The following is a 57,671-nucleotide window of genomic DNA, read 5'->3' as shown; positions in this document are numbered from 1 at the left end:
GGCTTTCTCGGCGAAGTGAAGTCCTTCGGACAGGCCCTGAACCAATCCGGCAATGCAGATTTGGTTGACCATCTTGGTCAGCTGACCGGCACCGCTGTCACCAAGACGTTTTACCGTACGGCCATAGCTTTGCATGATGGGCTCGGCAGTCGAGTATGCAGCTACGTCGCCGCCGCACATGATGGACAACACACCGTTTTCAGCACCAGCCTGCCCCCCTGACACGGGTGCATCCACGAATGAGATATTCTGGGCCAAAGCCTCGGCGTGTAGCTCTCGCGTTACGGCGGCTGAAACCGTTGTATGATCCACAAATATCGCGCCGTCCGACATGCCGGCCAGCGCTCCATCATCACCTTTCACAACCGACCGCAGATCATCGTCATTTCCGACGCATGCCATGACAAACTCAGCACCTTCAGACGCCTCACGCGGAGTCGCAGCCCATCTGCCGCCATGTTCCTTGGCCCAGGCTTCCGCCTTGGACGCGGTTCGATTGTAGACCGTAACCTCGTGCCCTTTGGCCACCAGATGCCCGGCCATGGGATAACCCATCACGCCCAAGCCTAAAAACGCACATTTTGCCATCTCGCGACCCTTTCGTTGTAATCTGTCTTGGGTCACAGTAGTTACCGCTGGCGAAGGCAAGGTCAACGGGCGTTTCATGCGTCAGGGACGGAAGTTAGGTTAGGGTATGGGCAAGTTCATTTTATGGCTGATCCGCGGTGTTGCTGCCGTATTGGTTCTGGCTGTTCTGGCAATTTCGCTGGTTTATTACTTGGCCGCGCAATCCCTTCCCAACTACGACGTCACCCGTCAGACGCCCGGCATCACCGCACCGGTCGAGATCATTCGAAACAACGCCAATATCCCGCATATTATGGGCGCAAATGACAGCGATGTGTTCTTTGGGCTGGGCTATGTGCATGCCCAAGATCGGCTTTGGCAGATGATGATGATGCGGCGCACGGTGCAGGGGCGCTTGTCCGAGGTCTTTGGCAGACGCACGCTGAAAACGGACGAGCTGATGCGGCGGTTAGATCTTTACAACTTGGCGCGCGCCTCGCTGGAGTATCAAAACGAAGACACCAAGACCGCCTTGAATGCCTATGCATCTGGTGTGAATGCCTATCTATCGCGCGTCAACACCGAAGCGCTCGGCCGTGGTGCGCCCGAGTTCTTTCTGTTCTCAAACGAGATATCGCCGTGGCAACCAGCAGACAGCCTTGCCATCTTGAAACTGATGGGGGTGCAACTGGCGGGACAGCTTGAAGACGAAGTCCTGCGCGCCCGGGTTTCGCTTGCTTTGCCAGAGGAGCGGGTGAAGGACATCTTGCCAGATATGCCGGGAACCGGTGTTGCAGCCCTACCCGACTATGCGTCTCTTATCGACGCCCCTCATGCGACATTCGCGACCTATGCCGCAAGCCAAGAGCGCCCAGCGATGTGGCCCAGCCCGAAGCGCGGCTTTGCGGGTGCATCAAATGCTTGGGCAGCCGCCCCAAACCGATCTGCAGCCGGGGCAACTCTGCTTGCCAATGATCCACATCTTGGCTTCACAGCCCCCGCCATTTGGTATCTCGCCCGGTTGGAGCTTAGCACGGGTGGCGTCATTGGCGGATCGATCCCCGGAATGCCGGTTATCCTTGCAGGACGGTCCGAGGGGTTCGGATATGGCATCACCTCGTCCTATCTAGACGATCAGGACCTTCATCTTGAAAAACTTAACCCGGACAATCCGGCCGAGGTGAAAACGCCAGATGGCTTTGCTACGATCACCACACGCTCGACGATCCTGCGCATCAAGGATGAAGCGCCTATCACTGTGAAGATGCAATGGTCCCCCAACGGCCCGATCCTTCCGGCTGAGATGTATGGGCTGGGACTGATCACCCCCCCCGGCCACGCCATGTCATTGTCTTGGACATTACTGACGGAAAAAGACCGATCCATGAGCGCTGGGATCGGGATCATGCGCGCGCAGACCGTGATGGAAGGTATCGCAGCAGCGGCAGATTATGTTGCCCCAAGCCAGACTTTAACGCTTGCGGACAACGACACGATTGCGATGAAGGTTATCGGTCAGATGCCCGGACGCGATGTTCGGCACCAAACTCAAGGCCGTATCCCCAGCCCCGCATGGAACAAGGAAAACCTTTGGGGAGCCCCTCTGAGCTACAGCGCCAATCCTGAATTTGTTCAGCCTTCGGGCGGCATCTTGGGGAACACCAACAACAAGATCATTGATCGCCCCTTCCCCGCGCACATGAGCTTTAACTGGGGGGACAGCCAGCGCATCCAGCGTTGGAAACGTCTGATGCAAGCCCGCGAGGTTCACACACGCGATAGCTTTATCGAGGCGCAGTTGGACAGTGTATCAGTCACCGCACGAACCCTGCTGCCGCTGGTCGGCGCCGATCTTTGGTTCACCGGCGAGGCCGCGCCTGCCGGAACGCCTGAGCGCGATCGTCAGGACGCGCTTGGCCTTTTGGCCAATTGGAACGGTGAAATGAACGAACACATGCCCGAGCCCTTGATCTACTCGGCTTGGATACGAGCTCTTCAAAACCGCTTGATACGAGATGAACTTGGACCGCTGGCCGAGGCCTTCACACATGTTGACCCGTTGTTTGTCGAGCGTGTCTATCGCGACATCGACGGCGCGTCTGTCTGGTGTGATGTCATCCAATCTGCGGCAACTGAAACCTGCACAGACATCGCCCGTGTCGCGTTGGATGACGCATTGTTGTGGTTGTCGGAAAATGCCGGGGGCAAACAAGAAAGCCTACGTTGGGGCGACTATCACCAAGCCGTTCACAAACATGCCGTGCTTGGCGACGTGCCGTTCCTGAAGTGGTTTGTGAACATCCGACAGTCGACATCCGGCGGGGACAACACTCTGTTGCGCGGCGTGACGGCCGGCACTGGTGCAAACCCATTCCAGAATGTTCACGGCGCAGGCTATCGCGGCATTTATGACTTCTCGGACCCCGACAGCTCTCTTTTCGTCACCTCTACCGGGCAATCAGGTCACCCGTTGTCACGGCACTATGACGACCTTGGTGAACTGTGGCGGCGCGGAGAATTCACCCCGATGTCACTGGACCCAGAGCTTGCGAAAGCTGCCGCCGTCGGCGTCACACGTCTGGTTCCCAAACCCTGACACGCGACCCACTCGGGTTACGATGGCCTGTCTTTTCCCCTTAATCCGATTCTCGATCTTCAATTAGAACACGAACTCAGAGATCAAAGAGGATTTGAAATGGAAAACGTTACTCAGGGAATGAGCTGGCTACAAGCAAACGCGATGAACGTGCTTTACGTCGTCGTTATCGCCATCGCTGCCTATTGGGTGGCGGGAATGGTTAAGCGGCTTGTTATCGGATTTGGCAAAAGCCATGAAGCGCTTGACGAAACCCTGTTCCACTTCCTTGGCTCCATCGCACGATATGCGGTGTTGGTCTTTGCCGGATTGGTTGTCCTTGACCGCTTCGGCATTGAAACGACGTCTCTTGTCGCAATCCTTGGTGCAGCCGGTCTGGCTGTCGGTTTGGCCCTGCAAGGCACACTTTCAAGCCTTGCGGCAGGCATCATGTTGATCATGTTCCGCCCCTTTAAAGTTGGTGATTTCGTGGAAGCCGCTGGCACATTCGGTAAAGTGGATTCGATCACTTTGTTCACAACAGACATGATCACTTTTGACAATCAGCACATCATCATCCCCAATTCCGAGATCTGGGGCACCAAGATCACCAACCACTCACATCATTCTATCCGCGGTGTCGATATGATCGCTTCCGTGGCCTATGGCAGCGATATTAAGAAGGTGAAAGCCTCGATCGCGAAGGTTTTGAAAGCGCATGACCATGTGCTGTCCGAGCCTGCGCCCTTTGTTGAGGTAGAAACTCTGAACACGTCGTCCGTTGACCTTCTGGTCCGCCCCTTTACCGAAGGCGCACATTATTTCGACGTTAAGTACAGCCTTCCCCAAGCCATTTACGAGCAATTCCGGAAGGACGGGATTGAGATCCCCTTCCAGCAGATCGTCGTCCACAACGCCATCTAGCGCGTCCCCACACTTGGACGATGTATGGCCACTCACGGCCAGAAGGCCATCCTTCGGGATGGTCTTCATTCTTTTTTGGGGGAAAAGCTTTTAAAGCGCAGCGAATTCAGCGGCTTGTCGGTCTGTCCAGGTCACGGTGACCGCCCAGCCCTCTTCCCCCGGCTCTTCGTCTTCGACGATACCTTTTTCGAAAAGCCAAGCGCGTTTCTTACCTTCTGAGAAGGTCAATTGCAGAACCTCTGTCCGGCGCGGCTCATCTAGGGCCGCATCAATAGCGGCAACCAGATCGTCAAACCCTTCCCCGGTGATCGCGGACAACGTCAGAATATGATCCGATCGCGACGCTTCTTTACGACGGGCCTCGGCGTCATCTTCATCCAGCAGATCGAGCTTGTTCCAGATTTCAAGCTGTGGCGTTTCTTCATCCACGCCAAGTTCAGCCATGATGGTTTCTACATCGCGTGCCTGTTCATCCGTGCCTTCATGACTGATGTCACGCACGTGAAGGATTAGATCGGCGGCCAACACCTCTTCCAGTGTGGCGCGGAATGCAGCGACCAATTGGGTCGGAAGATCCGAGATGAACCCAACCGTATCAGACAGGATCACTTTGCGCCCACCACCCTGTTCAGGCGTCTTCCCGGCCGCAGGCAGCTCAATTTGGCGCATGGTTGGATCCAGCGTGGCAAAAAGCATGTCCTTGGCCAGCACTTTCGCCCCGGTCATCCGATTAAACAGCGTTGATTTCCCGGCGTTGGTATAGCCCACAAGGGCCACGATCGGGAACGGGACCTTGGCCCGTGCCGCGCGATGCAATTCACGTGTTTTCACAACCTTTTCAAGCTGTTTACGCAGACGGTTCATGTGGTCATCAATGGCGCGGCGGTCTGCCTCGATCTGGGTTTCACCGGGACCGCCAACAAACCCAAGCCCGCCACGCTGACGTTCAAGGTGGGTCCAAGCCCGCACAAGGCGCGTGCGCTGATAGGACAGTGCCGCCATTTCGACCTGCAACACCCCTTCACGGGTGCGCGCACGGTCCGAGAAGATCTCGAGGATCAGTCCCGTGCGGTCCAGGATCTTCACGTCCCATTCTTTTTCCAGATTGCGCTGCTGAACCGGACTGACCGGTCCGTCAATCAACACCAGTTCAACCTCGGCCGCCTTCAAGCGCTGGCTGAGGTCGTCAAGCTTACCTTTGGAAAAGAGCTTGCCGGGATGGGGATCGCGCAGGCGCACGATCTCGGATCCCAGCACCTCAAGATGCGGAAGCGCCGCGGCCAAAGACACGGCTTCTGCCAACGCGGGACCAGCGGTTCGGCGATTGGGATCTGAGGTCAGTTCGGGGTGAAGGACCCAAGCGCGCGTGTCCTTCACCTCTTGTTCAATGAGGTCTGTCAGCTTTCTTCGCCGTCATAAAGATTGATCGGTTGGCCCGGCATGATGGTCGAAATCGCATGCTTGTACACAAGCTGGGATTGCCCATCGCGGCGCAGAAGAACGCAGAAATTGTCGAACCAGGAAATCACACCCTGAAGCTTCACGCCATTGATCAGAAAGATCGTCACAGGAACTTTCGATTTGCGCACATGATTCAAGAATGCGTCTTGTAGGTTTTGCTTATCGGCAGCCATCGTTTTTTGCCTTTTTTGTCTCGTGCTGCCGTTTTCCGGCAGGGATTTCACCTGACTGACACTATGAACTGCTCGTTTGGGTGTTTCCACCCCCAAATTGCGCCGCCTTAACGGCGGTATGGCATGTAAACAACACGCCGCCTAACCCGCTGGGAAGCAATGATATTCTATCGACGCCATATGTCCGGGCTAAGAAGTGCAATGATCGCCAGAGTTTCAAGCCGCCCCAAAATCATCGCGCCGGTCAAAACCAGCTTTGCCGCGCTGGAAAGATCAACAACCGAAAGCGGATCAACCGCCGCGACATTCACGATGGGCCCCGTTGTGGTTAAGGCTGCGATGGACAAGATCACCGCGCTTTCAAAATCCTGTCCGGTCAGTGCAAAAAGCGCCATCACCAGCGCCACGGACAGTGCCATGAGCATGAAGAACACCCACGCCATGTACGCGCCGCGCCCACGAAGGTGGCGGGCTTCGGTCCCTGCCCCACCGATAGACGACGGATGCACCAGCTTCTCCATCTCGCGAAGCCCGTGCAGGTAAAGCGCATAAACACGCATCAGCTTGGCCCCACCAGCCGTGGTTGCGACCCCGCCGCCAATCAAGGCAAGCCCCATAAGAAGAAGACCCGGAGTGTCCAGCCCCGACCAGTTCCTGCTTGCCTCCCACGCTTGGCTTTCAAAGCCCGAGGTCGTGAGGAAAGACAAGACTGTGAACAATGACCCCCAAAGAGACGTGAGGCCCGCGACAAGGTTGAGTTCCTCATCAACCTCGTAGGCTCCGACCCAATGGCGCAGAAACAAGAACCCTGTCAGCGCCACGGTGATCACGGTCGCCAGTCGAATTTCGGGATCTTTCCAAAGCGAAGGCAACTCGCTGGTGTTCATATCGCTGGCAAAGGTTTGGCGCGAGATAGCAAAGACCAAAAACGCCGCGATCATCACCTCACCACCAAAGCCTGCGATCCCTCCAGACAGGCCCCCAACAGGGGATATCCCGCTCGTGGACAGGGTCGACATGGCGTGGCACAGCGCGATAAACGGGACTTCGCCCGCGATAATCAATCCAACCCACAGCGCTGCTGTCAGGCCCGCATAAATCGGCAACAGCCGCACGCCATAAGTTCTGATCCGGTCAGAGAAATCCGCAACCCGTGCGATCTGACTGTGGCCCGCCCCCAAACGGGTATCGAGCGCTGTTCCTCGTGCCCCAAACCGTGTGCGCACTTCGAAGCCACCCAAGGCCATTGGGGCCAGAATGGCAATTGCACCCACCCAGATGTAGAAGCCTCCCATCCAGCCCACCAGTGCCCGCCACAGATGCAGTGATTTCGGCAAACGATCAGCGTCGGGAAACAGGGTGAGTCCTGTTGTGGTTAACGCCGACACCATCTCGACATACGCGTTTAGAAAGCTGGTGGTCCGCACCGCTTGATGGAATGGCACAGCCAGCATCAGTGGCAGCAAAACAAATAGCCCCAACAGCGCCATCAAGTGTCGACGGTGACGCGTAGATCTGGGGCGGTCCGCCATGGCAATGGCCAAGAAAAAGGTAATGAAACCAAACAGCAGTGCCCCATACAGAAACACGCGTCCTTGATAGTATTCTTCGACCGTCCACGCGAAGCCTGCAGGCATCAACATAGTCAACACGCTGATCCCCATCAGGATAACAAGCAGCGGCAATTTGGTGATTTGCATCAGCATATGGCGATCCTAGAAGAAATCGATCGAAACCTGCAGCAACCGTTCAACTTCGGGCACATCGGCGGCCATACAGAACAATGTGACCACATCGCCCTCGTCGATCCTTACCTTGCCTGTGGGCTTCACCACGGTTTCGCCCTTCATAATCGCCCCGACCAACACGCCTTCTGGAAAATCAACGTCCCGGATCGCCTTCCCCGCGATAGGGGATGTCGACAAAACCTGCGCTTCAATTACCTCGGCCTCAGCGTCGCCCAGAGAATAGACTTCGCGCACTTTACCATGGCGAATGTGACGCAGGATCGAGCTGACAGTCTGGGTGCGCGGATTGATGTAGGCATCGATATCCAAGGGCTCCATCAATCCAACCAGCGTCGGATCATTCACAAGGGCAATGGACATGGCGCAGCCCTCGGACTTGGCCCGGACCGATGCCAGCAGGTTTACCTTGTCATCATCGGTGACCGCCAAAATGGCGTCCGCGCGCGGCACGCCCGCCTCTTTCATCAGCTCACGGTTCATGCCGTCGCCGTGCAGTACAACGGTGCGTTCAAGCGTATCTGCAGCCCGTTCGGCGACGCCACGATCCAGCTCGATCACTTTTGCACGGATCCGGTCGGTGCGGGTTTCAAGTTCACGCGCAACGGCCAGCCCAACATTACCACCCCCAAGGATCACAACCCGTTCCTGACGGCGGGTGGATTTGCCAAACACCTCGAGAGTCCGATTGACATCTTCACTACGCGTAAAGACGTAAATCTGGTCGCCTGCAAACAGCTGATCGCCCGGTTCAGGGGCGAAGAGGCTTTTGTCGCGGCGAATACCCACAACAATCGCGCTGAGTGTTGAAAACAGGTCCGTAAGCTGGCGCAGAGGCGTGTTTACAACCGGGCAATCCTCGCCCAGCTGAATGCCCATTAGCTGTACTTTGCCGCCAAGGAAGCTTTCGATGTCAAAGGCTGATGGGGCTTGAATGCGTTTCAGAACGGCCTCGGCCACCTCGCGTTCAGGGCTAATGACCACGTCGATTGGCAGGTGATCGCGGCGATAAAGATCGGCGTAGATGGCATCCAGATAACTTTGCGACCGCAGACGCGCGATTTTGCGTGGGATCGAGAACACCGAATGGGCCACCTGACAGGTGACCATATTCACTTCATCCGAATAGGTCGCGGCAATGATCATGTCGGCATCACGCGCATTTGCACGGTCCAACACATCCGGATGCGACGCATGGCCGGCAATCCCCTGAACGTCCAGTGTATCCGTCGCTCGGGCCACAAGTTCGGGATTGTTGTCGACAACGGTAACGTCGTTCTTTTCGCCTGACAAATGGCGGGCAATCTGCCAACCAACCTGCCCTGCACCGCAAATGATAACTTTCATCCGGCCTCCTTGGAACGCCCTACCGCTTCAACCACGCCTGACAGGTGCGAAGCTCCCTTGAAGGGATGGCAGATGGGCGCGAAAGCGTCAATGCCCGGCCACATAGCGCATGTCAGGCTGACTGGGGATCGCCTGCTAGCTACGCCTCGGCGGATTCCTCTTCCTCGCCAGCGACATAGGCCATACGAGCGCCCGCCTTTGACCCGGTCACCACACCAAGTGACTTGAGTTTCCGATGCAGGGCAGACCGCTCCATTCCAACGAAATTCGCAGTGCGCGAGATGTTCCCACCGAAACGGTTGATCTGTGTCAGCAGATACTCACGCTCAAACGCCTCGCGCGCTTCGCGCAGTGGCATCATCGCTAAAGCACCGGACACGACAACGGCCTGATCGGCCCCTTCCTCTGGCGACGCTTCTTGCCCCGGAAGTTCAGCAGCGGCGATCTCATCCGTGCCATCTCCAAGGATCAGCACCCTTTCCACCACGTTTTTCAGCTGGCGGACATTCCCCGGCCATTGCATCGTCTGCAGCATCGCCTGCGCATCTTCGGCCAGCTCGCGCAAGGGAAGGCCCTGTTCCGCATTGAACATCGAGATGAAATGCGCGGCCAATTCCGGAATATCTTCACGCCGCTCATCCAAAGGCGGCACAGCAATCGGCACCACGTTTAAACGGTGAAACAGCTCTTCCCTGAAGGTTCCCGCGACAATTTCTTGCTGTAGATCGCGGCTTGTCGATGAAATCACCCGCAAATCGACCGAGACCTTGTCCGCCCCCCCGACCCTTTGGAAGCGCTGATCGACCAGCACGCGAAGGATCTTGGACTGCGTTCCGATTGGCATGTCGGCGACTTCATCGAAATATACGACGCCGCCATTGGCCTCTTCAAGCAAGCCCGGCTCGATCCCACGCTCTTCGCTTTCGCGACCAAACAGAACCTCTTCCATTCGGTCCGCTTCGATCGAAGCTGAGTTGACAACAACCAAAGGCGCGGATGCACGATCAGAATTGGCGTGGATATAGCGGGCAGCGAGTTCTTTCCCGACACCGGCTGGCCCCGTCAGCATTACCCGCCCATTGGACCTTGTCACCTTTTCAAGGTTTGATTTCAAAGTCTTGAAGGCCGAACTTTGTCCAACCATTTCGGATGGGAAACTGTCGCGGCGTTTCAGTTCGGTGTTTTCACGGCGCAGACGGCTTGTTTCCATCGCGCGTGTGATCACAACCATCAACTGATCAATATTGAACGGCTTTTCGATAAAGTCATAAGCCCCTTGCTTGATCGCAGCGACCGCAATTTCAATGTTCCCGTGGCCAGAGATGATCACCACTGGGACTTCCGGGTGTTCACGTTTCACCATCTTCAGGATGTCGATCCCGTCCATGGCGCTGTCTTTTAGCCAAATGTCTAGGATCATCAAAGCGGGCAGTTCCGCTTTAACCTGCGCGACAGCCTCGTCCGAGGTGCCCGCAAGCCGGGTCGTAAAGCCTTCATCCTCCAAAATATCGGAAATCAGCTCACGAATGTCCCGTTCGTCATCAACAATCAGAATATCGCTCATGTGGGGTCTCCTGTTTTAACGGCATTCGCATCACCACCTGCACTGCTCTTGGGCAGGTAAATGCGTGCCATCGCGCCATAATGTGCGCCGCCTTTTGCTTTTTCTGTTTCAAAAACGGGGGCATCTTCCAAGCTGAGCCGCCCGCCATGTTCTTCGATAATTTTCTTCACGATGGGCAGCCCAAGACCGGTGCCCTTTTCGCGTGTGGTCACGTAAGGTTCAAACAATCTGGCCCGATCTTCTGGAAGACCGATGCCATTGTCTGCAATCGTGATCACAACACCTCCGTCAACCTCGGACATCGCGACCTGAACTTCAGCCTCATGCCCGTCCGGATTCTCGTTTTCATACAGGGTTTCAATGGCTTCACCAGCGTTCTTAATCAGATTGGTCAGTGCCTGGCCAATCATGGTCTGATCGATTTCGATCATGATCGGGTGATCAAGAATGTCAGCCTCGATCCGAACGCCCTCTTGACCGGCATCCTGCAACAGCACGATGTCTTTCAGAAGCTTCGTAAGATCTGTATCCCGCCGCTCGGGCTCGGGCATGCGAGCGAATTTTGAGAACTCATCGACGATGCGTCGAAGGTCGTTTGTCTGGCGAACAATCACATCCGTGTATTGCTCCAGTGCGTCGACATCGACGCCTTCCACGCGGGCGAATTTGCGCTTGATCCGCTCAGCAGACAATTGGATCGGGGTCAAAGGGTTCTTGATTTCATGCGCGATCCGCCGAGCCACATCACCCCAAGCCGCCATACGTTGGGCCGAGACGAGGTCCGTTACATCATCAAAGGCAATCACGTAGCCTTCAAGCCCGCCATCGTCGTTACGACGTGTGGCAATGCGCACAAGCAGGTTTTCTTGCTTTCCATTTCGCGTGAGGCGCATTTCTCGCTGCGCGCTTGGCTGACCATCACGCGTGACGGCTTCCAGCAAAGGTTGGAATTCGGGAACAACAAGCGACAGATCGTGTTCTTGCCCGTTTTCATCCCGAACATCCAAAAGCAGCTCTGCAGCTCGATTCAAGAAAGCCACCTGCCCGTCTGCATTCAATCCGATGACGCCACCGGTGACCGAGCTTAGCACGCTGTCAAACAAACGGCGGCGACGTTCAATCTGTTCGGTGTTTTCTAATAACCGGTCGCGCTGCCCTTTCAGGCGGGAGGTCATTTGGTTAAAATAGCGCCCGAGCATCGATATCTCGTCATCCCCTTCCTCTTCGATGACGCGCACATCCAGATCGCCAGCCCCAACCCTCTGCGCCGCACTGGCAAGACGCCCAACAGGGCGCGACAGCCGTTCCGCAAACCACATACCCATCCAGATTGCTGCTAGGATCAGAATGGCTGCAAAGCCCAGATAAATAAGACCGAATTGGAACAGTCTTTGTCCACGTTGAGATTCAAGCTGGTTGTAAACACGAGCGGCTTCTTGCGTTTCATCCGCCAGATCCAGAATGTCACCGTTCACATCCCGTGTGAGCAAAATGTAATGGTCGTTGAATTCTTTCAGCTGAATTAACACGCGAAATTCATTGATCGCCCAATCTTCGATGACGACAGCCTCGCCCGCTGCTGCTTTGGAAAACTGCTCTGGCGTGGGCTCTTCATAGTCGAACAAATAGGATCGCGCGCCGCGCACACGGATCGTACCGTCGCCAGAAACTACATAGGCTTCCCTTAAGCCGCGTTGGATACGTTCTTGCGCCTGCTTCAGAAACTGACCCAACTCGGCATCTGTAAACAGAAGCTGCGATTGCCGTTGAAGCTCCAAAAACGCTGCAATGGCGCGTGCATCCTGCACCAGCCCGTCACGGCTTTCCTGTTTATAGGCCTCGGCCGCGGCGCGAGAGTTTCCGACCACCGTGCGCACCCTGTCCGAAAACCAGCCTTCAAGCCCCATGTTCAACGTAAGCATCGCGAAAACGGCCACAAGGATGGTTGGGCTAAGCGCAATGACCGCAAAGACCCCTGTCAGGCGCAGGTGAAGTCGGGACCCAGCGCTTTCTTTGCGCCGTGCAGCGATCATGCGTCCGACGCCGGTCATCACCAGCCCAGCAACCAAAATTACATAGATAATGTCAGCCAGCAGAATCAGCCGCAGCGCTTTGCTGTCCGCGCCCTGCGCAAACGGTCCAAGCACAAGGAAGGTGGTGACCGCCAAAACCGGTCCCAACACAATCATTCCAAATGCGCCGTAAGAACTGAACTTGCGCCAACGGCGCAAGGACAAATAACGCTCGTAATTCGATTTCCGCACCGCGCGCTGCGCCACTGTGCTCACCCTGTAAACATTCTGCCCACCGCCTCAAGCGAGCAGTTACCGCCAATGTGAATCGGATCTTGTGCCCGATTGCCACGCTATGTTGCCCTTTTACATCAACTTACGGCGGCGTGTCACCTCGATTCCCAGTTCGGTGATCTTTTTGCGCAAAGTATTGCGGTTGATGCCAAGTAAATCGGCACATCTGGCCTGATTTCCTCCTGTCGCGTCCAAAGCGATTTCAATCAACGGATGCTCCATTTCCCGCAAAATACGTTGATACAGACCGTTGGGCGGCAATGCGCCACCATGTAGATCGAAATAGCGCTGAAGGTGCTGTGCAATCGTATCAGCCAGTCGCGCGTCGGCATTTACGGTCCCACCAGGGCTTTGCTGAAAGGTTGTGGATTGCGCGGGACCACCAAGAGCAGCCTCAATCTCGGCGGTCGAGATTTGTTCTTCTATCCCCGTCACCACCAAGCGATTGATCAGGTTTTCCAGCTGCCTGACATTCCCGGGCCAGGCATATGACCGCAAGGCTGCGGCGGCCTCGTCCGGAAGTGTACGTCGCGGCATCCCGTCTTGCTCAGCCCGCGTCAGGAAGTGCTCAGCAAGACCGACAATGTCTTCGATCCGGTCGCGCAAGGCTGGTACTGGAATCGCGATCCCTGCAAGCCGATAGTAAAGATCAGATCGAAACCGCCCATGCGCGGCTTCCTGTGCAAGATCGCCCTGCGAAATCGATAAAACGCGCGTGTTGTTTGCCTCAGCCGAATCCAACAATCGGGCCAATCGACCTTGTGCCGCGTCATCCAGATCCTGAATGCCATCAAACAAGATGACGCCATCACGCGCCCGCGTCATCAAAGAGCTCACGGCGTCAGACCGCTCCAGATCATCTGGCGATGCTATGACGAAGGGCGACTCCCCTCGTTCCGAGAAGTCATGGAGAGCACGCGCTATCAAAGATTTCCCAACGCCGCTTTCCCCGGTGATCAGAACCGGAAGATCGACATTAAGAACCCGCGCCACAAGGCGGTAGAGCTCTTGCATGGCCGGGCTATGCCCCACCAGTGGCAAGTCGTTTACATCGCGGGCGGGCCGGATCGGCGCAGCAGCGGGCTCAGGCGTGCGCACCCGCTTTCGATCCAGAGCACGTGCAGTGCGCTTCATCAGTTCAGGAAGGTCAAAGGGCTTGGGCAGATAATCGAAAGCGTCGGCCTCGGCCGCTTGGATGGCGGTCATGATGGTATTTTGGGCAGAAATCACAATCACGGGCAGGTCCGGGCGCAGTTTTAGAATGCGTGGCAGCGCCTCAAGCCCGTTTCCGTCTGGCATGACCACGTCTGAAATGACGACGTCACCACGCCCTTCCTCCACCCAACGCATAAGTGTCTGCATCGAGCCCGTCGCATGAACCCGGCACCCTGCTCGTGTAAGAGCTTGCGTCAGCACCGTTCGGATTGTGCGGTCGTCATCTGCAACCAGAACTGTTCCGTCCATCCTTAGTCTCCTTGCGGGCTATCTTTGGGGGTTTCATTGCGATCTGATCCCGGTTTTGCGACAGGCAGACTGATCCGGAAGGCCGTACGTCCGGGAACGCTATTTACCGAAATCAACGCACCGTGATCCGTGACAATCTTGGACACCAATGCCAATCCAAGCCCGGTCCCGTTTTCGCGGCCCGATACAAAGGGATCAAAAACATTATCGGCTATGTCCAGCGGCAAACCAGGGCCGTTATCCACGATTTCGACCTGTATCGGCAGATGTGCTTGCCCACCATTTTTTAAAGGCACGCGAAGACCGCTGTCGTAGAAAGTCCTAAATTCGATATTACCTTTATTATGAGTAGCTTCAGATGCGTTATTAATCAAATTCAAAAATACTTGCTGGATCTGATCTGCATCAACCAGAACGTCAGGAAGCGATGGGTCATAAAGCTCGGAAAACGTCATGCCAGAGGCATAGCCCAATCGGGCCGTGGCGCGTGCCCGATCCAGAAGATCATGGATGTTTGTCGGTTCGCGAACTGGGGGACGCAAATCGCCGAAATGCTCCACCTGTTCCAGCAGAGCGACTACGCGGCGGGTTTCCACAACGATCAGGTCGGTCATCTCTTGATCTTCTGGGGTCAGAGACATTGACAACAGTTGCGCCGCACCAGCAATTCCCGCCAGCGGGTTCTTGATCTCATGCGCAAGCATTTCTGCCATTCCGATCGCCTGGCGCGCCGCAGATTGCGGCCCTTGGACCTGCCCCAGCGCATCCGACCCGCTGCGCGACTGCATCATGACAATCGTCCCAACTGATGCGGCGTCAGTGGCCGGAAGCGGCGCGATATGCAAGCTGACCTCGCGCTGGCTTCCATCTGCCAAGCGAAGATCAATGCCGTCCACAAAAAGCGCAGTTTCGGTGCGCCGGATCCGATCGAGCATATCGTCCAGTTTCTGCGCAAGCCCTAGGGCAACATTGGGATGTTTGCCCGCCAGACGCCGTTCGGACATGTTCAGGAAACTCTCGGCCGCTCCATTTACGCGGGACACAAGGCCAGCCTCATCAAGCTCCAGCGTTGGAATGGGCAGTGCGGACCAGAGACGTTCATCCTGCATTATGCGGCCTCATTCATAGGGCTAAGGGCGCGCGGGAGCAGATCGACAACCTCAATCGGATCGCGTGAGGACAGGATTTGGCGGCGCAGGTCTGGGTCGGCGTCGACCCCGTCCATGTACCATCCAAGATGCTTCCGGATCACACGAGCGCCCAGTTCGGGCCCATAGAAATCAAGGCTGGCAAGGTAATGATCAATCACCAGTCTTGTCAGATCGTCACCTTCGGGGATGAGCGGGGCTGGTGCCCCGTAAAGATCATGGGCGACCTGTGCCAAAAGCCATGGACGACCACCTGACCCGCGCCCGATCATCACCCCGTCAGCCCTGCTTTGCGCCAAAGCCTGACGCGCAGTGTCACTGTCGACAATATCCCCATTGGCGATGACGGGGATCGACACGGCCTCTTTCACCGGACGAATGGCCGTCCAATCCGCGCTTCCCTTGTAGAACTGACAGCGCGTGCGCCCATGAATGGTGATCAACTGAATGCCCGCGCCCTCGGCCAGTCGAGCGAGTTCAGGCGCGTTCAGACTACTGTCATCCCACCCCAGCCGGGTTTTCAGCGTGACGGGTACGGACACGGCGCCAACAATTGCTTCGATCAGACGCAACGCATGGTCCAAATCGCGCATCAAAGCCGATCCGGACATGCCACCGACAACCTTACGGGCTGGGCAGCCCATGTTGATGTCGATCAGCCGTGCGCCATTCTGTTCCACCATGCGTGCCGCCTCGCCCGCCCAATAAACATCCCGCGCTGCCAGCTGGACCGAGGTCTTATCTAACCCGAACCCCAGCTCTGCCCGCTCGCGTACGCCGGGTTTGGCTTGCACCATTTCCTGACTGGCGACCATTTCGGACACCACAAGCCCCGCCCCAAAAGACGCAACCAGATTGCGGAACGGCAAATCAGTGATCCCGGCCATGGGGGCCAGAATCACGGGCGTTTCCAATTGAAGGGGTCCGACAGAAAGGGACATGCTTATTCCTTGTGCATTGGCGTCAGATTGGGCTGACGCCCTAATATATATCAACAATTCGCACGAGGTTCGAGCATCGGATTTGCACTTTGCCTATTTTTTAGGCGTTTTTATCAGCAATGACAGCGCTGTTGTTCTTCTTCTGAGCAAAGCCTAAACAAGTCTCATGAATACAGCAGCCATCATCGTAGCCGCCGGGCGGGGTACCCGCGCAGGCGGTGAAATGCCAAAGCAATGGCGCCAGATCGCAGGCGATCGCATCGCGGCCCATACGGTTCAGGCGTTCCGCGCGCATCCCGGTGTTTCGTGCGTGGTTCTGGTGATCCATCCTGATGACGAAGCGGTTGCAGCTTCAATTGAAGGTGTCACGGTGGTGCAAGGTGGAGCGTCACGTGATGCCAGTGTGCGCGCTGGACTGGAAGCACTGGCCGCGAATGCGCCTGACCTTGTACTGATCCACGACGTGGCCCGCCCTCTGGTCTCTGCCAAGGTAATCGACGACGTCATTGCAGCGCTGGACACCGCACCCGGCGCGGCCCCTGCCCTTGCGGTGACAGATGCCTTGTGGCGCGGCTCGGATCAGAAAGTCTCGGGCACACAGGATCGCAGCGGTCTTTATCGCGCGCAGACGCCTCAAGGCTTTCGCTTTGCCGAAATACTGGCCGCACATCAGTCGCATCTCGGCGGCGCTGCAGATGACGTTGAAGTCGCCCGCGCGGCCCATCTGGATGTCGCGATAGTTGACGGCGACGAACAGAATCTGAAAATCACGACACCCGAAGACTTTGAGCGGGCTGAGCGTCTGCTTTTGCAACGTGAACAGAATAACAAGGAGAGCCTGATGGATGTTCGGGTAGGCAGCGGATACGACGTACACGCATTCGAAGATGGCGATCACGTGATCCTATGTGGCGTCAAAATCCCGTATGTTCGCAAGCTTAGAGGGCATTCTGACGCCGACGTTGGGATGCACGCGCTGACTGATGCAATCTATGGCGCTTTGGCGGACGGAGACATTGGACAGCACTTCCCGCCTTCTGATCCACAGTGGAAAGGGGCGGCCAGCGACATCTTCCTGCGCCATGCGGTCGCGCTTGCGGGCAAACGCGGCTTTCGCTTCGCAAACGTAGATGTAACGTTGATTTGCGAGCACCCAAAGATCGGCCCACATGCGCACGCCATGCGCGCGGCCTTGTCCGACATTATGGGACTGGCCGAGGACCGGATCAGCGTGAAAGCCACGACAAGCGAGCGTCTTGGTTTTACGGGACGGTCCGAAGGCATTGCCGCAATGGCCTCGGCAACTTTGATCGGAGCGTGACATGACCCCTTCAACCGCCAAGCTGATTGCGACCTTCTTTTACGCGGGCCTGATGCGCCCCGCGCCCGGCACGTGGGGCAGTCTGGCCGCCCTGCCTGTTGCATGGCTTTTGCACCTAATTGGTGGCCCTATCGCGCTAACGGGTGCAACCATTGCGGCCTATCTGATCGGCGTGAAAGCGACCGAGGTCTATACAGCTGGCAAGACCGATCACGATCCGTCCGAAGTTGTGATTGATGAAGTCGTCGGCATGTGGATTGCGCTTTTCCCGGTTTCATTCGGAGCACGCATGATGGGCGTGGACATCCTTGCGCTCTATCCCGGTTGGATTGTCGCCTTTCTGACGTTCCGCTTGTTTGACATCACCAAATGGGGACCAATTGGCACCGCCGACCGTCGCGGCGATGCGACCGGCGTCATGATGGATGATGTCTGGGCTGGCGTGGCCGCGGCCATCGTTGTGGTGGTTACCGCCTATGCCGCGCATGGGTTGATGGCATGAGCAACGTGAGCACTCTACTGGACCTTTGCCGCAAGCATGGCCTTAAACTTGCCACGGCCGAAAGCTGCACTGGCGGACTGGTCGGGGCTTGGCTGACCGAGGTTCCGGGTAGCTCGGACGTCTTTGATCGTGGTTTCATCACTTATTCGAACGCCGCCAAAATAGACATGCTTGGTGTAAAAACCGCGACCTTGGATGCGTTTGGCGCCGTGTCGGAAGAGGTTGCCGGCGAAATGGCGGCAGGTGCGTTAAAGCATTCAGCAGCGAGTATCGCCGTATCGATCACCGGGATTGCTGGCCCGGGCGGGTCAGAGCACAAGCCCGAAGGCCGTGTCTGCTTTGGCTTGGTCTATCGCGACGTTCTTCTCGTCGAAACGCAAGAATTTGGCGCAATCGGCCGTGAACAGGTGCGTGAGGCTGCGGCGAACCACGCCCTCTCTTTGCTCGGACAAGCGGCAGATGCACTTTCCTGAACTGCCTAGAGCATTCTTACACCGCGCAATCCCTGCGCTTTTCCCTAAGCATCGCGCCCAAATTTTGAGCAGATAAGAAATTTCGCGGATTCGCCGCTTAGAAAACGCGCGTTCTGGATGTGGTCCGCCAGTTTTTCGATCACACCCGCTTCAAAGGTCTGAAAACCAAGGAGTGGATTATGAACGGCGCAGATACAGCCTGGATCATCGTAGCAACGGCCCTTGTGCTGTTCATGTCATTGCCGGGATTGGCGCTATTTTACGGCGGCCTTGTACGGGCGCGCAACGTGCTGAGCGTCTTTATGCATGTCTATGCCATCGCTTGTTTAATGAGCATCTTGTGGCTGGCATTTGGCTATACAATTGCTTTTGGGGACGCGACCCATGGTTGGTTTGGATCACTGGATAAGATGTTCCTGTCAGGAGTGACAGCAGACAGCCTGTCAGGCTCCTTGCCAGAGGTTTTGTTCTTCGCTTTCCAGATGACTTTTGCCATCATCACCCCCGCCCTGATCGTTGGCGCTTATGTGGAACGTGTCGGGTTTGGCTTTGTCCTGACATTCTCGTCCCTGTGGATGCTTCTGTGCTATGCGCCCGTGGTTCATTGGATCTGGGGTGGCGGCGCGCTGGCAGATGGCGGCATCTTTGGCGAGGTTGGAACACGCGACTTTGCTGGCGGCATCGTTGTGCACGAAACTGCGGGCATCGCTGCCCTGATGATCGCCGTAGCCCTTGGACCGCGCAAGCATCGCACCACCCCACCCCACGCACCTTGGATGGTTTTCATGGGCGCAGCTATGCTGTGGGTTGGCTGGTTCGGCTTTAACGGCGGCTCACAGCTGGCTGCCGATGGCGGGGCCGCGATGGCCATCACAGTCACGCATATCTCGGCGGCCACCGCATCGCTCACATGGGCGCTTTATGAACGTATCAAATACGGCAAGGCCAGCCTTGTTGGCATCGTCACGGGTACGATCGCAGGCCTTGCGTCGATCACGCCAGCCTCGGGTTTCGTGGGGCCAATTGAAGCGCTGATCATTGGTGCCGTCGCCGGTGTCTTGTGCCAAGAGGCCGTGAACCTTGTGCGCAACAAGCTGAACATTGACGACACGCTGGACGTATTTGCAGTTCACGGCGTTGGCGGCATTTTTGGAACGATCATGATCGCGGTATTCGGCCAAGGCGCATGGGTCTCTCAGTTCGGTGCGCTCATCATCGTCGGCGTCTTCACCTTCGTGGTCACCTATGTGCTGATCAAAGTGACCGCCGCGATCACCCCGTTGAGAGCCGATCTTGAAAGCGAAGTAAACGGGTTGGACCTGTCTGCGCATGGCGAACGGGCCTACGACTTCACTTCCTAAACCTGCCCACTCAAAGTAACAGAAAAGGCGAAGGCGCAAGCTTTCGCCTTTTCGCTTTTCTGGACCATGGGCACCGCTCTCTTGAAAGCCACGACACAAGTGCCCATAAGATGTGGCAACAAAGGAGAAATTTGATGGACTTGGACAGTGGCTTTTGGATCTCTTGCGCAGCGATTGCGGCGCTTTTGGTGCTGTCTGCCTTCTTCTCGGGTTCAGAAACCGCGCTGACGGCTGCCTCTCGGGGCAAGCTGCGCTCGCGTGCGGATAAAGGGGATCGCGGGGCTGAACGGGCGCTGGACATTACGGATGACAACGAGCGTCTGATCGGGTCTGTCCTGTTGGGCAACAACCTTGTGAACATCCTTGCGACGTCACTGGCCACAGCCTTGTTCACACGGCTATTTGGCGACAGCGGCGTGGCGCTTGCCACATTGGTGATGACGCTTCTGGTCCTCATCTTCGCTGAGGTTTTGCCCAAAACATATGCCATTACACGCCCAGAATCCGCGGCTTCAAAAGCCTCGGGTCCCATTGCGCTGATCATCCTTGTCTTTGCCCCAATCGTTTCCGCGGTGCGTGCCATCACGCGCGGGGTCCTGCGCCTGTTTGGCGTAGAAACAGACCCGGACAGTCATATCCTTGCGGTCAGGGAAGAAATCATGGGCGCCATCGCCCTTGGCCATTCCGAAGGCACCGTTGAAAAAGAAGATCGTGACCGATTGCTGGGCGCGCTGGACCTTGGTGACCGCGCTGTGGAAGAGATCATGCTTCACCGCAGCCAGATTGAGATGATCGATATCTCAGCCCCTGCCGTGGAGGTTCTGGAGCAAATCCTTGAATCGCGCCACACCCGTCTTCCGATTTACCGTGACGAGCCAGAGAACATCATTGGCATTATTCACGCCAAAGACCTAAGCCGTGCCATGTATGCCTTTCAACGCGAAGGCAAAGTGATCGAAGAATTTGATGTTCTTCAGGTTGCTATGGAACCCTATTTCATCCCCGAGACGACAACCTTGGATGATCAGATGCGCGAGTTTCTGAAACGCCACACACATTTTGCGCTGGTGGTCGACGAATATGGCTCTCTCGAAGGTCTGATCACGCTGGAAGACATTCTGGAAGAGATCGTGGGTGAAATCACGGATGAATTCGACGTCGAATCCGAGCATGAAATCAAGTCGCAAACGGATGGCAGCTTCATGGTCGAGGGCGGCGTGACCATCCGCGACCTGAACCGCGCGAAGGATTGGAACTTGCCAGATGAAGAAGCCAACACCATCGCCGGCTTGGTTATTCACGAAGCGCAGATGATCCCCAATGAAGGTCAGGTGTTTTCATTCCACGGTTTCCGTTTCGAGGTCATGGAACGCGCTGGAAACCGGATCGAGCGGCTTAAAATTCGCCCCCTATGAAGCTTGGAGATGCGTTGGTTTGTCGCTTCGAACAAGCTTGCATCGGAGCGACAAAAGGCAGTTAGCTGTGTCAACTTGAACTGGCATCGGAGCGACGATCATGTCACCGTTTCAACTTAGCACCGCTCTTTGCGCATTTCTGGGTCTCACAACTGACGTTCTGGCCCAAAGCGATACGCAAGATCCTTTGTATCACGACTTGGCCGGGAAATCCTTTGTTGGCAAAACTGGCCTTGCGATCAAGCTTGAAACTGATGGCACGATCAGCGGCGGGAATGACAAGTTCCAGTTTGGTGGCTCATGGACGATCGAGGGTGGAAAATACTGCCGCACACTGACCGAACCCACGCCCGAACCGATGCGTACAAGCGGATGTCTTGACGTCCAGATCGATGGCGATCAGGCGACGCTTATCAGTGAAGATGGCAACACGCGCACCTATACATTGCGTTAGGTGCGCGCAGAGTTTTAGCGGCCTTTAAACAGCGACCCAAGAATACCGCGCACGATGCGTTTGCCTGTGGTGCCTTTCAGTTCTTTCAACACCACATCGGTTACGGCTTTGCCAAATCCGCCCGAGGATGACTTGCTGCGCGAGGTCGATCGCCCGACTTTATTGCCCGAATAGCGGCGCCCTGCCCGGTATTCACGCTCGGCCACGCTTTCTGCTTCTTCTTCGCGGCGTTCGGCCTCTTCGGCTTCTTTCGCGGCATCTGCAGCCCGTTTGGTCAGCACTTCATACGCGCTTTCGCGATCTTGCAGCGTCTCGTACTTTCCTGCGATCGGAGAGGCATCAATCAACGCTTTACGCTCGGACGCTTCAAGGGGACCAAGTTGTGACGATGGCGGGCGGATCAGCGTACGCTCGACGACACCCGGTGAACCTTTTGCTTCTAGGAACGAGGTTACAGCTTCGCCCACACCAACCTCGCGAATGGCGTCTTCGGTCGAAAAGCGTGGGTTATCCCGATAGGTTTCCGCGGCTTGCTTCAATGCGCGGCGGTCTTTCGCGGTGAAGGCACGCAGCGCATGCTGCACACGGTTGCCAAGCTGGCCCAAGATATCCTCGGGCACGTCCGCGGGGTTTTGGGTCACGAAATAGACACCAACGCCCTTCGACCTGATCAAGCGCGCAACCTGTTCCACCTTGTCGACGAGAGCTTTCGGGGCGTCATCAAACAGAAGGTGAGCTTCATCAAAGAAGAACACCAGCTTTGGTTTGTCGGGGTCGCCCACCTCGGGCAGTTCCTCGAACAATTCCGACAGCAGCCACAACAGGAAGGTAGCGTACAGGCGTGGAGCGCCCATTAGCTTATCCGACGCGAGGATCGAAATTCGCCCGCGACCGTCTGTGTCCGTCCGCATGATGTCCGACAGCTCTAGCGCCGGTTCACCAAAGAGCTTGTGGCCCCCTTGGTTTTCCAGCACCAGAAGCGACCGTTGAATGGCTCCGATCGATGATGTCGACACATTGCCATAGCGCAAAGACAGATCTTTGGCGTTCTCCCCGACCCAGACCAAAAGGGCCTGAAGGTCTTTCAGGTCCAACAGCGGAAGACCCTGTTCATCCGCTACGCGGAACGCGATGTTCAACACGCCTTCTTGCGCATCGGTCAGCTCTAACAATCGCGACAGTAGCAGAGGCCCCATTTCAGAGACCGTGGTGCGGATCGGATGGCCTTGATCGCCATAAAGATCCCAGAAGGTTACCGGGAACGCGCCGTAGCTGTAGTCAGCGAAGCCGATTTTTTCGGCGCGGGATGTAAACGCCTCGTGCAGTTTGAACCCTTCACTGCCTGATTTCGCCAACCCGGAAAGATCGCCTTTCACATCGGACAGAAACACCGGCACGCCTTGGGCTGCAAAGCTTTCGGCCATGATCTGAAGGGTAACGGTTTTACCTGTGCCCGTGGCCCCTGCCACCAGCCCGTGACGGTTGGCATATTTTAGCAAAAGCCCCTGTTTTTCGCCGTAGTTTTCGCCGCCGCCACCAATAAAAATCGTACCATCCATTTTGCCTGTCTCCCGGGCTTTGCAATATTCTTGCTCGCGACAATACTAAATTAACCAGTCCAGACCATACTGTATTCATTCCCGGGTGCCCTTTTGGCGCGGGAATACTTCCTCCCTGTCAGACTGCCGCGCCTTCGGGCGCGGTTTTTTTAACATATTCAGCAACTTACCCATTGTAAGCTGTTCAACTTACCGCGAAGAGGTAAAAAGACAAAATAATGTCGATTACACGTCAAAATGTGTCTTGACCGGTCCATACAAGTGACATAGCGTCACAGCCATAAGCCGGTCAGTCCGGCAGGGAGAGTAATTCGAAAGAGATCCGCGAAAGTGGGTCTCTTTCTTTTTGGCCTGTCTGATTTAGCGGAGTGTTTCCCCTGGCCAGTTTGATTTTCCGACAACCCTTTGCCTGAAACGCCGGCAATCGGCAGCATACCGCCAAGACGCATTGGATATTGCGAAAACCCGTTTTCAGAATGACCGTTTCTACCTGACACGACATTTTAGCCATGCTATCCAAATGCCAACAAAAACTGATTTCGATACAAGGAAAGATCATGAAGATCGAGCTGATCAAATCCCTTTCGCTGATTGCAGCACTTTCGATGGGCACCGCTGGCTTTGCGCAGGAAACCACCGAAACCACCACTGAAGATGCGACGACCGAACAAGCTCCAGCACCGCAGCCGTCAGTTGACCTTGGTGAACCCGTAGATGGCGAACGTCAGCCCGGGCGGACATATGTCGAGAAAGTGTCCGGTGACTGGGAACGCAAATGCATCGTACTGCCCGAGGGGCGTGGTGAAGATCCGTGTCAGCTGTATCAACTGCTGAAAGATGAAACCGGCAACCCGGTGGCCGAGATCTCTATGGGTAAACTGCCTGAAGGTGGACAAGCGATTGCGGGTGCTACGGTTGTGGTTCCGCTGGAAACGCTGCTGACACAGCAATTGACCATTTCCGTGGATGGCGCACAGGGTCGCCGTTATCCCTTCCGCTTCTGCACTCAGCAGGGATGCGTTGCCAATATCGGCTTCACGGCTGCCGAGGTCACTGGCTTTAAGAACGGTGCTAAAGCGACGGTATCGATCGTACCGGCTGCAGCACCCGACCAGCGCGTAAACCTGACCATGTCCCTGTCGGGTTTCACGGCGGGATATGACGAACTGACAGCGCCTACACCCGCTGCGCAGTAAGCCGCTGGGTATAGAAATGAAAGCGCCGCCCATTGGGCGGCGTTTTTCGTTGGGCGATCAGTTTCGGCCCTCTAGAATGTGCGCAGCGCCAAGACCGCGTTCAATCCCCCAAACGCAAACGCATTGGACAATACCGCGTCAACTTTCACATCCCGCGCCACATTCGGCACCACGTCCAAAGCGCATTCCGGATCGCTTTCTTCATAGCCGATGGTGGGGGCAATAACCCCTTCGCGCAGCGCCATGATACAGGCCAAAAGCTCAACCGCCCCGGTGCCGCCGATCAAATGACCGTGCATCGACTTGGTCGACGAGATCATCAGATCATCCGCATGATGTCCGAACGCATCCGCAACCGCCGCACATTCAGTTTTGTCATTGGCGGCCGTTCCGGTTCCATGGGCGTTGATGTAGGTTACTTCCTCGGGGTTCATGCAGGCGTCCCGCATGGCTCCGGTAATGGCCCGTGATGCGCCCTGTTTCGAAGGCATAACAATATCAGCCGCGTCCGAAGTCATGGCGAAGCCGACCACCTCTGCCAAAATCTCGGCCCCGCGGGCGCGGGCATGTTCGTATTCTTCAAACACAAAGACGGCAGAGCCTTCACCCTGCACCATGCCGTTGCGATTGGCCGAGAATGGCCGGCAGGCGTCTTTGGACATCACGCGCAGACCTTCCCACGCCTTGATCCCGCCGAAACACAGCATGGCTTCGGACCCGCCGGTGATCATGACATCAGCCATGCCTGCACGGATCATCTGCATGGCCTGCCCCATCGCGTGGTTTGAGCTTGCGCAAGCTGTTGCAACAGTGAAGCTTGGACCTTTCAGGTTCCATTCCATCGACACATGACTTGCCGCCGCGTTGTTCATCAGCTTGGGCACGACAAACGGATGCACCCGGTTCTTACCTTCCTCATAAACGGAGCGGTAGTTCTCATCGAGCGTGTTCATACCTCCACCCGACGTCCCCAATACGACGCCAGAGCGCGCAGAAAGCTCTCCCGAAAACGCAAGTCCCGACTGCGTGATCGCCTCACGCGCAGCTATTAGAGTGAATTGCGTGAAACGGTCGTAAAGCGCGATTTGCTGGCGATTGAAGGTCTCTTCCGCCTCATAGCCTTTTACCTGCGCGCCAATTCGGATCGACAGGCGGTCGACATCCTGAAATTCAAGGTCCGATATGCCGCATTTGCCTTCGCGCATCGCTCTGAGCGTTTCAGGCACATTTCGGCCAAGTGCGTTGATCGTGCCCTGGCCTGTAATGACTATTCTTTTCATTGGGCTTACGCGGCTTGGTCCGCAACCAGACCTTCTACAGCACGTATGATCGATGCGACGGACGAGATGTCAAACTCACTGTCCTTCGGGTCATTGGCATTAAAAGGTACTGAAATATCAAAGGCCTCTTCGATGGCGAAGATGCTTTCCACCAAACCCAGGCTGTCAATGCCCAAGTCTTCCAAAGTTTGGTCTAGATTTACATCGCCCGGTTCAAGCACGGCCTGCTCTGCAATGATGGCGATGACGCGGTCCTGAATAGTGTCAGACATGTGGTTCCCTTTCGCGTTGGCGAATATCTAGTCCTTGTCCACGAGTTTTGTAACCGTTTTTTGAAGTTCACGTAGCGTCTCGGCCAGACGTGGCAGGCGGCGCAATTCGCGACGAATGGCCATCTCGGTCTCGATTTTCACAGCTGGACTGCCCAAAACGGCACGACCGGCAGGAACGTTTGTATATATGTTGGTACCGCCACCGGCTATCACGTCATCCCCGATGAAGATATTATCGCTGACGCCGACTTTGCCGCCTAAAACCACGCGATTGCCGATCTTGGCGGATCCGGACACGCCGACATTGCCGCACATCATGACGTCTTCGCCAACTTCCGCGTTGTGCCCAACTTGAACCTGACAATCGATCTTGGTGCCGCGCCCAATGCGGGTGGCGCGGATGGTGCCGCGATCAATTGTCGACCCTGCACCCAGCTCGACATCGTCACCGATTTCGACCCCACCCAAGGAATGCACGCGCGCCCAATGGGCACTGCCCTCGACTGAACCGGCTGCTTCACCTTCGGCCATATTGCCGCGAAGGCTCTCGACCGCGCTTTCTTTATCCATCGTGACAAAGGAAAACCCGTCCCCACCAACGACCGAATTCGATTGGCCGGTATAACGGTTTCCAATGGTGCAAAGATGCGCAATGCGCGCGCCGGGATGAAGGATCAGATCGTCCCCAATAGCGGTTCCGTACCCGACCGACGCATGTGCCCCGATCTGCGCATTATCCCCAATTTTCACATCCGGACCGATCACTGCCAGCGGACCGATCCGCGCGCCGCGGCCAATCTGAGCGGTTTCATCCACCACGGCAGAGGGATGGATGCCCTGCACAAGCCCAAGCCCCGGATCAAGCGCACGGGTCAGCAGAGGCATCGCAGTTTTCCCACGCGTCATGCAGATCGCACCTTCCAGACCAAGCGCCTTCCAATCGGCACCGTCCCATAATAGCGCGGCTCGGGCGTTCCCTTGGGCAATTCCATCGGCGTACTTAGGGTCCATCGCTAAGGCAAGCTGATCAGGTCCAGCGTCCTGCGGCTCGGCAGCGCCAGACAAGGCAATGCTTCCATCGCCTTGAAATTCAGCCCCAAGCGAGGCCGCGATATCTGAAAGGGTGAATGTCATTCAGCGCTCCTTTGATGGGATCAGGCCCGTTTGCCCGACCACCGTTGCAAAGGATTTAACCGTCCACGGCGCGAAGTGCTACCCCGGCGTTCTGTAAAGCGGCCCAAACTTTTGCATCACGCCCATAAATGTCGCGACGATAGTTCACGCGGCCCTTCGCAGGTGCAACGGCTGTCCGATAGACCAAGTGCACCGGAACGGGTTGTTCCAAATCTATCCGCGTTTCCCGTCTTGTGTTCAACGCCTTATGGAAGGTCGCCTTTGGGTCGCTGCTTTGCTTGGCCAACAAAGTATAGGCAAAATCAAACGGATCGCTTAGACGAATACAGCCGTGGCTAAAGGCGCGAACTTCCCGTGCAAAAAGGCTTTTTGACGGAGTGTCGTGTAAATAGATGTTGTGCTTGTTCGGGAACATGAACTTTACAAGCCCAAGTGCATTTCGTGACGAGGGCGGCTGCTTGATTGCAAACGGGAAACTGCGCGCGGTGAATTTGCTGAAGTCCACAGCCCCACGGTTCACAACACGCCCACGGCGATCAATCAGCTTCAGATGGCTGACCGCATTGGGATTGCGTTTGAGCATCGGCAGATACTCTTTTGTCGCGATCGAGCGTGGAACGTTCCAAGTGGGATTGATCACCAGGAACTCCATTACGTCCGAAAATTCGGGACTGCGTTGGTCAGATACGTTTTTCCCGATGACTGAACGCGTTTGGAATGTGACGCTGCCGCCATCCACCACCTTGGCCGTAAAGTCTGTCAGGTTCACCCAGACATGACGCTGACCACGTTCGAAATTCGTCCAGCGCTCGCGCTCCATCGCGACAAGGATCGACGCCAAGCGCTTCTCGGGCGAGACGTTGATTTCTTTGATGGTCCCGGCCCCAGCCACACCATCATCGTTTAAACCGTGATCGGCTTGAAACTGCTGAACCGCTTTCTGAATAGATGCGTCATATGAACGGCTTGCAGACCGGTTCAAATATCCCATACGAACCAATCTGTTACGAAGCGTAATTACAGCATTCCCAACTTCACCCGGCTTCAAAGACTTGGCCGAAACAACCTCGCCCCATCCGCCATGTTGAATCTGCTGTTCAAGGCGCAGGCGCTCGCGCATCAGGCGGGCATATTCGGCATTCTTCGGAGGCAGAGTTTTCAGGTATCGCGCGGGCGTTCCCCCCGCAAACTCGGACAGGATAACCGCCCCATCTTTCCGATCGATTTTCCGAACAATGCCGCTGTCGACCTTTGACGGCTTCAGGATGCCCGAATTGATGCTTTGTGCATATGAGACAAGAAGTTTAGACAGCTCAACCTCAAGCGCTCCCAACTCCCGGACCGATGCGACATTCGCCATGCGGTTTTTCAGATCATCAATATCAACGACCGGCAAGCCGTGGTCGCTGGCCCCTGCCAAGGCGGCTAGCAGCGCTTTGCGGCGGGCAAGATCATCCTGAGACGATCCAGTCCAGATCGGCTGATAGGCGTTTGCCCGATAAAACGCGGCCACTTCACCTTCGCGGGCCGCGGCCTCTGCAACAGCTTGCGCAAAGGCAGACACAGCACTTTGCGCCGCCACAACCGAAGGCGAACTAAAGCTGAAAGTCGCAGCGCCAATCGCTGCCAGGGCAAATTTATAAAATGGCGAACGAGTCCGCGCAGGCAATGTTTTCGTCATGTTCGGTCCGAAATGATATCAATCGTGCTGAAAAACAGTATTCCAACATCTTGGTTCGACTGTCTATTCACAATCAGGAAAACTCCCGATGGTTTTGTGAATAACTTTGGCCACCACCTCAGGATATCCTTACCAATCCTTTCCGGATTGCTGCAGAGGGGTCACGGTTAACCAAAGTTTCAGGATTTTCAGCAAATTCCTGCCGATTTTTCTTGAACCCGTTAAGCGACTGAAAACTCTGCTTGGCGCACGATTCGAGTTGTGCCATAAGAAGGCACGCCTGGGGTATAGGCACACACACCTGAACTGACCACAGAGTCAAACGGGATTGAAGACAGGCAAGCGACGGGACACGCTACGACTATGACCTACGGGACTTCGAACGGCTTGAAATCGGGCATCACACGGCGCGGACTATTGGGGGCTTTTGCAGCTTCCGCAGTAACAGCCGCCCCCATGTATGCCAATGCAGCAGGTTTTCTACGCGGTGGCGGCGATGTACGCCGTCTGGCCATGTATTCCGGCCGCACCGGCGAAACGATCAACATGATTTACTGGATCGAAGGCAAGTACATCAAAGATGGCTTGAAAGAGATCAACCATTTCATGCGTGATTGGCGGACTGACACCTCGATCAAGATCGACACGCGCACAATCGACATTATGGCAGCCGCCCATGGTCTGATGGATGTTCGCGAACCCTATACGATGCTGTCGGGCTATCGCTCGCCGAAAACCAACGCCATGCTCCGCTCGCGCTCGCGTGGTGTTGCGAAGAACTCGCTTCACATGAAAGGTCAGGCCGCTGATCTTCGGCTAAAGTCGCGTTCGGTGAACCAAATGTTCAAAGCAGCTGTCGCCTGTCGTGGTGGCGGTGTTGGGCGCTACTCCGGCTCGAACTTTGTACATATGGATTGCGGCGTGGTCCGCACCTGGGGCCGCTAAGCCCAACTTACATTGATGTTGAAGAAAGCGCCGCTTGGGCGCTTTTTTTGTATCTGGGGTGGTGTTGACCCGCCTGCCCCGCTTTGGCATCAAGTCCTGAACGCAATTCGAGGCCCCGATGAAACCCTTCTTGATCCTGCAACTGCGCCCCGAGACCGACGCCTCGGATGACGAGTTCCAAGCATTTCTGACAAAAGGAGGCCTGCGCGTAGATCAGGTCCACCGCATCCGCTTGGATCAGGACGACATTCCCGCTGATCTGGACCTGTCCAACTATGCAGGTGTCATCGTAGGCGGCGGCCCCGGCTGCGTGTCGGATGAGCCCGAAAAGAAATCCAAGATCGAAGCCAAGATTGAAGCGGAATGCCTGTCTTTGATGCCTCAGATCACGGACCGCGACATTCCATTTTTGGGCTGTTGCTACGGGATCGGCATTCTAGGTCATCACCTTGAAGCGGGCTCTGTCTCCAAAGAACAATTCGGAGAACCCGTCAGTGCTAGCCCCTGTCGCGTGACAGACGATGGACGCGCAGATCCGTTGATGAACGGAATCCCCGACGCGTTCGAGGCTTTTGTTGGCCACAAGGAAGCCATGCAACGCTTGCCCGAGGGCTGTGTGCAATTGGTTACCTCAACGCCATGCCCGTTCCAGATGATCCGCTTCGGCCAGAACGTCTATGCTACACAGTTCCATCCAGAAGCAGACGCGCATAACTTCGAAACCCGGATCGGTATCTACAAGCACCACGGCTATTTCCCACCGGAAGAAGCCAATGCGCTGGTCGACATGGTCCACGCCGCCGACGTACACGCGCCGGCTAACATCCTGAAAAACTTCGTAGATCGGTATCGCGCGTAAGTTTCATTTTTGGAAACTGGCGCACCCGAGAGGATTCGAACCTCTGGCCTCTGCCTTCGGAGGGCAGCGCTCTATCCAGCTGAGCTACGGGTGCCTAAAGCCGGGATATAGGCCATCGCCTTGCCCCCCGCAACATCAAACAGATGCAAATCGAACCCGAGCAAAAGAAAAGGGCCGCCGAACCGGCAGCCCTTCCCAAAATCTGTTTCCCGGCGATTAACGCTTCGAGAACTGGAACGAACGACGTGCTTTACGGCGGCCGAACTTCTTACGTTCAACAACACGCGAGTCACGGGTCAGGAAGCCAGCAGCTTTCAGTGCGCCACGCAGCGAGGGTTCGTAAAGCTGCAGAGCTTTCGAAATCCCGTGCTTAACGGCACCAGCTTGGCCCGACAGACCACCGCCTTTAACGGTGGCAACAACGTCGAATTCGCCTTCAACACCAGCAACCTGTGCGGGCTGACGAACGATCAGCTGCAGCACGGGGCGTGCGAAGTATTTGTCCATTTCTTTACCGTTCACGGTGACCTTGCCGGAGCCCGGCTTGATCCACACGCGAGCAACAGCGTCTTTACGCTTGCCGGTGGCATAAGAACGACCCAGCTCGTCACGGACGGGCTCACGGGGGGCGGCAACTTCAACAACAGCTTCGGTGCCTTCTGCGACGGCGTTCAGCTCGTCCAGCGATTTGATCTCTTCAGTCATGATCAGCCCTCACGTGTGTTTTTGGGGTTCATCGACTTGACGTCCAGCACTTCGGGGCTCTGGGCCTCGTGGGGGTGCTCGGCGCCGGCGTAGATGCGCAGGTTGGTCATCTGCTGACGGCTCAGTTTGCCGCCTGGCAGCATGCGCTGCACAGCTTTGTTCAGCAGGCGCTCGGGGTGCTCACCCTCGAGGATCTGACCGGCCGTGCGCGACTTGATACCGCCCGGGTAACCGGTGTGCCAGTAGTGCACTTTGTCAGTGCGCTTCTTGCCAGTCATTTGTACTTTGTCCGCATTGATCACGATGACATTGTCACCCATGTCCATGTGCGGCGTGAACGAGGCTTTGTGTTTGCCACGAAGACGCATAGCGATGATCGATGCAAGACGACCAAGTACAACGCCTTCGGCGTCGATGATGATCCACTTTTTGTCGATATCTGCAGGCGTTGCAGAGAAGGTTTTCATTGATTCAGCCCTGATTGGGTTTCGGATGGGGTGGTTTTAGTGATTTTACGGGGCGGGTCAAGCGCAGTATGGCCTATTTTAATGTTCATTATCAGTATGTTATAAATAAGGTATTATTTTACCCCATTTGTTTCATCGCGATTCAGCCCCTACGCGCTTAAGGTATCGGTCGGATTGTCCAAAAGCTCGACCAATTCAGACAGCACCGACCGGAACCGATCCAAAGGCATTTGCCCGTTCACTGAAATCCGGACTGCTTGCGGGGAAGGCCCATCGCGCAAAGCAAAATCATCCCCGGGCCGCACACGAATACCCTTGTTTTCGGCCTTCTGACAGAAGTTTGATACGCGCCACCCTAGGGGCAGCTTAAGCCAGAAAAACGGAACGTCGTGACTCCACCCCAGTTCGTACCGGCCGAGCATGTTCACCGCGATCTCAATATACTCCCGGTTTCTGCGCCGCATATCGGACATGGAGCGTTCGAGATCCGGATGCGTCAGCACTTGGTACAAGATCTCAGCCGTTGGTGATGAAATCCCAAAATAGTTCACATCCACCACACGCCGCAGTTTCCCCGCCCAGTTGGACGGCGTCACCGCATACCCTGCCCTTAACGCTGGCGAGATGGTTTTCGAAAATGACGAGATGAACCAGGATTGCTCGGGCAACAGCGATCGGTAGCTGGGCGCACGCGCAGGCCCCAAGCGATAGCAATCATCCTGCACCACATGAAAACCCAATTTGCGCGCGACATCTGCAACCTCGTGCCGTCTGGCTTCATCCGTCACGCGGCATGTCGGGTTATGTGCTTCTGGCATCGTAAACAAAAGACTGGCTTGCGAGCTGCGCGCGACATGTTCCAACGCCTGCGGATCAATGCCGCGCTCATCCATCGGCACCGCAACGACTTTCGCCCCCAACAGCTCCACAGCGCGTCGAAGCCCTGGGTAAGAATGTTCTTCTACCATGACGACGCGCGGGCCTTCGGCAAGCAAGGTTTGCATAGACAGCATGATCGCGTTCTGACCGCCGTTTGTCACAACGATGTCGTCCGCGCTTAGCCCGCCCCGTTCACTTTCCGGGATGTGGTCCAGCAAAGCTTCGCGCAGGTAAGCTTGTGATCCATGGAATGGATAGCGCAGAAGAAGCGTATCCGGCAGATCCGTCGCCGCATGAATGGCTTCCTTTATGATGTTGACCTGACCAACGTCAGGAAGGCGCGGAGCAAACAGAAAATCCGTTTCCGGTTCACTATGCAGCGCATGCGCCTGACGTTTCAGATACCCTGACCCCAGCGATGCCTTCGGAGATCTGCGTTGCTTCAAGGGTTGGACATAAGTGCCACGCCCGACCTCTGCCAATACCCAGCCTTCATCCCCCAGGATTGAATAAGCGCGCGCAACGGTGCCTGGGGTGATCTTAAGCTCCCACGCCAAATCGCGTACTGGGGGGAGCTTTTCACCTTCCGGCAAAGCGCCTGTTTTGATGGCGTCCACCAATCCGTCGACAAGCCGCCGATACTTCGGCCCCTGCCCGCTTAAAAGCTCTTCTGAAAATATTGTACCCATATCAATGTTCCAATTGTGTGCAGTGCACATGGTTTGTATCAATACACCATGACATTAACGTCACTTTGTATCAATACAATTCTTGGAGTTCAAGATGGAACACGGAAACACGTACCGGCATGACCGGCTCGCCTTTCTAGACACACAACGCCCATTGCCCGCCTTCGCGGAACTGGCACTTGTCGTCGCCGTGACCATCACCAAATGGCGCGTACGACTTAGTACCCGACAGGCCCTGAAGGACCTGCCAGATCATCTATGTAAAGATATTGGTCTCACCAAAACGGATGCGCAGCTTGAGGCGGAAAAGCCCTTCTGGCGCGGGTGATACCAAAACGGACCTCTTCCTGGGCCGGGGTTTTCCCCGGCCATTTTTTTATTCCGGCACGCAGATCTCGCCACGAACAATGGCTTTGCCGGTCCTGTAGATCAGACCCGCAACAACCACACACAGCACCAAAAGCAGCAAGAACCCAATCTGCTCATGAGCCCGCGATCCATCAAGTTGGGCAAAGCGGAAAGACGCGATGGCAAGTGCGGCGATTGGGAAACTTAGCGCCCACCAGCTTAGCGCAAAGGGCAATTTCACGAGTCGCGGCACCTGCGCCACCACAAGGGCTGCAAAAATGTATCCCGCATTCAGTAAGATACGCGCAAAGCCATCAACCTCTCCGGTCATCGCAATATAGGCCAGAAACGCCACGGCCGGCGGCGCAATCAGGATCACCATCGTAGGAAACAATCGCGCGACAATCGGGTCGTGAAAGATCAGTCGGTTCATCACCAAGGTCAGCAGCACGATCCAAAAGAGCATTCCGCCCGAGAAAAATAGCCATGACGTCTCGATATACCCCATACGGGCACCCAGAACCGGTACAATCACGTTCCCCACAGCCGGAATAAACCATGCGGGCGTCAGATGCCCCACCTGGAACGAGCGGTGACTGATCCAGCCCGAAATCACCGCGATCGTCAGAACACCCTGCCCAGCAACTCCGGCCAGCCAGATCCATTCGGCAAGGGTCGCATTATGTGGATACGTGGCCGTTGCAAGCAGCAAGAGCGAGATTGAGATCGTCGGGAAAAACGCAAGCTTCACTGGATGATGCCACTCTTCTATCACCATTCCCATATGCCGCAGCGTCTTGGCCACATAGATCATCGCTGTAATGATCATAACCGCCGCCCCGATCAATAAAACCAGCGACGACGCGTTTTCCAATACCGGCATGGACGGCGCGCCGGCATGCAAAGCCATGGTCAACCCCATAAGCCCCATCACAATGGCGAAGAAGGTCACGGGGAAATGTGCCAAGCGGCTGAATTCAGAAGGAATTTGATCTTGGGGGGCAGTTTCGGTGCTCATCGGGACCTCGGGGAACATATTGCATTCCCTTTATGGGTGCGCCTTTCCCCCTTGAGGGTCAAGCCCGTTCCGGCGGGATCGAGTATGTCAAACTGGCACGGGCGACGGGGCGGTCATCGCCTTCCGAGTAAATCAGAACGTCCCCCACGGCCAAGACCCGCCCCAACTTATGCAGTGTCGCATGGGCCAGCAGGTCTGCGTTTGACGCCGGTTTGCGCATAAAGTCGATCGAGCAGTTGGTCGTAACCGCCAAAGCCTTTGGACCGATCATGGCAAGGATCGCCAGATACATTGACACATCCGCCAAGGCGAACATGGTTGGGCCGGACACCGTTCCACCGGGCCGTAAATGCTTGTCCCCGATGCGTTTGCGGATGGTGGCGCGCATGGGGGCGACCTCGGCCACTTCAAAATCATCCGCCACTTGCGGAAACTCAGATTTCAGAAAGGCCTGCAAATCACGTTGCGTCATTTTCAACTGCATGGTTTCCCCTATGTCACTTCCCGCCTATCGTGGGCCGGACATGATGGGAGGACAAGATGGCAGAACCACTTCTGATCCGCGAGGACGCAGCGTCAGTTGCGCGATTGACGCTAAACAACCCCGGCGCATTGAATGCACTGTCTGATGCGATGCTTGCCGCGCTTAAGGCAGAGCTTTTGGCCTTGGCGAACGATGACAGCATTCGGGCCATCGTGATCGTCGGAGCTGGAAAGGTGTTCTGCGCAGGCCATGACCTGAAAGAAATGACGGCCGGACGCGCCGCCGAGGATGGGGGACGCGCTTATTTCGCGGACCTTTTCGCACGCTGCGCCGAAGTCATGACCCTGATCCCCCGCCTACCCCAACCCGTCATCGCCGAGGTTCACGGGATCGCCACCGCCGCGGGCTGCCAGCTGGTGGCCACCTGTGACTTGGCCGTTGCCGCGGAAGGCACGCGGTTTGGCGTGAACGGGGTTAATATCGGTCTTTTCTGCTCCACCCCCATGGTGGCCTTGTCACGTAACATCCCGCGTAAAGTCGCATTTGAGATGCTGACAACGGGTGAGTTCATCAACGCAGAGTGCGCCCGCGAGGTTGGCTTGGTCAACCGGGTTGTCCCGCATGAAAACCTGCGCGCCGCCACAGATGAGCTTGCACAGACTGTAGCATCGAAACTAGGCGCTGCCGTGAGGATCGGGAAATCCGCTTTCTATGATCAGGCGATGATGGGCTTGGAAGACGCCTATGACTTTGCAGGCGGTGTCATGGCCGAAAACATGATGCTGCGTGACACGGCCGAAGGCATCCAAGCCTTTATCGAAAAGCGCAAACCTGACTGGTCGCAGAACGAGGATGCTTAAGCCGCATCAGGTCATGGCTGAAACGCCGTGACCGCAACTTCCTTACCGGAAAACTGCGCAATGTGACCGGGGGGCAGGCAAGTCCAATCCCCTTCACTTTGATCCAAGGGCTCGGACACCACCGCCCAGCCCTGCCGGCTTTCGGACCAACGGTAATAGACGGACGGTGCATGCTGATCGGAGGCGCATCTTGCGGCCCAAAGCGATTGACCATCCGACATTGCCGCAGACAAGCGCAGATGCGGGCTGGTGCCGTGCGCGTGCGATAAGGCCAGAAGCGCTTGCGTCGCTTGCGTCAGAGCTTCTGGCACGTCCGCCCCCTGCCCGATTGCGTCAATCGTAAGTAAAAACAGAACTTCGCTATCCGTCGCCCCCTTACGCTGACTGTAAAGCGCATCAGGGATCAACATGTCCGCACGCTTTCGGAATTGCTCAAAGCCCCCGATTTGTCCATTGTGCATGAAGCTCCACCGCCCATAGGCGAAGGGGTGACAATTGTTGCGGCTGGTTGCGGATCCCGTGGATGCGCGCACATGCGCCAGAAACAAGGGCGATTTCACCTGCCGTGCAATGGCACGCAGGTTCGGATCGGACCAAGCCGGAAGCACATCTCGATAGAGCCCCGGTTCCGGCCTGTGATCATACCACGCCAAGCCAAACCCATCCGCATTGATGGCGGTTTTGGCTTCTTCTGCTTCTTGGCTTTGCTGGATCAAGGAATGGCCGGGCTGAACGACGACCTCTTCCATGAAAATAGGTTCACCTAGATAGGCGGCCCAACGGCACATAATGCCCCCTTACTGTCCCCGGTTATGGGTCTTTGCGTAAAGCTTTGCGATGATGCGGCTGCCCGTTTTCTCAAACGCTGCCGGAATAATCGCGTGTATAAGGGCCGCGCCTGCCGCCAAAAAGAGCCAAAAGCTGAACGTCGCAGCAAACCGAGCATGCTGGAAATATGTCTCGTCGACCGACTGGGGATGTTCGATGAAGATACGATTGAACATGGGTGTCTCCTGTTGCGTGCTTACAGAATACTTAACTTCGACAAGAGAATTTCCCAATGTTGCGCCTAAACTGATTGATATTGTGACACCATCCCGATATTTTACTGGTATGGTGGACATTGACACAATTGATCGAAAAATCCTGAGCGCCCTGCAACATGATGCAGACCAAAGTCTTGAAGATCTTGGGGCGCGTGTTGGCTTGTCGCGCAACGCCTGCTGGCGACGTATGCGAAATTTGCAGGAAAGCGGGCTGATCCGGAAACGCGTGGCACTTCTTGATCCGCAAAAACTTGGGCTGGGCTTGTCGGTGTTCATTCAAGTGCGCACATCCAACCACGACCCGAAATGGCTTACGCGCTTCTCGCGCGCGGTAAAGCTGATGCCAGAGATCCTCGGAGCGTACCGGATGACCGGCGATTTGGACTACCTCATCCATGCGCGCGTTCGCGATGTGCAGGACTATGACGCCCTGTATCAACGCTTGATCGAGAAGGTCGAGCTGAGTGATGTGTCCGCCAGTTTCGTCATGGAAGAGCTGAAGGAAACGACTGAATTGTCGCTTTAAGGCCAGATCAAAACGCCGGATTCGCGCTAGCGTGACGAAAACGAAAGCCGAACCATGCCGTACCTCATTTTGATCCTTGCTGTCATTGCGGAAACCATTGGCACCACTGCGCTTCAAGCAAGCCACCAGTTCACACGCCTCTGGCCGTCACTTACGGTTGTCGTCGCCTATGCGATCAGTTTCATTTTGCTGGGCTGGGCCTTGAAATATATGGCCGTTGGAGTCGCTTACGCCATCTGGTCCGGTTTGGGCATCGTCCTAATCGCCGCCATTGGATATGCCCTTTTTGGTCAAAAGCTGGATGCACCCGCGCTACTCGGGCTGTCCATGATCCTCGGCGGGATCCTCGTCATCCACCTGTTTTCGCAATCCGCTCAGCACTGAACAGGCGAAATACCCGCGCCTGCGCGCATTTCTACTGGCAATCACGCCGCAACCGGGCTATGCGCGCCCTAACTTATCCCTTTTCATTCGAAGGTGGCCCTTATGGACCTGCGCAATATTGCGATCATCGCCCACGTTGACCACGGCAAAACGACCCTTGTTGACGAACTTCTGAAACAGTCCGGAGCCTTCCGGGAAAACCAAGCTGTGGCCGAACGCGCCATGGACAATGACGCGATTGAGCGCGAGCGTGGCATCACGATTTTCGCCAAGCCGACCTCGGTGGAATGGAAGAACACTCGGATCAACATCGTCGACACCCCCGGCCACGCCGATTTCGGCGGCGAGGTTGAGCGCATCCTGTCGATGGTGGACGGAGTTGTCCTGCTGGTAGACGCCGCTGAAGGCCCGATGCCTCAGACGAAGTTCGTGACCTCGAAAGCGCTGGCGCTGGGTCTGCGCCCCATCGTTGTTCTGAACAAAGTGGACAAACCCGACGCGGAACCCGACCGCGCGCTGGACGAATGTTTTGACCTCTTCGCCAGCCTTGAGGCCACCGAAGATCAGCTGGACTTCCCGCATATGTATGCCTCGGGCCGCTCGGGCTGGGCCGATCACGAGCTGGATGGACCGCGCAAAGACCTCCATGCTCTGTTTGACCTCATCGTCAACCACGTCCCTGCCCCCAAGCAGATCGCCCATCAGGGCGAAGATTTCCGTATGTTGGCCACCACGTTGGGATCGGACCCGTTTGTGGGTCGTATCCTGACAGGTCGCGTGGAAAGCGGGACGCTGAAAGTCGGCGCAACGGTGCAAGCCCTGAGCCGCATTGGCCAAAAAATCGAACAGTTCCGTGTCACCAAAATCCGCGCGTTCCGCGGGTTGGAAGAGGCAGACATCGAAGAGGCACAAGCAGGCGATATCGTTTCGATCGCAGGCATGGCAAAAGCCACTGTGGCCGACACGATCTGTGCGCTTGCGGTTGATACTCCGCTGGACGCCCAGCCGATTGACCCGCCCACCATCACCGTGACCTTCGGGATCAATGACAGCCCCTTGGCAGGTCGCGACGGTAAGAAAGTTCAGTCGCGCGTCATCCGTGACCGCCTGATGAAAGAGGCGGAATCGAACGTCGCCATCAAGATCGCTGATACCCCCGGCGGAGAAGCCTTCGAAGTTTCGGGCCGCGGTGAACTTCAGATGGGTGTTCTAATCGAAAACATGCGTCGCGAAGGCTTCGAGCTGTCGATCTCGCGCCCGCAGGTGATCATGAAAGAAGAAAACGGTGTCCGTATGGAGCCCGTCGAAGAAGCCACAATTGATGTGGATGACGAGTATTCCGGCGCCGTGATCGAAAAACTAACCGGCGCTCGCAAAGGCGAACTGGTCGAAATGAAACCCGCTGGCGCTGGCAAAACGCGTATCATCGCGCATGTGCCTTCGCGTGGCCTGATCGGCTATCACGGCGAATTCCTGACCGACACCCGCGGCACCGGCGTATTGAACCGCGTGTTCCATGGCTGGACCGAGCATAAAGGCGCAATTCCTGGCCGCCGCGCGGGTGTACTGATCTCGATGGAGAACGGACAATCGGTGGCCTTTGCTCTGTGGAACCTTGAAGATCGCGGCAAGATGTTCATCGGCGCACAAGTCGATGTCTATCAAGGCATGATCATTGGCGAGCATTCGCGTGAGAACGACCTAGAAGTGAACCCGCTGAAAGGCAAGAAGCTGACCAACGTGCGTGCCTCGGGCACCGACGAAGCGGTCCGCCTGACCACACCCGTCACCCTGTCTCTGGAAGAGGCCATCGCCTATATCAACGATGATGAACTGGTCGAAGTGACGCCAGAAAATGTGCGCCTGCGCAAACGCTATCTGGATCCGCACGAGCGCAAGCGCCAAGCCCGCGCCGCTCAGTAAAGCGTTTCCAAATTGAGAATAATGAAGGGGCCGAAAGGCCCCTTTTCTATTAATTTCTGTGCCTTAGACGGGATTATTCATCCGTTTCGACGATCAGCAATTCTCGCTCTGACGCGTCGCGCGCATGACTGAGTGCTTCTTGGTATTCAGGTGAATGATAACAAGCCTCAGCCGCTTCCACACTTTCGAACTTCGCCACAACATTGCGCGGGCGATCCTTGCCTTCAAGCTGCACATAGCGACCAGCGCGAGCAATGAAATAGCCACCATGTTTGGCAATCGCAGGTCCGGCAAGCTTGGCGTATTTCGCGTAAGCCTCTTCATCCGTGACAGTGACGTGAGCAATCCAAAGGGCGGGCATGGGCAGTTCTCCGAATAAAAAGGCCGCGTATCAGGGAAACGATACGCGGCCTTTTTGTGATTGGAAAGGGCGGTTTAGCCTGCGATGGCAGCCTCGGCAGCTTTAATCGCATCATCCGCTTTGGACGCATCTGCACCGCCGCCCTGTGCCAGCTCGGGACGGCCACCGCCGCCCTTGCCGCCCAGTTCGGGCACTGCAGCCTTTACCAGATCCACGGCCGACAGTTTGTCGGTCAGGTCCGAGGTCACGCCAGCGGCCACGGCAACTTTGCCCTCATTGTCCGAGATGATCAGAACTGCTCCGGATCCCAGCGAGTCTTTCTGTTCATTCACGAGCGCTTGCAGGTCTTTCCCGCCGACGCCGGATATCGACATAGCCAGGAATTTCACTCCGTTGATATCCTTGGCTTCTGCGCCAGCCCCGGCGGCTTTCGCTAATTCGCGCTTTAGGGCCGAGATCTCGTTCTGGAGCGCTTTGCGTTCATCCATCAGGCCCTTCACGCGGTCCACGACCTCTTCCGGTTTGGCTTTCAACATGCCCTGAAGTTCGGACCCGCGTGTCGCTTCGGCATCGATATGGGCCACAGCCGCCTTACCGGTCAGTGCTTCGATCCGACGAATCCCAGCAGCGGTTGCACCTTCTGACAAGATTACACAGATACCGATATCGCCGGTCTGCTTCACATGAGTGCCGCCACAGAGTTCGATCGAATAGGTCTCGCCGCTCGAACCCTTGCCAGTTGCCGCATGACCCATCGAGACCACACGGACCTCGTCGCCATACTTCTCACCAAACAGCGCCTGCGCACCGATGTCGCGCGCATCGTCCGGCGTCATGATCCGGGTTTCAACGGGTGTGTTTTGACGGATATAAGTGTTCACCTCGCGGGCTATGTTGCCAAGCTCTTGCGCGCTAACCGCCTTGTTGTGGCTGAAATCAAAGCGCAAACGATCGGGTGCATTCAGAGAGCCGCGCTGCGCGACATGTTCACCCAACTCATTGCGAAGCGCCTCGTGCAACAGGTGCGTTGCCGAGTGGTTGGCGCGAATAGCGGTGCGACGCAGGTGATCCACGGCCAGCTCTGCGCCCTGCCCGCGTGCGACCTCTCCCTCATCGACTTTCGCTACGTGGATGAACACATCGGCCACCTTTTTGGTGTCGGTCACATGGGCTGACCCGCTTTCGGTGCGGATCAAGCCGGTGTCACCCACCTGGCCACCGCTTTCAGCATAAAACGGCGTTTGGTTCACGACGATCATAACCTCGTCGCCAGCCTTCGCAGTGTCGACGGGCTTGCCATCCTGCACCAGCGCCAAAACCTGCCCTTCGGCATGTTCAGTGTCATAGCCTAGGAACTCGGTCACACCATGTTCCTCGGCCACATCAAACCAGATGGTCGCATCCGCCGCTTCGCCCGAACCGGACCAAGCCGCGCGCGCGCGTGCTTTCTGCTCTTCCATCGCTGCATCAAAGCCAGGCTGATCAACCCCGTGACCCTTTTCGCGCAATGCATCCTGCGTCAGATCCAGCGGGAAACCGTAAGTATCGTACAGTTTAAATGCGGTTTCACCCGGAAGATCAGCACCTTCCTTAAGGTTGGACACCTCGTCATCCAGAAGCTTCAAGCCGCGATCCAGCGTCTTTTTGAAGCGCGTTTCTTCGTTCAACAGCGTTTCTTCGATCATCGCCTGACCGCGTCCCAACTCAGGGTAAGCCTGCCCCATCTGAGCTACCAGCTCCGGCACCAAGCGGTGCATAACAGGGTCTTTGGCGCCCAGTAGATGCGCGTGACGCATCGCGCGGCGCATGATCCGGCGCAACACATATCCGCGACCTTCGTTGGACGGCATCACTCCGTCCGCAATCAGGAAGGATGTCGAGCGCAAGTGGTCCGCAATCACGCGGTGATGCACATTCTTGTCCCCAAAGGGGTCTACGCCGGTCGCATGTGCCGAAGCCTCGATCAGCGCCTTGAACAGGTCGGTATCATAGTTGTCATGGCTGCCCTGTAGCAGCGCGCCGATGCGTTCCAGTCCCATGCCTGTGTCGATCGACTGCATGTCCAGATCGACCATCGAGCCGTCCTCGAACTGCTCGTTTTGCATGAACACGATGTTCCAGATCTCGATAAAACGATCGCCATCTTCCTCGGGCGAACCGGGAGGCCCACCCCAGATGTGTTCGCCGTGGTCATAGAAAATCTCGGTGCACGGACCGCAAGGGCCAGTCGGCCCCATCTGCCAGAAATTGTCAGAGGTGGCGATGCGGATGATCCGCTCTTCCGGCACGCCCAGTTTTTTCCAGATGTCATAAGCTTCGTCATCCGTGTGATAAACGGTGACATAAAGCTTCTCTTTCGGGATCCCGAACTCCTTGGTGATCAGGTTCCACGCAAAAGGAATGGCTTCAGATTTGAAGTAGTCGCCAAAGCTGAAATTCCCCAACATCTCAAAAAATGTGTGGTGACGCGCTGTGTAACCTACGTTGTCCAGATCGTTGTGCTTACCACCGGCTCGCACACATTTCTGCGCGCTTGTCGCCCGGACATAATCGCGCTTTTCCACTCCGGTGAAGAGGTTTTTGAATTGCACCATGCCCGAGTTCACGAACATCAGCGTAGGGTCGTTGCGCGGCACAAGCGGAGAGCTGTCCACGATCGTGTGTCCTTCGCGTTCGAAGTAGTTCAGGAAGGTTGAACGGATATCGTTGAGGCTGGCCATTCTTATCTCGTCTTTTATGCGCTGTTGCTTTCGTTTACCCCTGCGCGCGCGTGCTGTCCACAGCACAGGCCATGTCGCGTGTACACAATGAAAAAAGGACCGGCCGAAGCCGATCCTTTGATCAAATTATCCGCTGTGATCAGGCCTCAAGCAACCCGTCATCATCTTCGTTCTTTTCGCCCTCGGGCATATCGAAATCCAGCCCATGTGCAGCGCGGATCTTGTCCTCAATCTCAAGCGCTGTGCGGTTGTGTTCCTTCAGGTAGGTCTTGGCATTTTCACGCCCCTGCCCGATCCGCTCGTCACCATAGCTGAACCAAGCGCCCGATTTCTCAACCACGCCAGCTTTGACCCCAAGGTCCAGAAGCTCACCCATTTTCGAGATGCCTTCACCATACATGATGTCAAACTCAACCTGTTTGAAGGGCGGCGCTACCTTGTTCTTCACAACCTTCACGCGGGTTGCGTTGCCAACCACTTCATCGCGATCTTTAATCGCGCCAATACGGCGGATATCCAGTCGAACCGAGCTGTAGAATTTCAGCGCGTTGCCGCCGGTGGTGGTTTCCGGGCTGCCAAACATCACACCGATTTTCATCCGGATTTGGTTGATGAAGATCACCATGCAGTTTGAACGTGCGATCGACGAGGTCAGCTTACGCATCGCTTGGCTCATCAAACGAGCCTGCACGCCGACATTGCTGTCGCCCATGTCGCCCTCGAGTTCAGATTTCGGCGTCAAAGCCGCAACCGAGTCGACCACGACCATGTTCACTGCGCCCGAACGCACCAGCGTATCCACAATTTCCAACGCCTGTTCACCCGTGTCGGGCTGCGAAATCAGAAGCTCATCCAGATCCACACCCAGCTTCCTCGCATAGAGCGGGTCCAGCGCGTGTTCGGCGTCAACAAATGCACAAACGCCGCCTTTCTTCTGTTCTTCCGCTACACAATGCAGCGTCAATGTCGTCTTACCCGAGCTTTCAGGACCGTAGATTTCAACAATCCGGCCTTTGGGCAGACCGCCAATACCAAGCGCGATGTCCAGCCCCAAGGACCCGGTGGACGTCGATTCAATTTCGGACACTGGATTATCCGCGCCAAGTTTCATGATCGAGCCCTTGCCGAACTGTCGCTCGATCTGGGCCAGAGCGCTATCAAGCGCCTTTTGCTTGTCGCTGTCTTTTTTCATCTCGAAAATATCCGCTGTTGCCATGTCTTGCCCTCACTTATTCCATACCCGCCTGCATGCGGCAATCAAAGGGTTGTTCTTGCCTTGTTCTTCACCACTGTATGAGTACATAATGAGAACATTTCAAGTAAAGTTTTCACTAAACTTGAATGTAGTGCGTATTGGTAACCAAGTTCTTAACGTAAGATGATAGGATTTTTTGAAGCTTTCAAACCTTCTATAATACCTTTTATTTCAATAACTAAAGAAACTCTGAACCATTGAAGTTATCCTTATCCAAGAATGGAATGATCAGAACATTTGCTCACTGACTGTCGCAGTCAGATCGGTCAACGAGAACGGTTTGGGTAAAAAAACCGAGTTTGGAATACGGGCTTGGTGGTCGGACACCGAATCCTCTGCATAGCCCGACATAAACACGACTTTCACGTCGGGGCGAACGTCCAGAGCCTTCGCCACCCATGTTGGGCCATCCATTCCGGGCATAATTACATCCGTAACGAACACGTCCACCTTCAGGGCTGTGTCTTCAAGCGTTTGCAGGGCTTCTTCAGCACAATCAGCTTCCAGAACCGTAAAGCCTCGCATCTTAAGGGCGCGCGATGCGAAGGCTCTGACCGGCGCTTCATCTTCGACCAAAAGAACCACACCGCCGGAAGTATTTTCCGCGCCGGAAACCACCGTAGGCACCATCTGGGATGTCGCGCCGATTGGTGCTTCGTCTATTGACTGTCCGGTCGATAGCTTTGGTTGTCCTTCTGCGTTTAGAGGTAACTCAATATCGCGACCCTTATACAGCTCAGGTGCTAAAGTCTCTGCCGGATTCCCCCCTTCAAACACTTCCATGGCATCATCGTCACGGCTGACAGGGAAGTAGAGCGTGAAAGTCGTTCCTCGATCGGGCAACGTATCCACAAAGATGTATCCGCCCATCTGTTTCACGATCCCATAGGCCATGGATAAGCCCAGCCCCGTGCCCTTGCCCGCTTTCTTGGTGGTGAAAAATGGTTCGAATATTTTAGAGAGTTTGTCCGCAGGAATACCTGTGCCCTGATCAATCACCCGGATGGTCACATAGTCACCAGCAGGTACACTGGCGCGATCGCGTTGAAGTGCGCTTTCCAGGATAACATTTCGCGTCTCGACACGAATGGTCCCGCCCTGGTCCATCGCATCGCGAGCGTTCACCACAAGGTTCATGATCACCTGATCCAGCTGGCGACGATCCGCGCGAATTGGCAAAAGCGCCGCGTCGTGGTCGAGCTGAAGATTGATCTTCTCTCCCACCAGCCGGTTCAAAAGATGTGTCAGATCGGATAGAGACTCCGTGAGCAAAAGCTTCTCGGGCCGCAATGTCTGTTTGCGTGAAAACGCCAGCAATTGCCGCACCAAAGCCGCCGCCCGATTGGAGTTTTGAATGATCTGTGAAAGATCTGAGTAGGCTGGATCTTTTTCATCCCGTCCCATCATCAGAAGATCGCAATGCCCGGAGATTGCAGTCAGCAAGTTGTTGAAATCATGCGCAACGCCACCGGCGAGCTGCCCAATCGCTTCCATCTTCTGGCTTTGGACAAACTGTGCTTCCAATGATTTCAGTTCGGTCGCGTCTTGAAGCACTGCCACCAGCGCCGTGCCATTTTCTTCCGTGATTTGCGCCAGTGAAATCTGGATGAAAACATCCTCATCCGACCTTGTGGCACGCACAATTTCGGACCGACCTAGGTGCCGCCCAGCATGTGCTTCGCGCAGCCATTCCGAAACGGAACGTCCCAGCCCCTCGACCTGATCAGCCATGAGCGACCCGATTGCCTTGTCATCCCCCAGCAAATCACGCGCGCGACGGTTGGCCATGGTGATACGCCCCCCGACATCAAGCTTCAGTAAGGGAACAGGAAGGCCGTCGATAAAGGCCCATTCTTCTGATGAAAGCTCTGGGGCCGCGTTTGGCGGCAGCAAATAGATCTCGCGTCGTCCGGCTGCAACCGGAACCTCGCAGATCAATGCCGGAACTGCCCCTTCCCGACCCGAAACCTGCATGATTGTGCCTGGCTGAATCGGAAGCTCTGTAAAAATTCGGTCAATTGTCGTTTCACGCCCGCCCAGAAGGTTTCGCGCGGCGTCGTTCATATAAAGAACAGTACCGGTTTTTGACACTTTCAACATCGGCAGATTGATGTGTTCGCCCGCGCGGCCTTGTACCCCGCGATCTGTTAGCTTCTCAAACCGCCACAGATACCCGCGATCTTCCACAAGATGCGCTGATATGCGCATGAGCCCTTGAGACGAGCTCACATCCTCGCTGGCTGAGCCTTTGGCTTGAGCGCGGGTCTGAAGGCGGTAAAGGACCGATGCGGGTGCCGCAAAATGATCCGCCAACTGTACCGACAGGACATCTCCATTTGGGCGCCCCATAAGCTGGCGCGCCGCGTCATTTTGATAGATCACGGCCCCGTCGGGGTCTGTCAGGCACACCGAGACCGAGTCATTTTCAACGACATTCGTGATAACACGCATCACCCGGTCGCGTTGCAGTCGCTGAAGCACAAAGACCAGCCGTACAATCACCGCCAGACAAACAAATGTAAGCCCAGTGACGATCAGACCAAGCCCGATTATCGGCATCACAACGAACCATGAAGCCCCGAGCATTACGGCCCCAATCAGAAGAAGCGCAAACGTTTTTGGGGCCAGACGATTTGCCGCGAGCGTAAAGGGGTGCGAGGTGAAGGCAGATGTCTGCACAGCGTTTCTTTCTTTGTAACGAGCTCTTTTCTGGAAGAAGAGAGTTAAGCTCTGATTAACAAAGAAATGTTAGCAACCTTAAGTTGTTATATTCAAGCGCTATCCGCGTTTTAGTTGGGAAAGATAGAACCCATCCCCACCGTCCAAAGGAGTGAATTGGCGTTCCGATATCAGATGGAAATCGTGGCTCTCACCCAAGAAACCCTGTACTTGATCCCCATTCTCACATTGCAAGACCGAACAGGTGGCATAGGCCAAGACACCCTCTTGCGTAAGGTAGGCCGGGATCTTGCGAAGGATGTCTTTCTGGGCAGATTGGATCTGCACAAGTTTCTCAGGGGTCAGCAGCCATTTACCATGCGGTGCGCGGCGCCAAGCTCCGCTTCCAGAACAGGGCGCATCAGCCAGCACCAGATCAAACGGGGGCAGTTTGTTGAGTTCGCTCTCACGCACACGTTTGATCGAGACTCCAGCACGTTCAGCACGGCTTGGAATGTCTTTCATACGGTCCCAAGAAAGGTCATGGGCGGTCACTTCTGCCCCCAAGGCAGCCATGGCCAAGGCCTTGCCGCCACCGCCCGCGCAGTAATCTAAAACCCGCATGCCGGGTTGAATGTCCAAAGCCTCAATAACCGCCTGAGACGCAGCATCCTGCATCTCCACATAGCCATTAAGAAAGGCGCGTGACACCTTGATTTTACGTGGATTTTCTAAAATATCCAGCGCCATCAAAGCGAGGTCACTTGGCCGCGAGACTATTCCGTCTTCGGCCAGCATATTTGCTGCATCTTCCCGGCTGGAGCGGGCCAGATTTACCCGAACGAACACAGGCGCGCGTTGACGCAGGCTGTCCAAAACCTTGTCGGCCTTTTGACCTAAGCTCTCGTCAAACAGGGGCAGCAACCAGTCTGGGCAATCCAGCCGCTGAGCGCGGTCCATATCATCAGTGGACGCAAGCTCATCTTGTGACAGCTGTGAGGGGGCGTGGCCTTCTGCCGTGAAAAGCTCGGACGGATCCCGACCCTGCCCGCGCAAAAGCCCGATCATTGTGGCGCGGCCATCCGTGCCACCCCCAAGCGCCTGAGACGACAGCAAACGCCGTACAGCATCAAACACATGATCGCGAATGGCCGCGCGATCTTTCGACCCAGCAAAGCGATGATTGCGCGCCCAACCTGTAAGCGCTTGTTCAACCGGAGTGCCCGACAAATAGCTGTCGAGCACTTCAATAGCCGCAGAAACGCGCGCGCCGGGCGTCATGGGTGGATCCCGATCCGCACGTTCTTAGCCAATCCGATAGTTCGGGCTTTCGCGCGTGATTTGCACGTCATGCACATGGCTTTCCTTTAGACCGGCGCCGGTGATTTTCACAAAGCTACAGTTCTTGCGCATCTCTTCAACCGTTGCACAACCGGTATAGCCCATTGCGGCGCGCAGACCGCCCACCAATTGGTGAATGACCGTGCCGGCGGGGCCTTTATAAGGCACCTGCCCTTCAATCCCTTCGGGCACGAGCTTGTCGCTTGCTGCGTCTTTTTGGAAATAGCGATCCGCCGAACCACGCGCCATAGCGCCCAAGCTGCCCATACCGCGATAGGCTTTGAACGAACGACCCTGATAGAGGATCACCTCGCCCGGGCTTTCATCTGTGCCTGCGATCATCGAGCCAACCATGGCACAGCTTGCGCCCGCCGCGATGGCTTTTGCGAAATCGCCTGAGAACTTGATGCCGCCATCTGCAATCACCGGAACATCACCCGCCGCTGCGGCACAATCGGAAATGGCGGTCAGCTGGGGAACACCCACACCCGCCACCATACGTGTGGTACAGATCGATCCGGGGCCGATGCCCACTTTCACCGCATCCGCACCAGCGTCAATCAATGCCCGCGTCGCCTCGCCCGTGGCCACGTTGCCGGCGATGACCTGAACACCGCTGTCCAGCGCTTTCACGCGTTTCACCGCATCAATCACACCTGCCGAATGGCCGTGCGCCGTGTCGATAATCACAATATCAACACCCGCATCAATCAACGCTTCCGACCGCGCAAAGCCGCTGTCTCCGACCGAGCTGGCCGCAGCGACGCGCAAACGCCCCAGATCGTCCTTGCAGGCGGTCGGGTTCAAAACGGCCTGTTCCGTGTCTTTCAAGGTCAAAAGCCCGGTCAGCTTTCCGTTCCCGTCGGTGACCAGAAGCTTTTCGATCCGGCGCGCTTTCATCAGGCTTTTCGCCTCTTCCAGCTCGGCCGGTTCTTGCAACATCGCCAGATTGTCCGAGGTCATCATGACGCTGACGGGTGTGTCATCCGAGGTCGCAAAGCGCATATCACGGTTGGTCACGATACCAACTACATGGCCCTTGCCATCCACCACCGGGAAACCGGTCACGCGGTAGCGTTCCTGCAGCTCTTTGGCATCCGCCAGCGTCTGATCGGCCGTCAGCGTGATAGGGTTATAGACGATGCCGCTTTCAAAGCGTTTCACCCGGCGCACTTGGCGGGCTTGCTCTTCCATATCGAGGTTTTTGTGAATGACCCCCATGCCGCCTGCTTGCGCCATGGCAATCGCCATCCGCGCTTCTGTAACCGTATCCATTGCAGAGCTCATCAACGGGATGTTCAGAGCAATAGAACGCGTCACACGCGTGGTTGTGTCAGCGGTGGACGGAAGCACATTGCTTGCGGCCGGCACCAGAAGGACGTCGTCAAAAGTGAGCGCCTCGCGAATCTCCATGGGCTGTCTCCTCGGGAGTGTTCGTTTGACACGTCCCTATCTCATGGGTTGGGGCATTTGGAAAGGGGGCAGATGCGTTTTCTGCAAGGAAGCCCGGATTCATGCGCGGATTTCTTCGCTCGTCGCCCTGCTGATCGGTTTCCCGGTTTGACAAAGCGTTGGCGCCGGGGCTCCTTTGAGTTGAGAACAAACACATAAGGACCGCGCCATGCAGCTTTCAACGCGCATTCAAAATATTCTGGACGGTGGGGATGACGGCTGGGGCGTGTTCTATAAAGCGCGCGCCATGAAGCACGCGGGCGTTGATGTGACCGAGCTGACCATTGGCGAACATGATATCCGTACGGATCCGTCCATTCTAGATGCAATGCACAAGGCAGCGCTGGGCGGGCATACAGGGTATGCAGACATTCCCGGCACACCTACATTGCGCGACGCCGTGGCCGCGCGGGTCGAAGCTAAAAGCGGTGTGCCGACAACCCGTAGCAATGTCCTGATCACGCCGGGCGGTCAGGCTGCGCTGTTTGCCGCCCATATGGCCGCCTGCGACGAAGGTGACACCGCACTGTTCATCGATCCGCATTACGCGACCTATCCCGGCACAGTTCGGGCGGTTGGTGCGAAAGCTGTTTCCGTGTCCGCGCGGTCGTCTGAAGGGTTTCAGCCAGACCTTGCGGCCTTAGGTCAGGCGGCGAAAACCGCTAAAAGTCTTCTTATCAACACACCGAACAACCCCACAGGCGTGATCTATTCCGACGCCAGCCTTCAGGGCATTGCCGAGATATGCCAGCATGAGGACCTCTGGTTGATCTCGGACGAGGTATATGACAGTCAGGTTTGGGCAGGCGCACATCAAAGCCCGCGCGCCCTGCCCGGTATGGCCGAGCGCACCTTGGTGGTTGGGTCTATGTCCAAAAGCCACGCCATGACAGGCAGTCGGTTGGGATGGATTGTCGGACCGGAAGCTGCAATCGCTCATCTGGCAACGCTTGCCATTAACACCAATTATGGTGTGGCTGGCTTCATCCAAGACGCCGCACTGTTTGCACTGAAACAAGGTGCTGGATTTGAAGCAAAGATTGCTGAACCCTTTCGACGCCGACGCGATGCAGCCACCACGCTTTTCCGAGGGCAAGAAGCGGCATTACTTATTCCGTCTGGCGGCGCGATGTATCTGATGGTCGACATTCGCGCGACCGGACTGTCGGGCGAGGAATTTGCCCTTCGACTTCTGGATGAAGAACACATCGCAGTGATGCCCGGTGAAAGCTTTGGCCGTGCAGCAGCCGGGCATATCCGCATCGCAATGACAATCGAAGACGATAAATTCCAGGAAGCGGTCGAGCGGCTGATCCGCTTTGCTGGTGAGTTGGCTCTTGAAGGAGAACACGCATGACAGATCGAAATCGCGGCACCCAATTCCGCGCCCTGCACCAAAAAGGCAACCCCTTCATTCTGGCCAACGCTTGGGACATCGGAAGCGCAAAGATGCTCGCCGCCTTAGGGGCCGAGGCCATTGCCACCTCATCAGCAGCGCATGCGTTTACTCTGGGTCGGCCAGACATGGGGCATGTGACACGCGATGAAGCGCTGGCCCATGCTCAGGATTTAGTGGCGGCTGTAAACGTCCCAGTCTCGGGCGACTTTGAAAACGGTTTTGGGGATACGCCTGAGACCTGTGCGGAAACCGTACGACTGGCATATGAAGCCGGACTTGCCGGTATCTCGATCGAGGATACGGCGCTGCCTGCCGCAACCCCATATGAGCGCGATCTGGCGATCGAGCGGATCCGCGCAGCAAGCGCTGCAGCCCGCGCCCTGCCCGGAGATTTTGTACTGGTCGCCCGTGCAGATGGGGTAATGAACGGACAGTATGACTTGGCCGAAGCCATGGCCCGCCTGAAAGGCTACGAGGCATCTGGGGCAGATTGTCTGTACATTCCCCTGCCCGGCACACTTCAGGACCAAGCGGCGATCTGCGCGTCAACCGACTTGCCCGTGAACGCCTTGGCCGCAGGTCCGTTCACCGCGCACAGCCGCGCGGATTTCGCAAAAGCAGGTGTTGCAAGGATTTCGCTGGGGTCCGCCTTGGCACGAGCCACACATAAGGTGATTTTTGACGCCGCGCAGGACATGTTTGATGAAGGCGACTTCAACCGGCTTGGGCATGGCATCTCTGGCGACACAGTGGATGGACTTTTGTCGGACTAGGTGCGGCGCGTGACATCCTCGTCATAGATCCAATCATAGCGCTGCATCAGCAGCTGCGGTGCAAACCGCCCGGCAAGGCGCAAGGACGCATGGCCAGCTTTGCGCAACAATGGATTGCTGTAGTGATAGTTCCGTGCGTTTTTATGTGCCTCGGCTACAATCCTTTCAGTGCGAGGTTTTCGTAAAGCCTGATAGGCCGTTGGACCGCGCTCAATCCCGTGGCGACCTAGGCAATCTGCCAGCACCCATGCATCCTCAAGCGCCATCACGGCCCCTTGCGCCATGAAAGGCAACGTAGGATGGGCCGCATCGCCGAGCAAAACCGCCTGCCCTTGATGCCAATTGGCAGCCACGGGATGCAGAAATAGCCCCCAAAGATGCGCGATCTCGACCCGCTCCAAAAGTGCAAGCGCATCGTCACAGAAGCCGGAAAACGCTGACAGCAGATTTGCGGGGTCATCCTTGTGAAACCAGCCTTCATCAGCCCAGTCAGTTCGCTCTTCGACAGCGACGATATTGACGACACTTCCGCCACGCAGCGGATAGGTCACCATATGGCGCCCGGGGCCCATAAAGATCGTGGCCTCTGCCTGTTCGCGCCCGGTCGCGGGCACCAAAGCGCGCCATGCCACCTGCCCCGTGAATTTCGGCGTGGCTGGCCCGTTCAGCGCAGGCCGCATGACCGAATGCAATCCGTCTGCGCCAATGACAAAACCCATGTTTTCAGGGGCTTTCCCCTGCAGAGTAACCGTCGTGCCATCCTGGCCGGGCTGAACGGCCTCAATACGCTGCCCGCAACGGATGGTTGCACCTGTCTGAAGCGCGGCATCAAACAGCAATCTTTGAAGGTCCGCGCGATGATACAGCAAAAAGGTGTCGTCTGATTTCAGCATGCGAAAGTCCAGATCAAGCACGCCGTGGCCTGACACCCCGTCCCGCAGCCAGACACCTCGGCTTTGCGTGGCATCGGCGCGCGCTTTGTCGCCCAGCCCCAGAGCATCCAGCACCCTGACACCATTGGGACTGACCTGCAGACCGGCTCCGACCTCGGTGATTTCGGGGGCTTGCTCAAGGACCGTGACCGTTGCACCGCACTGGGCCAAGGCCGCAGCCGCAGCCAACCCGCCTATTCCAGCGCCCAGAATGGTGATCGGCTGATCTGTGATCATGCTTTCCCTCTGTCCCTGTTCAGGTCCATGTCGCAGGCGGTCACCCTGTGCGCACCTCACCAAAGCAGAAAGGCGGCAGAGAGCCCGCCGCCTTTGTGACATGGTTTTTCAATTCGCGTAACGTGACAAATTGCGCCGCTATCGGGACAAATTGTCATGCCCCGACCAACGATCAATCGTCGCGATGAACCTTTTCGCGGCGCTCGTGACGCTCTTGCGCCTCAAGGCTCAGCGTGGCGATCGGACGTGCATCCAGACGTTTCAGCGAAATTGGATCACCTGTTTCCGAGCAATAACCATACTCGCCTTCTTCGATACGACGCAAAGCCTGATCAATTTTGCCAACCAGCTTGCGCGAACGATCACGCGTGCGCAGTTCTAGTGCACGATCGGTCTCCTCGGACGCACGATCTGCAATATCGGGGATATTGCGCGTGTTGCCCTGCAGACCTTCGATTGTGTGACGGCTTTCATCAAGCAGTTCGGCCTTCCAAGCTTCAAGCTTGCGGCGGAAATACTCCATCTGCCGGTCATTCATAAATGGTTCGTCTTCGGCTGGCCGATAATCGTCGGGCAGGAAAGTTTCGGCTTTCATACCAACTCCCTCTTCTTCCGGGCTGTGGTCCCTGTCGAACCTTCTCGCCAGTGGACACCCGCTACTTATGGCGCCCGTTTACACCCGCTAACAGGGAATGTCACGTATGAAAAACCCAACCATGGCGTGCTTACCTATCTCTTAGGTTAAGCTACTGATAGCGCATGACATCTTTCACGTAACCTATGCGCGTTTTTGTCGGTGAACTGGTCACGCCTCTTGATTTCCGTGAACAATCGCAGCGTCAGAAAGCTCTGGCCTTGCCAAAATGCGACGTGACGGTTACCTCACCCCAATCGCACGAACCTGATGTGAGGGATGAGAATGACCAATCGTTTTGACGGAACCGACAGCTATGTCGCCACCGATGATCTGAAAGTCGCAGTGAACGCGGCGGTCACTCTGGAACGTCCCCTTCTGGTAAAAGGCGAACCCGGCACAGGTAAAACCGAGCTTGCGTTGCAGGTTGCCAGCGCCTTGGGGGCCAAGATGATCGAATGGAACATCAAGTCCACCACCAAGGCTCAGCAAGGGCTTTACGAATACGATGCCGTAAGCCGGTTGCGTGACAGCCAGCTTGGCGATGAGCGCGTGCATGATGTGAAAAACTACATCAAACGCGGCAAGCTTTGGGACGCATTCGAGGCGGATGAACGTATTGTTCTGTTGATCGACGAGATCGACAAAGCGGATATTGAGTTCCCGAACGACTTGCTGCAAGAGCTCGATAAGATGGAATTCCATGTCTACGAGACTGGCGAGACCATTCGCGCAAAACACCGCCCGATCATCATCATCACATCGAACAATGAAAAAGAGCTGCCGGACGCCTTCTTGCGCCGCTGCTTCTTTCACTACATTCGCTTCCCTGATGCCGAGACGATGGCTAAAATCGTCGAGGTGCATCACCCGGGGATCAAACCCCGCCTTCTGACCGAAGCGCTGACCCAGTTCTATGAAATCCGCGAGCAAACCGGCTTGAAGAAGAAACCCTCCACGTCAGAGGTTCTGGACTGGTTGAAATTGTTGCTGGCCGAAGACATTGATCCAGCTGAGTTGAAACGCGACGGGGCCAATGCATTGCCGACACTGCACGGTGCATTGCTGAAAAACGAGCAAGACGTTCACCTGTTCGAACGGCTGGCCTTTATGGCGCGCAGCGGGCGTTAAGCCGCGTCGCAGGCCCACAAGCTCGTCGCCTTCAACGTCATCCGGTCAATCACAAGCGATTCGCAGTTTAAGCCCCATTGGCAGGCTGCTGGCCTAGTATGTGTTGAACACCACCCTACAACATATTGACCCATTTCACTTTTTTCGGACGCTCACCGCCAGAATTGGATGGTTTGTCTTGGTCCAACCGCACCGCTGCAGTAGGATCAAAGCTTGCCTGGGGGGGCATGAAAACGGTGTGTTTGTATTGTTATGGGAGACAATGCCTACATTTCCGTTCGAACGCTGATATCGCGCGGCGATCCGGCGCTGTGTGACCCGTGGGACGGTTGCAAAGCTGGTTTGTTGCTGGAAATTGGGTCTGGGGTACATGAAACCACCCCTGCCGAAGCTCAGGATATCACTTCGAACGAGTACGAGCTTGTGCGGGTTCCGCCCGGACAGGATCGCAGGCCTGCGCGTCATGTGCGGCCTGACCTTGGATCTACAATCAGACCGAGGTTCAATTTGTACGCATTCACTAAAACGCTCTCTTCAACACAACGCGCCTGCAGAACACCGCCTTCAGGTGCGGGACTGCATTGTTGTGGAAGGAGCCGGCTATGCGGTCCCAGTTCAGTGTATCATTGATCACCCTTGCCCTTCTAGGGCTGTCGGGCTGCGTTGCTCCGATGTCAAAGGACAAAGGTTTTGATCCGCAGCAGGCCGTTCAGCGTGGCTCGGGCGGTGGTGCGGTTGTTGCGCAAACCATCAGGCTGCCAAGTCAGCTGCCCCCAATGAAGGCTTTTTCTCAGACCAGAACAAGCGCACCCGTCCGCGCCAACAGCTTGATTATGGGGGATTTTCTGGACCTGAGCTTTGAACTAGAAAGCGGGCGCACCCTGCCCGTCCTATCCCGCTTTGAAACGCCCATTACCGTTGCCGTCAAAGGCCAGGCTCCGCAACATATGCAGGCGGATTTGGAACACCTGTTGGGACGTTTGCGCCGCGAAGCTGGGATCAACATCAAGCGCGGAAGGGCCAGTGCGTCAGGCCTCATCACGATCGAGATGATCCCGAAACGCAAACTGCAAAAGCATGTTCCGCATGCAGCCTGTTTTGTCGCACCCAATGTCTCGGGCTGGGGCGAATACCTTCGCGCACGTGGTACCGCCCAAACCGATTGGACCAAACTGCGCCAACGCACCAAAATGTCGGTCTTCTTGCCTTCGGATGTCAGTCCGCAGGAAATGCGGGACTGTCTACATGAAGAGATCGCACAGGCGATTGGCCCGGTGAACGATCTCTATCGGCTGGAAAACAGCGTCTTTAACGATGACAATTTCCACACGGTCCTGACGGGATTCGATATGCTGATCCTACGCGCATACTACGCGCCTGAACTTCAGTCGGGCATGTCCCGGGCCGAGGTTGCGCAACGCCTTCCAGCCGTGCTTGAGCGGATCAATCCAGCCGGAGGAACTGGTTCACCGCGCATCACGCCAGGCTCTCCCACTGCATGGAAACAGGCGATTGTTGATGCATTGGGGCGGCATAAGCCAAAGCAAAGCCGCCAAGCCGCCGCACAGCGCGCTGTATCGATTGCACGTCAGCGCGGGTGGCAAGACACACGCCTTGCATTCAGCCTGTTTGCTCAAGGCCGTCTGAGCATGCAAACGGATAGCCAAGCCGCCTTTGCCGCCTTCCGCGAGGCCGAGGCGATATACTTGTCCCGCAGCGGGACCGAGCTTCATGCCGCACATATGGGCGTTCAGCTTTCTGCCTATGCGCTTTCTGCTGGCCATGCCGATCAGGCAGTGGAAACCATCAACCGCCACCTACCAGCTGTAAAACAGGCGCAGAACGCCGCTCTTTTGGCGACGTTGCTGATGATCAAAGCCGAAGCCTTGGAACATATGGGAAGAATTGACGAAGCACAGCGCGTACGGCTCGACAGTCTTGGCTGGGCACGGTATGGCTTCGGATCGAACGCCCAGGTTGGAGCGCGGCTTCAGGAAATCGCAGCCATCGCACCAGGTTAGGCAGGATAAACGGGCCATATCTGCATGGCCCCCTTAGCCGAGGATGCGAAGATGGTCGTTATTGTTGCATTGGTTTTGGGTGCTGTTTTCGGCGTGCTACGCGCGAAGAAACGGGGCGGCAATCGGTTGGACATGGCGCAATATGGCGCGGTCTACGGCATTGGCCTTGCGCTGATTGTGATATTCCTTGTGATTATTGGCGAACGCAATCTTGGACCGGCTTTGAATGCTGTTCCGGGCGATTACTAAGAGCTTCCAGCCATGTTCCTGCCTTTCTTTGAAAACCTACGCGCCGCCAACGTGCCGGTCTCCCTTCGGGAGTATCTGTCCTTCCTTGAGGCAATGAAGGCCGGGTTGGTCACGTATGACATTGAAGGTTTTTACTATCTCGCACGCACCGCAATGGTGAAAGACGAACGTAACTTGGACAAGTTCGACCGCGCCTTTGCGGCCAGCTTTGAAGGTCTTGAAGCCATTTCCTCTGACGAGATGCTGGAAGCCGTCGACATTCCGCAAGAATGGCTTGAGAAGATGGCCGAGAAGTTCATGACGCCCGAGGAAAAGGCCGAGATCGAGGCTTTGGGCGGCTTTGACAAGCTGATGGAGACGCTGAAAGAGCGCCTGAAGGAACAAGAAAGCCGCCATCAAGGCGGCAACAAGTGGATTGGTACGGCCGGCACCTCGCCCTTTGGCGCCTATGGCTACAATCCCGAAGGCGTTCGCATTGGGCAGGATCGCTCGCGCCATCAGCGCGCGGTGAA

52 protein-coding genes and 1 tRNA gene (2 of these 53 running past the window's edge) are annotated in these 57,671 nt (G+C 56.3%); 22 read left to right on the top strand and 31 right to left on the bottom strand.

Features of this window, described 5'->3' with window-relative positions; all coding sequences use genetic code 11:
- Positions 1-588: the 5' portion of an NAD(P)-dependent oxidoreductase gene (locus MWU55_RS14265; protein WP_246937935.1), read on the bottom strand. It extends 285 nt beyond the left edge of the window; only the first 588 of its 873 coding nucleotides appear in the window; its start codon is at positions 586-588; its stop codon lies beyond the left edge, outside the window.
- A gap of 106 nt (positions 589-694) precedes the next feature.
- On the opposite strand from MWU55_RS14265, the gene MWU55_RS14260 reads away from it, so the two are divergent.
- Both MWU55_RS14260 and MWU55_RS14255 read left to right on the top strand, forming a co-directional pair.
- Positions 695-3,163, top strand: a complete 2,469-nt coding sequence (locus MWU55_RS14260; RefSeq protein WP_246937138.1) for a penicillin acylase family protein — start codon at positions 695-697, stop codon at positions 3,161-3,163.
- 120 nt (positions 3,164-3,283) lie between these two features.
- Complete coding sequence (locus tag MWU55_RS14255; protein ID WP_246937136.1) at positions 3,284-4,066, top strand: mechanosensitive ion channel family protein; 783 nt, start codon at positions 3,284-3,286, stop codon at positions 4,064-4,066.
- 90 nt (positions 4,067-4,156) lie between these two features.
- On the opposite strand, the gene hflX is transcribed toward MWU55_RS14255, so the two are convergent.
- From hflX to dusB, 9 genes are all read right to left on the bottom strand, one after another.
- Entirely contained in the window at positions 4,157-5,455 is a 1,299-nt protein-coding gene (gene hflX, locus MWU55_RS14250) for a GTPase HflX (protein ID WP_246937933.1), read from the bottom strand.
- 8 nt (positions 5,456-5,463) lie between these two features.
- Positions 5,464-5,700, bottom strand: a complete 237-nt coding sequence (gene hfq, locus MWU55_RS14245; protein ID WP_133488330.1) for an RNA chaperone Hfq — start codon at positions 5,698-5,700, stop codon at positions 5,464-5,466.
- A 167-nt stretch (positions 5,701-5,867) separates the two neighbouring features.
- Positions 5,868-7,406, bottom strand: coding sequence for a potassium transporter TrkG (locus MWU55_RS14240; protein WP_246937134.1), 1,539 nt, complete (start codon positions 7,404-7,406; stop codon positions 5,868-5,870).
- 9 nt (positions 7,407-7,415) lie between these two features.
- A complete protein-coding gene (trkA, locus tag MWU55_RS14235; RefSeq protein ID WP_246937132.1) occupies positions 7,416-8,792 on the bottom strand; it encodes a Trk system potassium transporter TrkA in 1,377 nt (458 codons plus the stop codon).
- A 139-nt stretch (positions 8,793-8,931) separates the two neighbouring features.
- Positions 8,932-10,356, bottom strand: coding sequence for a sigma-54 dependent transcriptional regulator (locus tag MWU55_RS14230; RefSeq protein ID WP_246937130.1), 1,425 nt, complete (start codon positions 10,354-10,356; stop codon positions 8,932-8,934).
- Positions 10,353-12,635 (bottom strand): PAS domain-containing sensor histidine kinase, encoded by a 2,283-nt coding sequence (locus MWU55_RS14225; protein ID WP_246937931.1) that lies wholly within the window; start codon positions 12,633-12,635, stop codon positions 10,353-10,355. The genes MWU55_RS14230 and MWU55_RS14225 overlap by 4 nt, the downstream gene beginning before the upstream one ends.
- Before the next feature lie 99 nt (positions 12,636-12,734).
- On the bottom strand, positions 12,735-14,126 hold the full coding sequence (locus MWU55_RS14220; RefSeq protein ID WP_246937128.1) for a response regulator: 1,392 nt from the start codon (positions 14,124-14,126) through the stop codon (positions 12,735-12,737).
- Positions 14,127-14,128: 2 nt separating this feature from the next.
- Positions 14,129-15,235 (bottom strand): ATP-binding protein, encoded by a 1,107-nt coding sequence (locus MWU55_RS14215; RefSeq protein WP_246937126.1) that lies wholly within the window; start codon positions 15,233-15,235, stop codon positions 14,129-14,131.
- Complete coding sequence (dusB, locus tag MWU55_RS14210) at positions 15,235-16,215, bottom strand: tRNA dihydrouridine synthase DusB (protein ID WP_246937124.1); 981 nt, start codon at positions 16,213-16,215, stop codon at positions 15,235-15,237. The genes MWU55_RS14215 and dusB overlap by 1 nt, the downstream gene beginning before the upstream one ends.
- Before the next feature lie 166 nt (positions 16,216-16,381).
- On the opposite strand from dusB, the gene MWU55_RS14205 reads away from it, so the two are divergent.
- The 6 genes from MWU55_RS14205 (at position 16,382) to MWU55_RS14180 (ending at position 21,741) form a co-directional block, all read left to right on the top strand.
- A complete protein-coding gene (locus tag MWU55_RS14205) occupies positions 16,382-17,536 on the top strand; it encodes a bifunctional 2-C-methyl-D-erythritol 4-phosphate cytidylyltransferase/2-C-methyl-D-erythritol 2,4-cyclodiphosphate synthase (protein ID WP_246937122.1) in 1,155 nt (384 codons plus the stop codon).
- A gap of 1 nt (position 17,537) precedes the next feature.
- A complete protein-coding gene (locus MWU55_RS14200) occupies positions 17,538-18,038 on the top strand; it encodes a phosphatidylglycerophosphatase A (RefSeq protein ID WP_246937120.1) in 501 nt (166 codons plus the stop codon).
- Positions 18,035-18,511, top strand: coding sequence for a CinA family protein (locus MWU55_RS14195; protein WP_246937118.1), 477 nt, complete (start codon positions 18,035-18,037; stop codon positions 18,509-18,511). Before MWU55_RS14200 ends, MWU55_RS14195 begins: the two co-directional genes overlap by 4 nt.
- A 179-nt stretch (positions 18,512-18,690) precedes the next feature.
- Positions 18,691-19,872, top strand: a complete 1,182-nt coding sequence (locus tag MWU55_RS14190) for an ammonium transporter (protein ID WP_246937116.1) — start codon at positions 18,691-18,693, stop codon at positions 19,870-19,872.
- 134 nt (positions 19,873-20,006) lie between these two features.
- Positions 20,007-21,287: an HlyC/CorC family transporter gene (locus MWU55_RS14185; RefSeq protein ID WP_246937114.1), complete on the top strand. Its 1,281-nt coding sequence runs from the start codon at positions 20,007-20,009 to the stop codon at positions 21,285-21,287.
- Positions 21,288-21,387: 100 nt separating this feature from the next.
- On the top strand, positions 21,388-21,741 hold the full coding sequence (locus MWU55_RS14180) for a hypothetical protein (RefSeq protein ID WP_246937112.1): 354 nt from the start codon (positions 21,388-21,390) through the stop codon (positions 21,739-21,741).
- Positions 21,742-21,755: 14 nt separating this feature from the next.
- On the opposite strand, the gene MWU55_RS14175 is transcribed toward MWU55_RS14180, so the two are convergent.
- Positions 21,756-23,300, bottom strand: coding sequence for a helicase HerA-like domain-containing protein (locus tag MWU55_RS14175; protein WP_246937110.1), 1,545 nt, complete (start codon positions 23,298-23,300; stop codon positions 21,756-21,758).
- A 557-nt stretch (positions 23,301-23,857) separates the two neighbouring features.
- On the opposite strand from MWU55_RS14175, the gene MWU55_RS14170 reads away from it, so the two are divergent.
- Positions 23,858-24,496: an invasion associated locus B family protein gene (locus tag MWU55_RS14170; RefSeq protein ID WP_246937108.1), complete on the top strand. Its 639-nt coding sequence runs from the start codon at positions 23,858-23,860 to the stop codon at positions 24,494-24,496.
- 71 nt (positions 24,497-24,567) lie between these two features.
- On the opposite strand, the gene MWU55_RS14165 is transcribed toward MWU55_RS14170, so the two are convergent.
- The 4 genes from MWU55_RS14165 to MWU55_RS14150 are packed head-to-tail and all read right to left on the bottom strand — an operon-like array spanning position 24,568 to position 28,863.
- Entirely contained in the window at positions 24,568-25,776 is a 1,209-nt protein-coding gene (locus MWU55_RS14165; protein WP_246937106.1) for a beta-ketoacyl-[acyl-carrier-protein] synthase family protein, read from the bottom strand.
- A gap of 5 nt (positions 25,777-25,781) precedes the next feature.
- Positions 25,782-26,048, bottom strand: coding sequence for an acyl carrier protein (locus MWU55_RS14160; RefSeq protein ID WP_246937104.1), 267 nt, complete (start codon positions 26,046-26,048; stop codon positions 25,782-25,784).
- A gap of 27 nt (positions 26,049-26,075) precedes the next feature.
- On the bottom strand, positions 26,076-27,182 hold the full coding sequence (locus MWU55_RS14155) for a UDP-3-O-(3-hydroxymyristoyl)glucosamine N-acyltransferase (protein WP_246937102.1): 1,107 nt from the start codon (positions 27,180-27,182) through the stop codon (positions 26,076-26,078).
- Between the two features lie 55 nt (positions 27,183-27,237).
- Positions 27,238-28,863, bottom strand: a complete 1,626-nt coding sequence (locus MWU55_RS14150; protein WP_246937100.1) for a L,D-transpeptidase family protein — start codon at positions 28,861-28,863, stop codon at positions 27,238-27,240.
- Positions 28,864-29,226: 363 nt separating this feature from the next.
- On the opposite strand from MWU55_RS14150, the gene MWU55_RS14145 reads away from it, so the two are divergent.
- Positions 29,227-29,808, top strand: coding sequence for a DUF882 domain-containing protein (locus tag MWU55_RS14145; protein ID WP_246937098.1), 582 nt, complete (start codon positions 29,227-29,229; stop codon positions 29,806-29,808).
- 118 nt (positions 29,809-29,926) lie between these two features.
- Complete coding sequence (locus tag MWU55_RS14140; RefSeq protein WP_246937096.1) at positions 29,927-30,667, top strand: glutamine amidotransferase; 741 nt, start codon at positions 29,927-29,929, stop codon at positions 30,665-30,667.
- A gap of 17 nt (positions 30,668-30,684) precedes the next feature.
- Here MWU55_RS14140 and MWU55_RS14135 read toward each other — a convergent pair.
- The 4 genes from MWU55_RS14135 to MWU55_RS14120 all read right to left on the bottom strand — a co-directional run bounded on the left by MWU55_RS14135 (position 30,685) and on the right by MWU55_RS14120 (position 33,407).
- Positions 30,685-30,761: transfer RNA gene (locus tag MWU55_RS14135), tRNA-Arg, on the bottom strand.
- A 122-nt stretch (positions 30,762-30,883) separates the two neighbouring features.
- Positions 30,884-31,372, bottom strand: coding sequence for a 30S ribosomal protein S9 (rpsI, locus tag MWU55_RS14130; protein ID WP_142853027.1), 489 nt, complete (start codon positions 31,370-31,372; stop codon positions 30,884-30,886).
- Positions 31,373-31,374: 2 nt separating this feature from the next.
- Positions 31,375-31,839, bottom strand: a complete 465-nt coding sequence (rplM, locus tag MWU55_RS14125; protein WP_246937094.1) for a 50S ribosomal protein L13 — start codon at positions 31,837-31,839, stop codon at positions 31,375-31,377.
- A gap of 149 nt (positions 31,840-31,988) precedes the next feature.
- On the bottom strand, positions 31,989-33,407 hold the full coding sequence (locus MWU55_RS14120) for a PLP-dependent aminotransferase family protein (RefSeq protein WP_246937092.1): 1,419 nt from the start codon (positions 33,405-33,407) through the stop codon (positions 31,989-31,991).
- A 94-nt stretch (positions 33,408-33,501) separates the two neighbouring features.
- Here MWU55_RS14120 and MWU55_RS14115 point away from each other — a divergent pair, with 94 nt between their 5' ends.
- The gene (locus MWU55_RS14115; protein ID WP_246937090.1) at positions 33,502-33,735 is read left to right on the top strand and encodes a DUF1127 domain-containing protein; all 234 of its coding nucleotides are present in this window, start codon (positions 33,502-33,504) and stop codon (positions 33,733-33,735) included.
- A 48-nt stretch (positions 33,736-33,783) separates the two neighbouring features.
- Here MWU55_RS14115 and MWU55_RS14110 read toward each other — a convergent pair whose 3' ends face one another.
- On the bottom strand, positions 33,784-34,791 hold the full coding sequence (locus tag MWU55_RS14110; protein WP_246937088.1) for an SLAC1 anion channel family protein: 1,008 nt from the start codon (positions 34,789-34,791) through the stop codon (positions 33,784-33,786).
- Positions 34,792-34,831: 40 nt separating this feature from the next.
- Entirely contained in the window at positions 34,832-35,257 is a 426-nt protein-coding gene (locus tag MWU55_RS14105; RefSeq protein WP_246937086.1) for a PaaI family thioesterase, read from the bottom strand.
- Between the two features lie 56 nt (positions 35,258-35,313).
- Here MWU55_RS14105 and MWU55_RS14100 point away from each other — a divergent pair, with 56 nt between their 5' ends.
- Positions 35,314-36,117 (top strand): enoyl-CoA hydratase, encoded by an 804-nt coding sequence (locus MWU55_RS14100; RefSeq protein WP_246937084.1) that lies wholly within the window; start codon positions 35,314-35,316, stop codon positions 36,115-36,117.
- 11 nt (positions 36,118-36,128) lie between these two features.
- On the opposite strand, the gene MWU55_RS14095 is transcribed toward MWU55_RS14100, so the two are convergent.
- Positions 36,129-36,905, bottom strand: a complete 777-nt coding sequence (locus tag MWU55_RS14095; RefSeq protein ID WP_246937082.1) for a class II glutamine amidotransferase — start codon at positions 36,903-36,905, stop codon at positions 36,129-36,131.
- 9 nt (positions 36,906-36,914) lie between these two features.
- On the bottom strand, positions 36,915-37,121 hold the full coding sequence (locus tag MWU55_RS14090; protein WP_246937080.1) for a DUF6356 family protein: 207 nt from the start codon (positions 37,119-37,121) through the stop codon (positions 36,915-36,917).
- Between the two features lie 109 nt (positions 37,122-37,230).
- Between MWU55_RS14090 and MWU55_RS14085 the strand changes: the two genes are divergently transcribed.
- The 3 genes from MWU55_RS14085 to typA all read left to right on the top strand — a co-directional run bounded on the left by MWU55_RS14085 (position 37,231) and on the right by typA (position 39,996).
- A complete protein-coding gene (locus tag MWU55_RS14085) occupies positions 37,231-37,689 on the top strand; it encodes an Lrp/AsnC family transcriptional regulator (protein ID WP_246937078.1) in 459 nt (152 codons plus the stop codon).
- 54 nt (positions 37,690-37,743) lie between these two features.
- Positions 37,744-38,073, top strand: a complete 330-nt coding sequence (locus tag MWU55_RS14080) for an SMR family transporter (RefSeq protein ID WP_246937076.1) — start codon at positions 37,744-37,746, stop codon at positions 38,071-38,073.
- A gap of 102 nt (positions 38,074-38,175) precedes the next feature.
- Positions 38,176-39,996 (top strand): translational GTPase TypA, encoded by a 1,821-nt coding sequence (typA, locus tag MWU55_RS14075; protein ID WP_246937074.1) that lies wholly within the window; start codon positions 38,176-38,178, stop codon positions 39,994-39,996.
- A gap of 73 nt (positions 39,997-40,069) precedes the next feature.
- On the opposite strand, the gene MWU55_RS14070 is transcribed toward typA, so the two are convergent.
- The 6 genes from MWU55_RS14070 to guaB form a co-directional block, all read right to left on the bottom strand.
- A complete protein-coding gene (locus MWU55_RS14070) occupies positions 40,070-40,357 on the bottom strand; it encodes a DUF1330 domain-containing protein (protein ID WP_246937071.1) in 288 nt (95 codons plus the stop codon).
- Positions 40,358-40,431: 74 nt separating this feature from the next.
- A complete protein-coding gene (gene alaS / locus MWU55_RS14065; protein ID WP_246937069.1) occupies positions 40,432-43,077 on the bottom strand; it encodes an alanine--tRNA ligase in 2,646 nt (881 codons plus the stop codon).
- A gap of 139 nt (positions 43,078-43,216) precedes the next feature.
- Complete coding sequence (gene recA / locus MWU55_RS14060; protein WP_281501866.1) at positions 43,217-44,293, bottom strand: recombinase RecA; 1,077 nt, start codon at positions 44,291-44,293, stop codon at positions 43,217-43,219.
- 267 nt (positions 44,294-44,560) lie between these two features.
- Positions 44,561-46,918 carry an ATP-binding protein gene (locus tag MWU55_RS14055; protein ID WP_246937926.1) on the bottom strand — a complete coding sequence of 786 codons (2,358 nt, stop codon included), beginning with the start codon at positions 46,916-46,918 and terminating at the stop codon, positions 44,561-44,563.
- Positions 46,919-47,110: 192 nt separating this feature from the next.
- On the bottom strand, positions 47,111-48,271 hold the full coding sequence (locus tag MWU55_RS14050; protein ID WP_246937067.1) for an RsmB/NOP family class I SAM-dependent RNA methyltransferase: 1,161 nt from the start codon (positions 48,269-48,271) through the stop codon (positions 47,111-47,113).
- A gap of 24 nt (positions 48,272-48,295) precedes the next feature.
- Positions 48,296-49,744, bottom strand: a complete 1,449-nt coding sequence (gene guaB, locus MWU55_RS14045; RefSeq protein ID WP_246937065.1) for an IMP dehydrogenase — start codon at positions 49,742-49,744, stop codon at positions 48,296-48,298.
- A 208-nt stretch (positions 49,745-49,952) separates the two neighbouring features.
- Between guaB and MWU55_RS14040 the strand changes: the two genes are divergently transcribed.
- Together MWU55_RS14040 and MWU55_RS14035 are read left to right on the top strand one after the other, a co-directional pair.
- On the top strand, positions 49,953-51,140 hold the full coding sequence (locus MWU55_RS14040; protein ID WP_246937063.1) for an aminotransferase class I/II-fold pyridoxal phosphate-dependent enzyme: 1,188 nt from the start codon (positions 49,953-49,955) through the stop codon (positions 51,138-51,140).
- Positions 51,137-51,955 carry an isocitrate lyase/phosphoenolpyruvate mutase family protein gene (locus MWU55_RS14035; RefSeq protein ID WP_246937061.1) on the top strand — a complete coding sequence of 273 codons (819 nt, stop codon included), beginning with the start codon at positions 51,137-51,139 and terminating at the stop codon, positions 51,953-51,955. The genes MWU55_RS14040 and MWU55_RS14035 overlap by 4 nt, the downstream gene beginning before the upstream one ends.
- Here the strand turns inward: MWU55_RS14035 and MWU55_RS14030 are convergent.
- Both MWU55_RS14030 and dksA read right to left on the bottom strand, forming a co-directional pair.
- Entirely contained in the window at positions 51,952-53,124 is a 1,173-nt protein-coding gene (locus MWU55_RS14030) for an FAD-dependent monooxygenase (RefSeq protein WP_246937059.1), read from the bottom strand. The genes MWU55_RS14035 and MWU55_RS14030 overlap by 4 nt on opposite strands.
- A 172-nt stretch (positions 53,125-53,296) precedes the next feature.
- Entirely contained in the window at positions 53,297-53,719 is a 423-nt protein-coding gene (gene dksA, locus MWU55_RS14025) for an RNA polymerase-binding protein DksA (protein ID WP_246937057.1), read from the bottom strand.
- Between the two features lie 324 nt (positions 53,720-54,043).
- On the opposite strand from dksA, the gene MWU55_RS14020 reads away from it, so the two are divergent.
- From MWU55_RS14020 to MWU55_RS14005, 4 genes are all read left to right on the top strand, one after another.
- On the top strand, positions 54,044-54,889 hold the full coding sequence (locus tag MWU55_RS14020; RefSeq protein ID WP_246937055.1) for a MoxR family ATPase: 846 nt from the start codon (positions 54,044-54,046) through the stop codon (positions 54,887-54,889).
- A gap of 602 nt (positions 54,890-55,491) precedes the next feature.
- On the top strand, positions 55,492-56,910 hold the full coding sequence (locus tag MWU55_RS14015) for a DUF2927 domain-containing protein (RefSeq protein ID WP_246937053.1): 1,419 nt from the start codon (positions 55,492-55,494) through the stop codon (positions 56,908-56,910).
- A 51-nt stretch (positions 56,911-56,961) separates the two neighbouring features.
- On the top strand, positions 56,962-57,159 hold the full coding sequence (locus MWU55_RS14010) for a hypothetical protein (protein WP_246937051.1): 198 nt from the start codon (positions 56,962-56,964) through the stop codon (positions 57,157-57,159).
- Between the two features lie 12 nt (positions 57,160-57,171).
- Positions 57,172-57,671, top strand: the 5' end (the start) of a protein-coding gene (locus tag MWU55_RS14005) for a VWA domain-containing protein (protein ID WP_246937049.1). 685 nt of this gene lie beyond the right edge of the window; the window shows 500 of its 1,185 coding nt (coding positions 1-500); it begins with the start codon at positions 57,172-57,174; the stop codon falls past the right edge of the window.

This window comes from Aliiroseovarius sp. F20344 (genome assembly GCF_023016155.1).
Lineage (GTDB): Bacteria > Pseudomonadota > Alphaproteobacteria > Rhodobacterales > Rhodobacteraceae > Aliiroseovarius.
Note: the sequence above shows the minus strand (reverse complement) of the source record. Positions and strands in the feature narration are given on the sequence as shown.

Bases quoted from the DNA above. Each gene is read 5' to 3' on its own strand.
- MWU55_RS14215 (WP_246937126.1), bottom strand. From the start codon at position 15,235: ATGCAGGATGAACGTCTCTGGTCCGCACTGCCCATTCCAACGCTGGAG.
- rplM (WP_246937094.1), bottom strand. From the start codon at position 31,839: ATGAAAACCTTCTCTGCAACGCCTGCAGATATCGACAAAAAGTGGATC.
- MWU55_RS14095 (WP_246937082.1), bottom strand. From the start codon at position 36,905: ATGTGCCGTTGGGCCGCCTATCTAGGTGAACCTATTTTCATGGAAGAG.
- hfq (WP_133488330.1), bottom strand. From the start codon at position 5,700: ATGGCTGCCGATAAGCAAAACCTACAAGACGCATTCTTGAATCATGTG.
- MWU55_RS14080 (WP_246937076.1), top strand. From the start codon at position 37,744: ATGCCGTACCTCATTTTGATCCTTGCTGTCATTGCGGAAACCATTGGC.
- MWU55_RS14110 (WP_246937088.1), bottom strand. From the start codon at position 34,791: ATGTTCCCCGAGGTCCCGATGAGCACCGAAACTGCCCCCCAAGATCAA.
- MWU55_RS14070 (WP_246937071.1), bottom strand. From the start codon at position 40,357: ATGCCCGCCCTTTGGATTGCTCACGTCACTGTCACGGATGAAGAGGCT.
- MWU55_RS14200 (WP_246937120.1), top strand. From the start codon at position 17,538: ATGACCCCTTCAACCGCCAAGCTGATTGCGACCTTCTTTTACGCGGGC.
- typA (WP_246937074.1), top strand. From the start codon at position 38,176: ATGGACCTGCGCAATATTGCGATCATCGCCCACGTTGACCACGGCAAA.
- MWU55_RS14195 (WP_246937118.1), top strand. From the start codon at position 18,035: ATGAGCAACGTGAGCACTCTACTGGACCTTTGCCGCAAGCATGGCCTT.
- MWU55_RS14220 (WP_246937128.1), bottom strand. From the start codon at position 14,126: ATGGACGGAACAGTTCTGGTTGCAGATGACGACCGCACAATCCGAACG.
- MWU55_RS14255 (WP_246937136.1), top strand. From the start codon at position 3,284: ATGAGCTGGCTACAAGCAAACGCGATGAACGTGCTTTACGTCGTCGTT.
- MWU55_RS14115 (WP_246937090.1), top strand. From the start codon at position 33,502: ATGGAACACGGAAACACGTACCGGCATGACCGGCTCGCCTTTCTAGAC.
- MWU55_RS14260 (WP_246937138.1), top strand. From the start codon at position 695: ATGGGCAAGTTCATTTTATGGCTGATCCGCGGTGTTGCTGCCGTATTG.
- MWU55_RS14010 (WP_246937051.1), top strand. From the start codon at position 56,962: ATGGTCGTTATTGTTGCATTGGTTTTGGGTGCTGTTTTCGGCGTGCTA.
- MWU55_RS14020 (WP_246937055.1), top strand. From the start codon at position 54,044: ATGACCAATCGTTTTGACGGAACCGACAGCTATGTCGCCACCGATGAT.
- alaS (WP_246937069.1), bottom strand. From the start codon at position 43,077: ATGGCCAGCCTCAACGATATCCGTTCAACCTTCCTGAACTACTTCGAA.
- MWU55_RS14035 (WP_246937061.1), top strand. From the start codon at position 51,137: ATGACAGATCGAAATCGCGGCACCCAATTCCGCGCCCTGCACCAAAAA.
- MWU55_RS14150 (WP_246937100.1), bottom strand. From the start codon at position 28,863: ATGACGAAAACATTGCCTGCGCGGACTCGTTCGCCATTTTATAAATTT.
- MWU55_RS14180 (WP_246937112.1), top strand. From the start codon at position 21,388: ATGTCACCGTTTCAACTTAGCACCGCTCTTTGCGCATTTCTGGGTCTC.
- MWU55_RS14055 (WP_246937926.1), bottom strand. From the start codon at position 46,918: ATGCTCGGGGCTTCATGGTTCGTTGTGATGCCGATAATCGGGCTTGGT.
- MWU55_RS14120 (WP_246937092.1), bottom strand. From the start codon at position 33,407: ATGGGTACAATATTTTCAGAAGAGCTTTTAAGCGGGCAGGGGCCGAAG.
- MWU55_RS14100 (WP_246937084.1), top strand. From the start codon at position 35,314: ATGGCAGAACCACTTCTGATCCGCGAGGACGCAGCGTCAGTTGCGCGA.
- MWU55_RS14170 (WP_246937108.1), top strand. From the start codon at position 23,858: ATGAAGATCGAGCTGATCAAATCCCTTTCGCTGATTGCAGCACTTTCG.
- MWU55_RS14160 (WP_246937104.1), bottom strand. From the start codon at position 26,048: ATGTCTGACACTATTCAGGACCGCGTCATCGCCATCATTGCAGAGCAG.
- dusB (WP_246937124.1), bottom strand. From the start codon at position 16,215: ATGTCCCTTTCTGTCGGACCCCTTCAATTGGAAACGCCCGTGATTCTG.
- MWU55_RS14190 (WP_246937116.1), top strand. From the start codon at position 18,691: ATGAACGGCGCAGATACAGCCTGGATCATCGTAGCAACGGCCCTTGTG.
- MWU55_RS14140 (WP_246937096.1), top strand. From the start codon at position 29,927: ATGAAACCCTTCTTGATCCTGCAACTGCGCCCCGAGACCGACGCCTCG.
- MWU55_RS14165 (WP_246937106.1), bottom strand. From the start codon at position 25,776: ATGAAAAGAATAGTCATTACAGGCCAGGGCACGATCAACGCACTTGGC.
- rpsI (WP_142853027.1), bottom strand. From the start codon at position 31,372: ATGACTGAAGAGATCAAATCGCTGGACGAGCTGAACGCCGTCGCAGAA.
- MWU55_RS14040 (WP_246937063.1), top strand. From the start codon at position 49,953: ATGCAGCTTTCAACGCGCATTCAAAATATTCTGGACGGTGGGGATGAC.
- recA (WP_281501866.1), bottom strand. From the start codon at position 44,293: ATGGCAACAGCGGATATTTTCGAGATGAAAAAAGACAGCGACAAGCAA.
- MWU55_RS14030 (WP_246937059.1), bottom strand. From the start codon at position 53,124: ATGATCACAGATCAGCCGATCACCATTCTGGGCGCTGGAATAGGCGGG.
- MWU55_RS14240 (WP_246937134.1), bottom strand. From the start codon at position 7,406: ATGCTGATGCAAATCACCAAATTGCCGCTGCTTGTTATCCTGATGGGG.
- trkA (WP_246937132.1), bottom strand. From the start codon at position 8,792: ATGAAAGTTATCATTTGCGGTGCAGGGCAGGTTGGTTGGCAGATTGCC.
- MWU55_RS14230 (WP_246937130.1), bottom strand. From the start codon at position 10,356: ATGAGCGATATTCTGATTGTTGATGACGAACGGGACATTCGTGAGCTG.
- guaB (WP_246937065.1), bottom strand. From the start codon at position 49,744: ATGGAGATTCGCGAGGCGCTCACTTTTGACGACGTCCTTCTGGTGCCG.
- MWU55_RS14175 (WP_246937110.1), bottom strand. From the start codon at position 23,300: ATGGATGGTACGATTTTTATTGGTGGCGGCGGCGAAAACTACGGCGAA.
- MWU55_RS14085 (WP_246937078.1), top strand. From the start codon at position 37,231: ATGGTGGACATTGACACAATTGATCGAAAAATCCTGAGCGCCCTGCAA.
- MWU55_RS14205 (WP_246937122.1), top strand. From the start codon at position 16,382: ATGAATACAGCAGCCATCATCGTAGCCGCCGGGCGGGGTACCCGCGCA.
- dksA (WP_246937057.1), bottom strand. From the start codon at position 53,719: ATGAAAGCCGAAACTTTCCTGCCCGACGATTATCGGCCAGCCGAAGAC.
- MWU55_RS14050 (WP_246937067.1), bottom strand. From the start codon at position 48,271: ATGACGCCCGGCGCGCGCGTTTCTGCGGCTATTGAAGTGCTCGACAGC.
- MWU55_RS14145 (WP_246937098.1), top strand. From the start codon at position 29,227: ATGACCTACGGGACTTCGAACGGCTTGAAATCGGGCATCACACGGCGC.
- MWU55_RS14185 (WP_246937114.1), top strand. From the start codon at position 20,007: ATGGACTTGGACAGTGGCTTTTGGATCTCTTGCGCAGCGATTGCGGCG.
- MWU55_RS14015 (WP_246937053.1), top strand. From the start codon at position 55,492: ATGCGGTCCCAGTTCAGTGTATCATTGATCACCCTTGCCCTTCTAGGG.
- MWU55_RS14155 (WP_246937102.1), bottom strand. From the start codon at position 27,182: ATGACATTCACCCTTTCAGATATCGCGGCCTCGCTTGGGGCTGAATTT.
- MWU55_RS14105 (WP_246937086.1), bottom strand. From the start codon at position 35,257: ATGCAGTTGAAAATGACGCAACGTGATTTGCAGGCCTTTCTGAAATCT.
- MWU55_RS14090 (WP_246937080.1), bottom strand. From the start codon at position 37,121: ATGTTCAATCGTATCTTCATCGAACATCCCCAGTCGGTCGACGAGACA.